67 protein-coding genes and 1 pseudogene (2 of these 68 cut by a window edge) are annotated in these 56,455 nt (G+C 35.5%); 57 read left to right on the forward strand and 11 right to left on the reverse strand.

Translation table 11 applies throughout. The features are described from left to right. From HFD15_RS00655 to yjeM, 7 genes are all read left to right on the forward strand, one after another. Window positions 1-19, forward strand: the 3' portion of a protein-coding gene (locus HFD15_RS00655; protein WP_023189057.1) for an AI-2E family transporter. 1,097 nt of this gene lie to the left of the window's left edge; only the last 19 of its 1,116 coding nucleotides appear in the window; its start codon lies beyond the left edge, outside the window; it ends in the stop codon at window positions 17-19. A 121-nt stretch (window positions 20-140) separates the two neighbouring features. Then, the gene (locus HFD15_RS00660) at window positions 141-1,478 is read left to right on the forward strand and encodes a hemolysin family protein (RefSeq protein ID WP_021722264.1); all 1,338 of its coding nucleotides are present in this window, start codon (window positions 141-143) and stop codon (window positions 1,476-1,478) included. A gap of 217 nt (window positions 1,479-1,695) precedes the next feature. Then, window positions 1,696-2,490, forward strand: a complete 795-nt coding sequence (gene pflA / locus HFD15_RS00665) for a pyruvate formate-lyase-activating protein (RefSeq protein WP_003130318.1) — start codon at window positions 1,696-1,698, stop codon at window positions 2,488-2,490. Window positions 2,491-2,693: 203 nt separating this feature from the next. Next, window positions 2,694-3,638, forward strand: coding sequence for a manganese-dependent inorganic pyrophosphatase (locus HFD15_RS00670; RefSeq protein ID WP_003130319.1), 945 nt, complete (start codon window positions 2,694-2,696; stop codon window positions 3,636-3,638). Next, on the forward strand, window positions 3,638-4,435 hold the full coding sequence (locus HFD15_RS00675) for a DUF1803 domain-containing protein (protein ID WP_023189056.1): 798 nt from the start codon (window positions 3,638-3,640) through the stop codon (window positions 4,433-4,435). The genes HFD15_RS00670 and HFD15_RS00675 overlap by 1 nt, the downstream gene beginning before the upstream one ends. Window positions 4,436-4,463: 28 nt before the next feature. After that, window positions 4,464-5,705 carry a peptidase T gene (pepT, locus tag HFD15_RS00680; protein ID WP_003130321.1) on the forward strand — a complete coding sequence of 414 codons (1,242 nt, stop codon included), beginning with the start codon at window positions 4,464-4,466 and terminating at the stop codon, window positions 5,703-5,705. A 279-nt stretch (window positions 5,706-5,984) separates the two neighbouring features. Continuing rightward, a complete protein-coding gene (gene yjeM, locus HFD15_RS00685) occupies window positions 5,985-7,511 on the forward strand; it encodes a glutamate/gamma-aminobutyrate family transporter YjeM (RefSeq protein WP_058208857.1) in 1,527 nt (508 codons plus the stop codon). Between the two features lie 35 nt (window positions 7,512-7,546). Here yjeM and recQ read toward each other — a convergent pair whose 3' ends face one another. Next, entirely contained in the window at window positions 7,547-9,325 is a 1,779-nt protein-coding gene (gene recQ, locus HFD15_RS00690; protein ID WP_012898369.1) for a DNA helicase RecQ, read from the reverse strand. 195 nt (window positions 9,326-9,520) lie between these two features. On the opposite strand from recQ, the gene adhP reads away from it, so the two are divergent. Together adhP and HFD15_RS00700 are read left to right on the forward strand one after the other, a co-directional pair. Further along, window positions 9,521-10,543, forward strand: a complete 1,023-nt coding sequence (adhP, locus tag HFD15_RS00695) for an alcohol dehydrogenase AdhP (protein WP_012898368.1) — start codon at window positions 9,521-9,523, stop codon at window positions 10,541-10,543. Between the two features lie 20 nt (window positions 10,544-10,563). Continuing rightward, window positions 10,564-10,824, forward strand: coding sequence for a hypothetical protein (locus HFD15_RS00700; RefSeq protein ID WP_012898367.1), 261 nt, complete (start codon window positions 10,564-10,566; stop codon window positions 10,822-10,824). Window positions 10,825-10,902: 78 nt separating this feature from the next. Here the strand turns inward: HFD15_RS00700 and HFD15_RS00705 are convergent, their stop codons facing one another. Next, window positions 10,903-12,354 (reverse strand): UDP-N-acetylmuramoyl-L-alanyl-D-glutamate--2,6-diaminopimelate ligase, encoded by a 1,452-nt coding sequence (locus HFD15_RS00705; RefSeq protein ID WP_003130330.1) that lies wholly within the window; start codon window positions 12,352-12,354, stop codon window positions 10,903-10,905. Window positions 12,355-12,563: 209 nt separating this feature from the next. Between HFD15_RS00705 and HFD15_RS00710 the strand changes: the two genes are divergently transcribed. Together HFD15_RS00710 and HFD15_RS00715 are read left to right on the forward strand one after the other, a co-directional pair. Continuing rightward, complete coding sequence (locus tag HFD15_RS00710) at window positions 12,564-14,237, forward strand: polysaccharide biosynthesis protein (protein WP_010906146.1); 1,674 nt, start codon at window positions 12,564-12,566, stop codon at window positions 14,235-14,237. Between the two features lie 68 nt (window positions 14,238-14,305). Beyond that, the gene (locus tag HFD15_RS00715; protein WP_003130332.1) at window positions 14,306-14,611 is read left to right on the forward strand and encodes an MGMT family protein; all 306 of its coding nucleotides are present in this window, start codon (window positions 14,306-14,308) and stop codon (window positions 14,609-14,611) included. 53 nt (window positions 14,612-14,664) lie between these two features. On the opposite strand, the gene pepO is transcribed toward HFD15_RS00715, so the two are convergent. Then, window positions 14,665-16,548 (reverse strand): endopeptidase PepO, encoded by a 1,884-nt coding sequence (pepO, locus tag HFD15_RS00720; RefSeq protein ID WP_026138938.1) that lies wholly within the window; start codon window positions 16,546-16,548, stop codon window positions 14,665-14,667. Window positions 16,549-16,660: 112 nt separating this feature from the next. After that, on the reverse strand, window positions 16,661-17,335 hold the full coding sequence (locus HFD15_RS00725) for a helix-turn-helix transcriptional regulator (RefSeq protein ID WP_017864929.1): 675 nt from the start codon (window positions 17,333-17,335) through the stop codon (window positions 16,661-16,663). Between the two features lie 233 nt (window positions 17,336-17,568). Here HFD15_RS00725 and HFD15_RS00730 point away from each other — a divergent pair, with 233 nt between their 5' ends. From HFD15_RS00730 to sufB, 14 genes are all read left to right on the forward strand, one after another. Further along, on the forward strand, window positions 17,569-18,177 hold the full coding sequence (locus tag HFD15_RS00730) for a transcriptional regulator (protein WP_010906143.1): 609 nt from the start codon (window positions 17,569-17,571) through the stop codon (window positions 18,175-18,177). A gap of 265 nt (window positions 18,178-18,442) precedes the next feature. Beyond that, window positions 18,443-22,033 (forward strand): DNA-directed RNA polymerase subunit beta, encoded by a 3,591-nt coding sequence (rpoB, locus tag HFD15_RS00735; protein WP_017864927.1) that lies wholly within the window; start codon window positions 18,443-18,445, stop codon window positions 22,031-22,033. 108 nt (window positions 22,034-22,141) lie between these two features. Further along, entirely contained in the window at window positions 22,142-25,765 is a 3,624-nt protein-coding gene (gene rpoC, locus HFD15_RS00740) for a DNA-directed RNA polymerase subunit beta' (protein ID WP_017864926.1), read from the forward strand. A gap of 122 nt (window positions 25,766-25,887) precedes the next feature. Further along, the gene (locus HFD15_RS00745; protein WP_058208331.1) at window positions 25,888-26,796 is read left to right on the forward strand and encodes a diacylglycerol kinase family protein; all 909 of its coding nucleotides are present in this window, start codon (window positions 25,888-25,890) and stop codon (window positions 26,794-26,796) included. Between the two features lie 146 nt (window positions 26,797-26,942). Next, a complete protein-coding gene (locus HFD15_RS00750) occupies window positions 26,943-27,629 on the forward strand; it encodes an amino acid ABC transporter permease (protein ID WP_004255158.1) in 687 nt (228 codons plus the stop codon). Then, window positions 27,629-28,363: an amino acid ABC transporter ATP-binding protein gene (locus tag HFD15_RS00755; RefSeq protein WP_004255171.1), complete on the forward strand. Its 735-nt coding sequence runs from the start codon at window positions 27,629-27,631 to the stop codon at window positions 28,361-28,363. Before HFD15_RS00750 ends, HFD15_RS00755 begins: the two co-directional genes overlap by 1 nt. A 129-nt stretch (window positions 28,364-28,492) precedes the next feature. Beyond that, entirely contained in the window at window positions 28,493-29,194 is a 702-nt protein-coding gene (locus HFD15_RS00760; protein WP_004255173.1) for an adaptor protein MecA, read from the forward strand. A gap of 2 nt (window positions 29,195-29,196) precedes the next feature. Continuing rightward, window positions 29,197-30,528 carry a glycosyltransferase family 4 protein gene (locus HFD15_RS00765; RefSeq protein ID WP_167593517.1) on the forward strand — a complete coding sequence of 444 codons (1,332 nt, stop codon included), beginning with the start codon at window positions 29,197-29,199 and terminating at the stop codon, window positions 30,526-30,528. 174 nt (window positions 30,529-30,702) lie between these two features. Beyond that, window positions 30,703-31,473 (forward strand): Fe-S cluster assembly ATPase SufC, encoded by a 771-nt coding sequence (gene sufC / locus HFD15_RS00770; RefSeq protein WP_004255181.1) that lies wholly within the window; start codon window positions 30,703-30,705, stop codon window positions 31,471-31,473. A gap of 137 nt (window positions 31,474-31,610) precedes the next feature. Beyond that, a complete protein-coding gene (sufD, locus tag HFD15_RS00775) occupies window positions 31,611-32,867 on the forward strand; it encodes a Fe-S cluster assembly protein SufD (protein WP_021722250.1) in 1,257 nt (418 codons plus the stop codon). Continuing rightward, window positions 32,867-34,084 carry a cysteine desulfurase gene (locus tag HFD15_RS00780; RefSeq protein WP_058208332.1) on the forward strand — a complete coding sequence of 406 codons (1,218 nt, stop codon included), beginning with the start codon at window positions 32,867-32,869 and terminating at the stop codon, window positions 34,082-34,084. Before sufD ends, HFD15_RS00780 begins: the two co-directional genes overlap by 1 nt. A gap of 1 nt (window position 34,085) precedes the next feature. After that, on the forward strand, window positions 34,086-34,568 hold the full coding sequence (locus tag HFD15_RS00785; protein ID WP_058208335.1) for a DedA family protein: 483 nt from the start codon (window positions 34,086-34,088) through the stop codon (window positions 34,566-34,568). Window positions 34,569-34,683: 115 nt separating this feature from the next. Beyond that, entirely contained in the window at window positions 34,684-35,142 is a 459-nt protein-coding gene (sufU, locus tag HFD15_RS00790; RefSeq protein ID WP_023188517.1) for a Fe-S cluster assembly sulfur transfer protein SufU, read from the forward strand. A 166-nt stretch (window positions 35,143-35,308) separates the two neighbouring features. Then, window positions 35,309-36,721 carry a Fe-S cluster assembly protein SufB gene (gene sufB, locus HFD15_RS00795; protein ID WP_004255207.1) on the forward strand — a complete coding sequence of 471 codons (1,413 nt, stop codon included), beginning with the start codon at window positions 35,309-35,311 and terminating at the stop codon, window positions 36,719-36,721. Between the two features lie 204 nt (window positions 36,722-36,925). Here the strand turns inward: sufB and HFD15_RS00800 are convergent, their stop codons facing one another. The 5 genes from HFD15_RS00800 to HFD15_RS00820 form a co-directional block, all read right to left on the reverse strand. After that, complete coding sequence (locus HFD15_RS00800; protein WP_238785256.1) at window positions 36,926-38,080, reverse strand: site-specific integrase; 1,155 nt, start codon at window positions 38,078-38,080, stop codon at window positions 36,926-36,928. Between the two features lie 105 nt (window positions 38,081-38,185). Further along, window positions 38,186-38,719, reverse strand: coding sequence for a hypothetical protein (locus HFD15_RS00805; protein ID WP_167593521.1), 534 nt, complete (start codon window positions 38,717-38,719; stop codon window positions 38,186-38,188). A gap of 154 nt (window positions 38,720-38,873) precedes the next feature. Continuing rightward, window positions 38,874-39,077, reverse strand: coding sequence for a hypothetical protein (locus tag HFD15_RS00810; protein WP_167593523.1), 204 nt, complete (start codon window positions 39,075-39,077; stop codon window positions 38,874-38,876). A gap of 14 nt (window positions 39,078-39,091) precedes the next feature. After that, window positions 39,092-39,679, reverse strand: coding sequence for a hypothetical protein (locus HFD15_RS00815; RefSeq protein ID WP_167593525.1), 588 nt, complete (start codon window positions 39,677-39,679; stop codon window positions 39,092-39,094). A 12-nt stretch (window positions 39,680-39,691) separates the two neighbouring features. Further along, window positions 39,692-40,060 carry an XRE family transcriptional regulator gene (locus HFD15_RS00820; protein WP_129300328.1) on the reverse strand — a complete coding sequence of 123 codons (369 nt, stop codon included), beginning with the start codon at window positions 40,058-40,060 and terminating at the stop codon, window positions 39,692-39,694. 300 nt (window positions 40,061-40,360) lie between these two features. On the opposite strand from HFD15_RS00820, the gene HFD15_RS00825 reads away from it, so the two are divergent. The 9 genes from HFD15_RS00825 to HFD15_RS14500 all read left to right on the forward strand — a co-directional run bounded on the left by HFD15_RS00825 (window position 40,361) and on the right by HFD15_RS14500 (window position 44,176). Continuing rightward, the gene (locus tag HFD15_RS00825) at window positions 40,361-40,567 is read left to right on the forward strand and encodes a hypothetical protein (protein WP_129300327.1); all 207 of its coding nucleotides are present in this window, start codon (window positions 40,361-40,363) and stop codon (window positions 40,565-40,567) included. 13 nt (window positions 40,568-40,580) lie between these two features. Continuing rightward, window positions 40,581-40,841 (forward strand): excisionase, encoded by a 261-nt coding sequence (locus tag HFD15_RS00830; RefSeq protein ID WP_167593527.1) that lies wholly within the window; start codon window positions 40,581-40,583, stop codon window positions 40,839-40,841. Between the two features lie 8 nt (window positions 40,842-40,849). Beyond that, window positions 40,850-41,104: a hypothetical protein gene (locus HFD15_RS00835; RefSeq protein ID WP_058223786.1), complete on the forward strand. Its 255-nt coding sequence runs from the start codon at window positions 40,850-40,852 to the stop codon at window positions 41,102-41,104. A 47-nt stretch (window positions 41,105-41,151) separates the two neighbouring features. Further along, window positions 41,152-41,391 (forward strand): helix-turn-helix domain-containing protein, encoded by a 240-nt coding sequence (locus tag HFD15_RS00840; protein ID WP_167593529.1) that lies wholly within the window; start codon window positions 41,152-41,154, stop codon window positions 41,389-41,391. A gap of 11 nt (window positions 41,392-41,402) precedes the next feature. Beyond that, window positions 41,403-42,224, forward strand: a complete 822-nt coding sequence (locus HFD15_RS00845) for a tyrosine-type recombinase/integrase (RefSeq protein WP_167593531.1) — start codon at window positions 41,403-41,405, stop codon at window positions 42,222-42,224. A 12-nt stretch (window positions 42,225-42,236) separates the two neighbouring features. Then, window positions 42,237-42,995 (forward strand): phage replisome organiser protein, encoded by a 759-nt coding sequence (locus HFD15_RS00850; RefSeq protein WP_167593532.1) that lies wholly within the window; start codon window positions 42,237-42,239, stop codon window positions 42,993-42,995. Next, window positions 42,992-43,735 carry a hypothetical protein gene (locus HFD15_RS00855; protein WP_167593534.1) on the forward strand — a complete coding sequence of 248 codons (744 nt, stop codon included), beginning with the start codon at window positions 42,992-42,994 and terminating at the stop codon, window positions 43,733-43,735. Before HFD15_RS00850 ends, HFD15_RS00855 begins: the two co-directional genes overlap by 4 nt. Beyond that, the gene (locus tag HFD15_RS00860) at window positions 43,732-43,902 is read left to right on the forward strand and encodes a hypothetical protein (RefSeq protein WP_075070376.1); all 171 of its coding nucleotides are present in this window, start codon (window positions 43,732-43,734) and stop codon (window positions 43,900-43,902) included. Before HFD15_RS00855 ends, HFD15_RS00860 begins: the two co-directional genes overlap by 4 nt. A gap of 139 nt (window positions 43,903-44,041) precedes the next feature. Continuing rightward, window positions 44,042-44,176 carry a hypothetical protein gene (locus tag HFD15_RS14500; protein WP_255457134.1) on the forward strand — a complete coding sequence of 45 codons (135 nt, stop codon included), beginning with the start codon at window positions 44,042-44,044 and terminating at the stop codon, window positions 44,174-44,176. Here HFD15_RS14500 and HFD15_RS00865 read toward each other — a convergent pair. After that, entirely contained in the window at window positions 44,153-44,401 is a 249-nt protein-coding gene (locus tag HFD15_RS00865) for a hypothetical protein (protein ID WP_167593536.1), read from the reverse strand. The two genes, HFD15_RS14500 and HFD15_RS00865, sit on opposite strands and share 24 nt — an antisense overlap. 350 nt (window positions 44,402-44,751) lie before the next feature. On the opposite strand from HFD15_RS00865, the gene HFD15_RS00870 reads away from it, so the two are divergent. The 14 genes and pseudogenes from HFD15_RS00870 to HFD15_RS00935 all read left to right on the forward strand — a co-directional run bounded on the left by HFD15_RS00870 (window position 44,752) and on the right by HFD15_RS00935 (window position 49,500). Further along, entirely contained in the window at window positions 44,752-44,940 is a 189-nt protein-coding gene (locus HFD15_RS00870) for a DUF1497 domain-containing protein (protein WP_167593538.1), read from the forward strand. Next, window positions 44,921-45,490, forward strand: a pseudogene (locus HFD15_RS00875) (DUF658 family protein). Before HFD15_RS00870 ends, HFD15_RS00875 begins: the two are co-directional and overlap by 20 nt. A gap of 10 nt (window positions 45,491-45,500) precedes the next feature. Then, window positions 45,501-45,761, forward strand: a complete 261-nt coding sequence (locus tag HFD15_RS00880; RefSeq protein WP_063280201.1) for a hypothetical protein — start codon at window positions 45,501-45,503, stop codon at window positions 45,759-45,761. Then, on the forward strand, window positions 45,758-46,321 hold the full coding sequence (locus HFD15_RS00885) for a DUF1642 domain-containing protein (protein WP_167593540.1): 564 nt from the start codon (window positions 45,758-45,760) through the stop codon (window positions 46,319-46,321). The genes HFD15_RS00880 and HFD15_RS00885 overlap by 4 nt, the downstream gene beginning before the upstream one ends. Continuing rightward, a complete protein-coding gene (locus tag HFD15_RS00890; protein ID WP_167593542.1) occupies window positions 46,318-46,527 on the forward strand; it encodes a DUF1642 domain-containing protein in 210 nt (69 codons plus the stop codon). The genes HFD15_RS00885 and HFD15_RS00890 overlap by 4 nt, the downstream gene beginning before the upstream one ends. After that, a complete protein-coding gene (locus HFD15_RS00895) occupies window positions 46,524-46,967 on the forward strand; it encodes a dUTP diphosphatase (RefSeq protein WP_167593544.1) in 444 nt (147 codons plus the stop codon). The genes HFD15_RS00890 and HFD15_RS00895 overlap by 4 nt, the downstream gene beginning before the upstream one ends. Further along, window positions 46,960-47,331 (forward strand): hypothetical protein, encoded by a 372-nt coding sequence (locus HFD15_RS00900; RefSeq protein WP_167593546.1) that lies wholly within the window; start codon window positions 46,960-46,962, stop codon window positions 47,329-47,331. Before HFD15_RS00895 ends, HFD15_RS00900 begins: the two co-directional genes overlap by 8 nt. Then, window positions 47,328-47,663 (forward strand): DUF1140 family protein, encoded by a 336-nt coding sequence (locus HFD15_RS00905; protein WP_167593548.1) that lies wholly within the window; start codon window positions 47,328-47,330, stop codon window positions 47,661-47,663. Before HFD15_RS00900 ends, HFD15_RS00905 begins: the two co-directional genes overlap by 4 nt. 18 nt (window positions 47,664-47,681) lie before the next feature. Continuing rightward, complete coding sequence (locus HFD15_RS00910) at window positions 47,682-47,897, forward strand: hypothetical protein (protein WP_167593550.1); 216 nt, start codon at window positions 47,682-47,684, stop codon at window positions 47,895-47,897. Next, window positions 47,881-48,084 carry a DUF1660 domain-containing protein gene (locus HFD15_RS00915; RefSeq protein WP_167593552.1) on the forward strand — a complete coding sequence of 68 codons (204 nt, stop codon included), beginning with the start codon at window positions 47,881-47,883 and terminating at the stop codon, window positions 48,082-48,084. The genes HFD15_RS00910 and HFD15_RS00915 overlap by 17 nt, the downstream gene beginning before the upstream one ends. Beyond that, complete coding sequence (locus tag HFD15_RS00920) at window positions 48,084-48,245, forward strand: hypothetical protein (protein WP_167593554.1); 162 nt, start codon at window positions 48,084-48,086, stop codon at window positions 48,243-48,245. The genes HFD15_RS00915 and HFD15_RS00920 overlap by 1 nt, the downstream gene beginning before the upstream one ends. A gap of 36 nt (window positions 48,246-48,281) precedes the next feature. Further along, entirely contained in the window at window positions 48,282-48,446 is a 165-nt protein-coding gene (locus HFD15_RS00925; RefSeq protein ID WP_167593467.1) for a hypothetical protein, read from the forward strand. Window positions 48,447-48,454: 8 nt separating this feature from the next. Then, on the forward strand, window positions 48,455-48,946 hold the full coding sequence (locus HFD15_RS00930) for a phage antirepressor KilAC domain-containing protein (protein ID WP_167593556.1): 492 nt from the start codon (window positions 48,455-48,457) through the stop codon (window positions 48,944-48,946). Between the two features lie 260 nt (window positions 48,947-49,206). Further along, window positions 49,207-49,500 carry a DUF1359 domain-containing protein gene (locus HFD15_RS00935; protein WP_167593558.1) on the forward strand — a complete coding sequence of 98 codons (294 nt, stop codon included), beginning with the start codon at window positions 49,207-49,209 and terminating at the stop codon, window positions 49,498-49,500. Window positions 49,501-49,532: 32 nt separating this feature from the next. Here HFD15_RS00935 and HFD15_RS00940 read toward each other — a convergent pair whose 3' ends face one another. After that, a complete protein-coding gene (locus HFD15_RS00940; protein ID WP_167593560.1) occupies window positions 49,533-49,778 on the reverse strand; it encodes a hypothetical protein in 246 nt (81 codons plus the stop codon). 119 nt (window positions 49,779-49,897) lie between these two features. Between HFD15_RS00940 and HFD15_RS14505 the strand changes: the two genes are divergently transcribed. From HFD15_RS14505 to HFD15_RS00980, 9 genes are all read left to right on the forward strand, one after another. Beyond that, window positions 49,898-50,026, forward strand: coding sequence for a hypothetical protein (locus HFD15_RS14505; RefSeq protein WP_255303390.1), 129 nt, complete (start codon window positions 49,898-49,900; stop codon window positions 50,024-50,026). Between the two features lie 156 nt (window positions 50,027-50,182). After that, complete coding sequence (locus tag HFD15_RS00945) at window positions 50,183-50,593, forward strand: DUF722 domain-containing protein (RefSeq protein WP_167593562.1); 411 nt, start codon at window positions 50,183-50,185, stop codon at window positions 50,591-50,593. Between the two features lie 135 nt (window positions 50,594-50,728). Beyond that, window positions 50,729-50,992: a hypothetical protein gene (locus HFD15_RS00950; RefSeq protein WP_167593564.1), complete on the forward strand. Its 264-nt coding sequence runs from the start codon at window positions 50,729-50,731 to the stop codon at window positions 50,990-50,992. After that, window positions 50,989-51,357 carry an HNH endonuclease gene (locus HFD15_RS00955; RefSeq protein WP_167593565.1) on the forward strand — a complete coding sequence of 123 codons (369 nt, stop codon included), beginning with the start codon at window positions 50,989-50,991 and terminating at the stop codon, window positions 51,355-51,357. The genes HFD15_RS00950 and HFD15_RS00955 overlap by 4 nt, the downstream gene beginning before the upstream one ends. Window positions 51,358-51,461: 104 nt before the next feature. After that, window positions 51,462-51,887: a P27 family phage terminase small subunit gene (locus HFD15_RS00960; protein WP_046782071.1), complete on the forward strand. Its 426-nt coding sequence runs from the start codon at window positions 51,462-51,464 to the stop codon at window positions 51,885-51,887. After that, window positions 51,887-53,608 (forward strand): terminase TerL endonuclease subunit, encoded by a 1,722-nt coding sequence (locus HFD15_RS00965; protein WP_202982901.1) that lies wholly within the window; start codon window positions 51,887-51,889, stop codon window positions 53,606-53,608. Before HFD15_RS00960 ends, HFD15_RS00965 begins: the two co-directional genes overlap by 1 nt. A gap of 13 nt (window positions 53,609-53,621) precedes the next feature. Further along, on the forward strand, window positions 53,622-54,827 hold the full coding sequence (locus tag HFD15_RS00970; RefSeq protein ID WP_167593566.1) for a phage portal protein: 1,206 nt from the start codon (window positions 53,622-53,624) through the stop codon (window positions 54,825-54,827). Continuing rightward, window positions 54,790-55,374 carry an HK97 family phage prohead protease gene (locus tag HFD15_RS00975; RefSeq protein ID WP_167593567.1) on the forward strand — a complete coding sequence of 195 codons (585 nt, stop codon included), beginning with the start codon at window positions 54,790-54,792 and terminating at the stop codon, window positions 55,372-55,374. The genes HFD15_RS00970 and HFD15_RS00975 overlap by 38 nt, the downstream gene beginning before the upstream one ends. Continuing rightward, window positions 55,375-56,455, forward strand: partial view of a phage major capsid protein gene (locus tag HFD15_RS00980; RefSeq protein ID WP_167593568.1) — the 5' portion only. Its footprint extends 278 nt past the window's final position; 1,081 of the gene's 1,359 nt are visible here — the first part of the coding sequence; it begins with the start codon at window positions 55,375-55,377; its stop codon lies off the right edge, out of view. It begins immediately after the preceding gene.

Genomic DNA, 56,455 nt, shown 5'->3' on the forward strand with positions numbered 1-56,455 from the left:
AAAAATTATTTCAAGATGAGAACAAAAATATGATATAATGATTCTATCTAAATTGTTAACTCTCATTTTCATTAAATTTGAGTTGGCAAAGTTTTGAGTGTTAAAAATAAACACTATAATATTTTTCTCAAGGAGCACTAATGTCAAACCCTGATCCCGAGAGTGTATCGATACTCTTGCAGATTCTTTTACTTATTTTTTTAACAGCTTTAAATGCCTTCTTTTCAGCCAGTGAGATGGCCATGGTCAGTCTCAGCCGGACGAAAGTAGAACAAAAGGCTAGCGAAGGTGATAAGAAATATATTAACCTTGTTAATATCCTTAATCAACCAAGTAATTTCCTCTCAACGATTCAAATTGGGATTACTTTGATTAATATTTTAGCGGGGGCTAGTTTGGCCGAAGCCTTATCTTCACGTTTAGCTCCACTGTTAGGTGGAACAGCTCTAGCTAAAACTTTGGCTCAAATTATTGTTTTAGCTGTCTTAACCTATGTCTCTCTCGTATTTGGTGAACTTTATCCGAAGCGAATTGCCCAAAACCTTAAAGAAAAACTGGCCCTAAGAGTCGCACCACCTATCCAATTTTTGGGAAAAGTGATGAAACCTTTCGTTTGGTTCTTGGCAAGTTCAACAAATTTCTTAAGCCGATTGACTCCAATGAAATTTGATGATTTGGATGAAGGGATGACTCGAGATGAAATTGAGTATTTGCTTAATACAAATGATGAAGCACTTGACGCTAATGAGCGTGAAATGATTACTGGGGTGTTCAGCTTAGACGAGTTGGTTGCGCGTGAAATCATGGTTCCAAGAACGGATGCTTTCATGATTGATATTAATGATGATTCACGTGAAAATATTACCGCTATTCTAAGTGAAACTTATTCACGGGTACCAGTTTATGATGATGATAAAGATAATATTCTGGGAATTTTACATGTGAAAAAACTTTTAAGATATTCTTTTGACCATGGTTTTGATGATATTGACTTACGAGAAATTCTTCAAGAACCTTTGTTTGTTCCTGAAACAATCTTTGTTGATGACTTAATGCGTCAAATGCGTAAAACTCAGAATCAAATGGCTGTATTATTAAACGAATATGGTGGTGTTGAAGGCGTAGTTACCTTAGAAGATTTACTAGAAGAAATCGTTGGTGAAATTGATGACGAAACCGATATTGCTGAAGAAGAAGTCTTCAAAATCGGTGAAAATCTCTATGTTGTCCAAGGGAAAATGACTTTGAATGACTTCAATGAAGAATTTGATACACATCTTGAAAGCAATGACGTTGATACAATTGCAGGTTATTTCTTAGCGACAACTGGTAAAATTCCAGCCAAAGGACAACAAATTGTCTGCAAAGTAGATAATGATGAAGATCATTTTTCACTGACAAGTTTAGAAGTCTCTGGAAAACGTGTGGTTAAACTTCGTGTTGAATTTGATGTCGAACCAGAAGAAACAGAAATTTAAAAAAATTACTGACAGAAATTCTGTCAGTTTTTTTATAGAATAAAACTGATAATTATTTAGATAAGCCCTTACATCTAGGTGCTGACAAGAAATAATTTACTAAAATTTTTTACTGACAGAGCCCTTATCTGTAACTTTTACTGACAGAATTTGATTTGATAAAATCAATGAATTGCGGTATGATAGGGGTGTGAAATAGTGTTTTGAATTGGAGAAGATGATGTCAGAGAATATAGATGAACTTAAAAAAGTTACTGGCCTGATTCATTCAACTGAATCTTTTGGTTCTGTTGATGGCCCTGGGGTCCGTTTTATTATTTTCATGCAAGGCTGTCGGATGCGTTGCAAATATTGTCACAACCCTGATACTTGGGCATTAAAGTCAGATAAAGCGACAGAGCGTACCGTAGAAGATGTCATGGATGAGGCACTTCGTTTTAGAGGTTTTTGGGGAGAGAAAGGTGGAATTACCGTTTCTGGTGGTGAGGCGCTCCTTCAAATTGACTTTGTATTAGCTCTTTTCAAATATGCAAAATCTCTCGGTATTCATACAACACTTGATACAGCGGCTCAACCATATTTGACTGATAAATATGTAACCGAAAAAATTGATGAGTTACTAGATTATACCGACTTAGTATTATTAGACATTAAAGAAATAAATCCAGAACGACACAAAGAATTGACAGCTAATAAAAACGATAATATTTTAGCTTTTGCACAGTATTTATCAGACCGTGGTAATGCAATGTGGGTTCGTCACGTTCTTGTTCCTGGTGAAAGTGATTTTGATGAAGATTTAGTTCAATTAGGTGAATTTGTAAAAACTTTAAAAAATGTCTTGAAATTTGAAATTTTACCCTACCATACAATGGGTGAATTTAAATGGCGTGAATTAGGTTGGAAATATCCGCTTGAAGGTGTGAAACCTCCAACAAAAGATCGTGTTCATAATGCTAAAGAAATCATGAATACAGAATCTTATCAAGATTACTTAGAACGTATAAGATAAAAAATAAAAATGAATTTGAAGTTATTCAGATTCATTTTTTTGTTACAAAACGAACAATCAAATAAAATCAGTCCTAAATGAAAATGAAAATGTGCTTAATCAGCCATTTTTTGGTATAATTTAAGGGATGATAGCCCAAATAATTTTTAGTTAAAACTAGAAGTTTAAGTGGGAAATTAAAATTTTTAAAATGAGGTAAAAAAATGTCTGATAAAATACTTGTTTTTGGTCATCAAAAACCTGATACTGACGCTATCGGCTCATCATATGGATTTTCATATTTGAGCAACCACCGTCCAAATGGTGCCCTTAACACTGAAGTAGTTGCCCTTGGAACTCCAAATGAAGAAACACAATTCGTATTGGACTACTTTGGCGTGAAAGCTCCACGTGTAGTAAAATCAGCAAAAGAAGAGGGTGTGGATACAGTAATTTTGACTGACCACAATGAGTTCCAACAATCAATCTCTGATATTGAAGACTTAACAATTTATGGTGTAGTTGACCATCACCGTGTGGCTAACTTTAATACAGCAGCTCCTTTGTTTATGACTGTTGAACCTGTTGGTTCTGCGTCATCAATTGTTTACCGTAAATTCCTTGAAGCAAATGTTGAAATCCCTAAAGAAGTTGCTGGACTTTTACTTTCAGGTTTGATTTCAGATACTTTGCTTTTGAAATCTCCAACGACTCATGTAACAGACCATAAAGTTGCTAAAGAACTTGCTGAAATTGCTGGTGTTAACCTTGAAGAATATGGACTTGCAATGCTCAAAGCTGGAACAAATTTATCTACTAAAACAGCAGAAGAATTGATTGATATTGATGCAAAAACTTTTGAATTGAATGGTTCAAATGTTCGTATTGCACAAGTTAATACAGTTGATATTCCAGAAGTTTTAGAACGTCTTTCAGATATTAAAGCAGCTATTAATGCTTCAATGACAGCAAATGGATACGATGACTTTGTCTTTATGATTACTGACATTGTTAACTCAAACTCTGAAATCATTGCTTTGGGTGCACATCCAGAAAAATCAGAAGCAGCTTTCAACTTTACACTTGCAGATGACCACGCCTTCCTTGCTGGTGCTGTTTCACGTAAAAAACAAGTTGTTCCACAATTGACTGAAAGCTTCAATAAATAATGACTATTAAAATCTATAATGAAAATCGGCTGACAAGTCAGCCCTTTTTTAAAGATTTGATAGAATATTTAGCACAACATGATGAAGTCATGCTCAGACAGATTCATAAAGATTTTGCTGACGTAAAAAATATTGACCGGCAAATTGACTCATTTATTGCTGCTGGGTTAATCTTACGTTCTGATAAACGTTATTCGCTGGGCTTTCATGTTTTTAATGACAGTGAGTTTGATTGGGAAACTTTAAAAGACAAAATTGCTGAACCACAGAAAAACATCTACGAAGCTCCAATCTTTATTGAAAAGGAGTCACGGATTGAAAAGTTATTATCCCAAAGTATGCTTTATCAATCTTTGACTAATCAAACGAATCAAGTTATCTTGAATTTCATGACATCTTTTTCTTACAAAGAATATCCACAGAATACTGAAATTCCACAATCACTTGCCAATTATTTTGATAAAGTGGCCAAAAATTTACCTTTAACTCCGCTTGAAACAGAGGTTTATCAAATGATTGGCGATGTTGACCCAGAATATGCACTTAAGTATATGACTACTTTTCTTTTGAAATTTATGCGTAAAGAAGTTGTCAAATCTAAGTCGGATATTTTTGTCAATGTGCTGGAGAAATATAAGTATATTGAAAAAATTTCGGAAAAAGAATACAAATGTCTTTTGAAATTTTCAGAACAAGTGATTCCAGAGCAGAAATATGCTGATGCTAAATCTTTCATTATTGCTCAAATTCAACAAACCACAGCTATTGAGCCGTTCATCTCACTTGGAGACAAATAGGCTATTAGAATAAATTTAAGGAGAACAAATGAAGTACGAAAAACTGTTACCACGTTTTCTTGAATATGTTAAAGTAAATACACGTTCAGATGAAAACAGCACAACAACACCTTCAACTCAAGCGCTCGTAGAATTTGCCCACAAAATGGGTGAAGATATGAAAGCCCTTGGTCTCAAAGATGTTCATTATCTTGAATCAAATGGTTATGTTATCGGTACAATTCCTGCAAATACAGATAAAAAAGTGCGCAAAATTGGACTTTTAGCTCACTTGGATACTGCTGATTTCAACGCAGAGGGTGTTAACCCACAAATTTTGGAAAATTATGATGGTGAATCTGTGATTAAACTTGGTGATACTGAGTTTACACTTGATCCAAAAGATTTCCCAAATCTTAAAAACTACAAAGGGCAAACTTTAGTTCATACTGACGGAACAACTTTGCTTGGTTCAGATGATAAATCTGGTGTAGCTGAAATCATGACTTTAGCTGACTATCTTTTGAATATTAATCCTGATTTTGAACATGGTGAAATTCGTGTTGGATTTGGTCCTGATGAAGAAATTGGTGTAGGTGCTGATAAATTTGACGTAGCTGACTTTGATGTTGACTTTGCTTACACTGTAGATGGTGGACCACTTGGAGAACTTCAATATGAAACTTTCTCAGCAGCTGGTGCAGTGATTGAGTTCCAAGGTAAAAATGTTCACCCAGGGACAGCAAAAAATACAATGGTTAATGCATTGCAATTAGCAATTGACTACCACAATGCACTTCCAGAATTTGATCGTCCTGAAAAAACCGAAGGCCGTGAAGGTTTCTTCCATCTTTTAAAACTTGATGGTACACCAGAAGAAGCAAGAGCTCAATATATCATTCGTGACCATGAAGAAGGTAAATTCAACGAACGTAAAGCTTTGATGCAAGAGATTGCAGATAAAATGAATGCTGAACTTGGTCAAAACCGTGTGAAACCAGTTATTAAAGACCAATACTACAACATGGCTCAAATCATTGAAAAAGATATGTCAATTATTGATATTGCTAAAAAAGCAATGGAAAATCTTGATATTGTCCCAATTATTGAACCAATTCGTGGTGGAACTGATGGGTCTAAAATTTCATTTATGGGACTTCCAACACCAAACCTTTTTGCAGGTGGTGAAAACATGCACGGACGTTTTGAATTTGTTTCTGTACAAACAATGGAAAAAGCTGTAGATACTTTGCTTGAAATCATTCGTTTGAACAATGAAGTAGTAAAATAAAAGAAAAAGAGAGAGTAATTAGTTTTTAAGCTCGATAATAAAAGAACAAGTCGCCCAAGAAGGTTTTTGATTAAAAATCTTCATGAGCGGCTTGCTTTGCGCTTATCTTATAATTTTCAGACTAATTGCTACTTTTCGATAACTTTCTGCTACTGTATAAAATATTATTCTGTTTCTAAATATTTTACTGACAACTTTGTTAGTAAAATTGAGCTATTATTCAAGACTTTAAAAATAAAATTGACTGATTATAAGTCAATTAATGTAAAAGGAAAGATTATGTCACAAAACACAAAAGGTAAACTCTCACTCGTAGGACTCTCGTTGATGATATTTACGACAGTCTTCGGTTTTGGGAATATCCCTGTCGCTTTCTACCAAATGGGTTACGGCGCCATTCCTTGGTATATTATTGGAGCCCTGCTCTTTTTCCTCCCTTTTGCCTTTATGGTAACGGAAATGGGTTCAGCATTTAAAGATGAAAAAGGAGGAATTTATTCATGGATGAGTGAGGCAGTTAACCCTACCTTCGCCTTCGTTGGAACATTCATGTGGTATGCTTCTTATGTTATCTGGATGGTAAGTGTTGCCAATAAAATTTTGATTCCAATGGTCAATTTGATTTTTGGTAACTCAACACACACCCCTTCATTACTTTGGATTTCAATTGCAGCTGTATTTTGGATGGCATTGATTACCTTTATGGTCTCAAAAGGTGTGGAAACCATTAAAAAATTCACCTCTATTGCGGGGGTTGCCGTTCTTTCACTCAATGTTATATTAATTCTTGGTGCTGTTCTTGTACTTGTTGTTAATGGTCATCCAGCAACACCAATTAACCTTGCTGCTTTTACTTCATCTCCTAATCCAACTTTTGATGGTAGTATTGTTGCCTTTATTGCCTTTCTTGTTTTTGCCATTTTTGCTTATGGTGGGGTTGAATCAATTGCTGGTTTAGTTGACCAAACTCATGAGCCTGAGAAAAACTTCCCACGAGGAATCATCACGTCAGCACTTATTATTGCTGTTGGTTATGCTGTTGCTATTCTTAGTGTTGGTTTCTTTGTTGATTATTCACAATGGATTCCAGCCATTAAAGATGGATCAATGAACCTTGGGACTGTTCCTTACATGCTTTTGCAAAACCTTGGTGAAGCGGTTGGTCATGCACTTGGACTTTCTACTTCCGGAGCAGATATGCTTGGTGGTATTTTCGCCCGCTATATTGGTCTTTCTATGCTTCTTGCTTACATGGGTGCCTTCTTTACCTTGACTTATAGTCCAATCAAACAGTTGATTACTGGTACACCAGAAAAACTTTGGCCCGGTAAATTAGGAAAACTTGATGAAGAAGGAATGCCAAAATTTGCAATGTGGATTCAATTTGCAATTGTTACCTTAATTATTGTTTTGAATTTCTTGACTTCACAAGGTGGAGCAAGTCAATTCTTCCTCATTTTGACTTATATGGCTAATGTTTCTATGACTTTGCCTTATCTCTTCATCGTTATTGCTTTCTGGTACTTCAAGAAGAATAAAAATATTGTTAAACCAATTGAATTCTTTAAATCAAATTTTGTTGTGAACTTCTTGACAATTTTGGTCTTGGTTGTTGTTGGTGGGGCTAACTTCTTCACAATTATTCAACCAATTGTGAATTATGTTCAATTACCAGCTGTTGACCAAACTGGTAAAGCATTATCTGAAATGTTGACATCATTTATTTCAATGATTGGTGGGCCACTTATCTTTGGTGTAATTGCCTACTTCATGATGCGCAACTATAGAAAGAAAAATAACTTGTAATAAAATTATTTTAAAAAAATAAAAGCTGAGTTTGCTCAGCTTTTTTTATATTCAGATATTTTGTCGATAAAAAGCCTTCCATATTTTTCGAGTTTAACAGGTCCGACACCAGAAATTTGTAAAAATTGACTTGGACTATCCGGCAGAACTTGAGCCATTTCTTTAAGGGCACTATCAGAAAAAATCATGAAAGGAGGGACGCCTTCTTCCTTGGCTAGTTCAAGTCGAAGTGCACGAATACTTGCAAAACATTCTTCATCAAAATGATGAGAGATTTTTGTTTTCGATTCAATAATTAAGCTAGCTTTGCGATAAACTTTGATTTGTCCTTTGAGGACTTTTAATCCTTGGGCTGAAATAAGGAGAAGTGGGAATTTACCTGATGTAATGTTTAAATAACTTTCAGCAGATAGAAAATCGATTAATTCACCCACGGTTTTTTGGGAATGGTTTTTCATAATTCCAAAAGTCGATAGAGATTCAAAATTCCATTTTGCAATATTTTTATTTTTAGAACCAATCAAAACTTGTGCTACGGCCGTCTTACCAAAACGTTCACCCATTCGGACGACACAAGATAGGACTTTTTGAGCATCAATTGTAATATCGAGAAGTTCTCTTTCATCAAGACAATTACTACACTTTTTACAATCTTCACCTTCATCACCAAAATATTGCAAGATATAGCGTTGCAAACAGGTTTCGGCACTTGTGTATGCTTGCATTTGTCGAAGCTTTTCGTATTCATGTTCCTTGTGCGCTTCATCACCTTCACCTTGCTCAATCAAGAAATTACGAATTCGTAAATCATTTGGTGAAAAAAGGAGGATAGCATCAGATTCAAGCCCGTCCCGTCCTGCTCGCCCAGCTTCTTGATAATAACTTTCAATTGTTGCGGGAAGGGCATAATGAATCACAAATCGAACATTTGGTTTATTGATTCCCATGCCAAAAGCATTAGTGGCAACCATTATCGGTACTTCGTCAAAGAGAAAAAGTTCTTGATTTATTTGACGTTCCTGTTCGCTCAGTCCAGCATGGTAACGAACGGCTTTGAAATGATTATGGTTGAGCCATTCACAAATTTCTTCAACTTCTTTACGAGTGCTGGCATAGATAATTCCAGCAGCCTCACTTTCTTGATTTTTAAGATAATTTTTAAGAAAAGTTCTCTTATCCATCCCTTTGACTACTTCAAAACGTAAGTTTTCTCTAAGAAAACCGGTTTTAATAGTATGACTGGGGGAAATTGAAAGAAGTTTTTGAATATCATCTGCAACTTTTGGTGTCGCAGTAGCCGTAAGGGCTAAGACGGTAGGATTTGTTGGTAAATATTGGAGATGAGAGGCAAAATCGACATAACTGGGTCTGAAATCGTGCCCCCATTGTGAAATGCAGTGTGCTTCGTCTATGGCAACTAAATCAATTGGAAGTTTTTGTAAAAAGGCATTGAAATAGTCTAATGAAAAACGCTCTGGTGCTACAAAAAGAAGCTTGATTTCGCCATTTTCAACCTGTCGCATTCTTTGATAAGATTCGGAATCCTCTAAGGTAGAGTTAATAAATGTTGCTGGAATTCCGGCAATATTCAGCTGGTCGACTTGATCTTTCATCAAGCTAATAAGTGGGGAGATTACGAGAGTAAGCCCTGGTTGAATAAGAGCTGGTAACTGATAGCAGATTGATTTTCCAGCTCCTGTGGGTAAAATACCAAGAGTGGCTTGTCCATCTAGGACTTGTTCAATAATTTGTTTCTGACCATTTCGGAAATTGTCATAACCAAAAATTTCTTTTAATTTAGCTTCTAAATTCATTCTTACTATATTATACGTAAAAGAAGAAAAAAAATCACAAATGACTCATAAAAATTGATAACGAATGGTTCAAAGATTACATTAAAAGAACCAAGATGTTTTTGTTACTTTAAATGATACAAAATGAAGTGAAAAGTGATATAATAAAACAAAAGAATGCGTTTACAAAATTTTATATATAGAGGAGACTTTCTTATGAAAGCAGCAGTAGTAAGACACAATCCAGATGGTTATGCGGACCTTGTTGAAAAGGAACTTCGAGCAATCAAACCTAATGAAGCTTTGCTTGACATGGAGTATTGTGGAGTCTGTCATACCGATTTGCACGTTGCAGCAGGTGATTATGGCAACAAAGCAGGGACTGTTCTTGGTCATGAAGGAATTGGAATTGTCAAAGAAATTGGAGCTGATGTAAGCTCGCTTCAAGTTGGTGATCGGGTTTCAGTGGCTTGGTTCTTTGAAGGATGTGGTCACTGTGAATACTGTGTATCTGGTAATGAAACTTTTTGTCGAGAAGTTAAAAATGCAGGATATTCAGTTGATGGCGGAATGGCTGAAGAAGCAATTGTTGTTGCCGATTATGCTGTCAAAGTTCCTGACGGACTTGACCCAATTGAAGCTAGCTCAATTACTTGTGCTGGAGTAACAACTTACAAAGCAATCAAAGTATCAGGAGTAAAACCTGGTGATTGGCAAGTAATTTTTGGTGCTGGAGGACTTGGAAATTTAGCAATTCAATATGCTAAAAATGTTTTTGGAGCAAAAGTAATTGCTGTTGATATTAATCAAGATAAATTAAATTTAGCTAAAAAAATTGGAGCTGATGTGATTATCAATTCTGGTGATGTAAATCCAGTTGATGAAATTAAAAAAATAACTGGCGGCTTAGGGGTGCAAAGTGCAATAGTTTGTGCTGTTGCAAGGATTGCTTTTGAACAAGCGGTTGCTTCTTTGAAACCTATGGGCAAAATGGTTGCTGTGGCACTTCCCAATACTGAGATGACTTTATCAGTTCCAACAGTTGTTTTTGACGGAGTGGAGGTTGCAGGTTCACTTGTCGGAACAAGACTTGACTTGGCAGAAGCTTTTCAATTTGGAGCAGAAGGTAAGGTAAAACCAATTGTTGCGACACGCAAACTGGAAGAAATCAATGATATTATTGATGAAATGAAGGCAGGAAAAATTGAAGGCCGAATGGTCATTGATTTTACTAAATAAATATAAAAGAGGCGATGCAGATGAATTCGAAAAATTTGGTCAATTATTCAAGTGATGAATTTAACAATCTTTCGCAATTTCAACAAGAAGAAATTACAAACAATTTTAAAGAAGCTATTTTGTACAAAATGAAAGAAAAAAATTTGCATATTGATGAGGTAAGTGAAAAAGCTGGCTATTCTTCACGGGATCTTTCAGCATTACTTTATTCGGATACTGTAAGTTATGAAACTCATGCGGAATTACAAAGAATTCTTGCTGTTGTTAATTCTTTTGCCTAGTCAGAAGAAAAAGAAAAAACGACTCCTATTGAGTCGTTTTTTTATGATTAATTTACTGACAGAACTTTTGTCAGTAAATTAGAGATATTTTTGAGCAGCAGCTGTATCTCCAATATAAGGTTGACGTTTTCCGTCTTTTAATTGGAACATATCAGTCCCTTTTCCAGCGATAATCACAGCATCGTCAGTACTTTTAGTTTTACTGACAGCTTTTTTTATTGCCAATTCACGGTCAAGTTCAAAATCAAGTGTGCGACTGACAAAAGAAGCAATCTCGTCAGCAATTATTTTAGGGTCTTCTCGATTTGAATCATCAGTAGTTAAAATGACATCAAGTCGCGGATGTTTTTCAATCACTTGTCCGAAATCTTTCCGGCGACTTTCGCCTTTATTTCCGGTTGAACCAAGGACTAGAACAAGCTGACCAGCATGGTGTTCTTCAACAACTTCAACAAGATTTTCTAATGACAGGCCGTTGTGAGCATAATCAATATAGATGTGGGCACCATTTTTGGCAGTAAGAAGTTCCATGCGTCCTGGAACAACAGCAAGAGCTAAACCGTCATGGATATTTTCTAATGAAGCGCCTAAAGCTTTAGTTGCTAATGCTGTAGCTAAGGCATTTTCTTGGTTGAAGCGTCCTAATAAGCGAATGTCAAATGCTCCGCTGACAGAACCGTCAGTAACAAAATGAAGTCCTTTTGATTCAATAATTTTATTTTCAGAATCAGCACCATAGAAAGCATGTGGAATTTTACGTTCCTTAAGTTCCTCTTTAATGATAGCAAAGTGATTCATTTCGGAATTAGCAACAAAATAACGTGAATTTTTGAGAAGTTGACGTTTGCAGTAAAAATAATCTTCAAGCGTTGGATGTTCAACTGGGCCAATGTGGTCAGGAGAAATGTTTAAGAAAACTCCAACATCAAATGTTAAACCGTAAACCCGTTCTGTTTTGTAAGCTTGGCTTGAAACTTCCATGACCAAATGTGTCATTCCATTTGTCAGAGCTTTTGCCATCATTTCTAGTAAATCAAGACTTTCAGGAGTTGTCAATTCTGATTTAAAATAATTTTTTCCATCCAAAGTTGTTTGGGCAGTAGATAAAAGTGCAGTTTTGCCACCATTCATTTTGTCAAGTATTGCTTTAGCAAAATAAGCAGAAGTGGTTTTTCCTTTTGTACCAGTCAAAGCTAAGGTTTTGAGTTTATTTTGTGGAAAATCATAAAAGCTTGCAGCGATTAAAGCCATTGCTCGTTTAACATCAGTGACAATAATTGCTGGGAGAGCTACTTCATAATCAAATTCTGAAACATAAAAAGCAGCTTCTAAGTCTGTTAAATATTCTTTTTTAAAATTCAAACCCTTGGCAAAGAAAAGGGTATTTTCTGTTGATTTTCGTGAATCATAAGAGAGTTGGTCAAAGTTTACTTCCTTTGGCCAGTTGAAATAATATTCTCCAGCAGAAGAAATCTCACGGAAATTATTATCTTTTTTTAGTATTTCTATAACTTGTTCAAGCCTAATCATGTGAGGAATGCCTATTTATCGCTAAATTCGCGATACCTTTCTAAAACAAGGAAACTAAGGGAAAAATCCCATTACCCTATATTATAGCACAAGCCAAGAGCTGGTGCATGTCCCATTTGTTTATAGATGGTAATAGATGACATCGTGAATTAATGATCTAAAACCATTCTTTTATTGTCAAAATACAGAACTTAGGGTAAAATGGAACAATGGAAGATTCAGAAAAAATAATGAATACAGGTCAGCAGTCACCAAAAACGGCTGCAAAATCAAAAGATCAGATGCTCTCTGGTGCTGCTTGGCGGACTGGTGCGGACATGATTGGGAAAATACTAGGGGTAATTTATATTATTCCTTGGTATGCTTGGATGGGGCGTTTTGGTAATGAGGCCAACTCCCTCTTTAGTATGGGTTATAATATCTATGCTCTTTTCCTATTGATTTCAACAGTGGGGATTCCGGCGGCAATTGCGCGTGAAGTGGCTCGCTATAATACATTAGATGACCCTAACATGGCTTACCGGCTCGTTCGGCAAATGCTCGGAGTGATGCTGGTTCTTGGAATTGTTGCGTCAGGGCTCATGTTCTTTCTTGCAGGTCCACTCTCAGCCCTTGTTGGCGGTAAGGATAGCGCAGATTTAATTCCAGTCATGAAAAGTTTAGCATTGGCTGTTTTGATTTTCCCATCGATGTCAGTTATTCGAGGATATTTCCAAGGTCTGAATCAGGTTAAAGCTTATGCTATGAGTCAGCTTTTGGAACAAATTGTTCGGGTCATTTGGATGCTAGCAGCAACTTTTGCTATCATGAAGTTAGGTTCGCATAATTGGCAAAATGCCGTGACACAATCTACCTTGGCTGCTTTTATTGGGATGTTAGGTTCCTACGCTGTATTATTCTATTACTTACAGAAATCAGGAAATCTTAATAAATTAATTAATCCTGGTCCTGTAAAATCTAAAATTAATGCTTTAGAAATTTTTAGATCAACATTACACACAGCCATTCCATTTATTGTCATTGGTTCAGCTATTCAAATTTTTAAAATTATTGATAACTCAACCTTTATGAATATGATGCCTTGGGTAACAAACTATAGTCATAATGAATTGCTTGTTCTGATGAGTTATTTCTCAGCAAATACTGATAAATTAACGATGGTCTTGTTGGGTGTCGCATTGACGCTTGGTTCTGTTTCAGACCCTCTGATTACAGAGCATTATGTTCAAGGGAATCGGCGTGAACTTGCAACGTTAGTAGGTTATAATTTCCAATTATACGTTGGTTTTATGCTTCCGGCCGTGATTGGAATGTCACTATTGACTAAACCGATTTATACAATTTTCTACCAAATTCCTTCTGGATTACAAAGTAGTTTGTTTGTCTTTGCTATTTTACAAACCTTCTTGTTGGGACTTTATATGATTGTCTATCCTCCACTGACAGTAATGGACCATAAACGTTTGGCAATGCGAATCTTTACCTTGACTCTTGTCATTAAATTAGTTTTGCAAGTTCCAATGATTCTTATTTTCCATACTTATGGACCTTTACTTGCGACCACTGTTTCATTCTTAGTTGGTGTTTTCTTATTCATTAGAAAACTACATGAGTTAACTCATTTTTCAATTAAGAATACAGTTCGCGGAATTCAAGGGGCAACTTTACTGACAGGATTTATGGCTATTGTGGTTATTATTGTTGAAATCATTTTAGGTTTTATTTTCGGTAAGAGCCCAGGTCGAATTGCCTCAGTATTTATTGCTGCCATTGCCGGTGGTGCAGGATTTTATACTTATCTCTGGTTTGCTGCTAAACTTGGACTTCTAGAAAAATGGTTTGGTCCAAGAGGTTTGTCACTTCGTCGAAAATTACATATCTAATAAAAAATAAGTCTGTCAGTAAAAAAGTTACTGACAGACTTATTAATAAGAGTTAAAAAGGATAATAAATGGCAGAAATTACCGAAAATACAAAAAAGATTTTAGAAGTTATTCTAAATTTAAAAGAGGGGCAGGTCATGAGTTATCGAGATGTGGGAGCTTTAGCTGGATTGCCAAATGGTGCAAGGCAGGTTTCCAGAATTTTGCATTCGATGTCTAAAAAATATGAACTGCCATGGTGGCGTGTAGTGCGTTCTGACAGAACAATTGGATTGCCAGAGCCTGCTAAAAGTGAGCAAATGGAACTTCTAAAAAAAGAGGGAATTTCTTTTACAGCTCAAGGGAAAATAATTATTGAAGATGAACTGCTCTAATAAATAAAAAGTACTTCTATATTTTAGAAGTACTTTTTGTATTCAATTAACTATTACCAAATTTTAAGACGATTTTCTGGTGCACGATACATCTTATCAGTTTCTTTAACATCAAAAGTTTCGTAAAACTCTTCGAGATTTGTTGGAGGAATATTGGCACGAAGTTTAGCGGGTGCATGAACATCCATTGACAAAAGCATTTGTTGGAATTCTTTACTTGCTTTCATGCGCCAAATCTTAGCCCACTGACTAAAGAAAGCCTTCAAATCAACGTCTTTCTCATCTTTAGCTGCTGTCAGTGCCGCTGTAATTCCTCCTTGGTCAGCAATATTTTCTGACACAATGAGTTTTCCGTTTGCTGGACCAGCTTCGGTTTCTACGCCGTCAAAGAGTGCAATCATTTCTTTTTGCTTTTCTTCAAAAGCTTCATAATCTTCATCTAACCACCATTTGTTCAAATTTCCTTCTTTATCAAATTGGGCACCGTTGTTATCAAAAGCATGAGAAATTTCATGAGCAATGACAGCGCCAATTCCACCGTAATTTTGTGATGAAGATTGTTCAAGAGAGTAAAAAGGAGCTTGCAAAATTGCTGCTGGAAAAACAATTGTATTACTATCAGGACTATAATAAGCATTGACCATATGAGCAGGCATATGCCAGCTTGTTTTATCAACATCTTCTGAGAATTTTTCAAAAGTTCGAGCAGTCAAAATTTCATCGAATTTAAGGGCATCTTCATAGAGAGAGCCAGAAGTTGTTTTTAAACGACTATAAATTTCAGGCAATTTATCTGGGAAACCAATGAAAGGAGTAATAGCATCCAATTTTTCAATGGCTTTTTCAGCTGTTTCTTGACTGAGCCACTCATTTTTAGACAAACGCGCTTGGTAAACTTTAATCATCGCAGTGACCATCCGTTTGACATCGGCCTTAGCAGCTTCACCAAAATATTTTTTACCATAGAATAAACCAATCACTTGGCTAAAATAAGACTCAGTCAAATCAAGTTGATGTTTTTCTTGACTTCTTGCTTCTTGAACATTTGAAAGGAAACGTCCGTAAGCTCCACCAAGAATTCTAAGGTCTTCATTGAAGAAAGAAGTAGCGCCACGTGCAATTTTTGTCAGCATCCAAGCTTTAATGAGCGACCAATTTTCTTCATTGACAAGTGAATCAAATGATTCGTAAAAACGGTCTTCATAAACAATGACTTTATCAGGTTCAGTTTTTACTAAATCTTTAATTAAAGATTTTAAATCCAGGTTTTTAACTTTACTGCCAAAGTTGTCAGTAGAAATTGGATGATAAAGTTCAGCATATTTTGCCCACTCTTCAGAAGTATTTGCTGATGGAACTAAAAGAGCATCGAATTTAAGGGCAGACTTTGCAATCTCTTCTGCATTTTCAACATCAAATGTCTTTAAAATTTCGCTTGTATTTTTAGCCCAAAAATCAAGTAATTCTTTTTTTCTAGGGTGTTCATCATTATAATAAGTGGTATCAGGTAAAATCAAGCCCGGACCAGAGAATCCAAGAGAATAGTGAATAGCATCTTTCATATCAGGTTCAACACTAAAAGAAAATGGAAGAGGAGCCTGTGAATGGAAAACGAGTTGAGTCAAATTATTTTTAAAATCTTCAAAAGTATTTAAAGTTTCAACTTTAGCAAGTTCATTTTTTACGGCAGAAAAATCCGCTTTTTCTCTTGCTTGCCAATCTCCTGCTTTATTATAAAATTTGATTGCTTCAAGCAATTCTGGATTATCAGTAGGTAGGTTTTGTGATAACTCAGCTAAATCTTTAGCCAAATTTTTCTCATTTTTTAGTACTAATTCATCAAAAGCTGAAATTCTTGGTTTGTCAGCAGGAATTTCTGCATTTTCTAACCATTCAGCATTAACAGTAGCGAATAAATCATCTTGAATCCTTGTCATATCGACCTCCTATTATGGATATTTTTTATATTATATCACACTTACAAAAAAGCGCTGACGAATTCCATCAGCACTTTTTAACAGCAATTTGAAAATTAATGTAAACTCGTAATTAAATAGTTCTGAAACGATAAATTTTAGCAATTTTGCCAAAAAGTTCAGGGACTTCGGCAAGGCTTCCAGCATCACGGCTTAGACAAGTAAGCTTTTCATCTTTTACTGAAAGCTTGGCAAAATGGTCATGTTGCAACAAGAAATTATGGATCAGCTCTGCAAAATTTGCGTCAGTAAATTTTACAAAAAGTAAATCTCCATTACCAGGAGCTTCCGCATCTAAAGGACCCCCAACGAGTTCAAAAACTGCATCGTAATCATCAGGAAGTTGCTTTGTGAGCAGTTTGATTGTTTTGCGGCTTTCTTGTAGCGCCCAAGTATTATCACCACAAAATACAAATTGTTCAGTACTCAAAGAAATGGGCTCTCTTTCAAGAAGTTCAAGCTCATCAATTCGATTTTGAATATAATTTAACAAGTTTTGTTTATTATCTAATGTAAGATATTCAAACAAAAGCTTTGCCTTATTATAACTGTACTTGTCATCTTTACCAAGAAGGTATTCAGTTGTGACATTAAAATAATCAGCAATTTCTGTCAATCTTTTGGCAGAAGGTTCTTTTCCCAAGCGATAATTAGCAAGGGCGTTTCTGGGATATCTCAACTCTCTTTCGACCTGGTTGAAAGATTTCTGAGAATCAATAACTAAAGTTTTTAGACGGTCATAGAACATTAAAATCACCTCAACATGTATTGAATAAATATTTTTAATATTTGTAACAAATACATTATATCATATAGTTATTAGATATAAAATACCTAAAGCTTAAAAAAATAGCAATATTTAAGTTAAAAAATTATTTGTTGCAAATTCTTTAACAAAATTGACATCTATAGCGTTATATGGTATTATAAAAGTAATCATAGGAATACTCAAAATGCTTTTTGAGAAGAGAAAGGGAAAAATTGAAAGAAATTTATGACAAAATCCAAGACATAAATATTATTTTGAAAAGATCATTTATTGACCTTGGAAAACCATTAGCTTATCAAGAGGTGGTAGAGAAAAGTGCCAAAGTTTTAGAGTCTAGCCTTTTTATCATAGATACCAAACGAAATTGTTTAGGTTATGGTTTTACTGATTCTGATAATTCTTATCAGGATGATATAAACCTCCAAAATTTTTTTATCTATCAAAAAATATCAAAAGATATCTCTAGTCAACTATTAAATCACTACGAAATGAGCGCAAGCCTACCAATGGCCCAATCAATTTTAGAACCAGTGAAAGAAATTTCGAGCAAATTTCCAAATAAATTTCTCAGCTTTCTACCTATAGAAGGAAATCATTTGAGATTGGGAACCCTTTTTCTACTGACAGATTCTCCTCTGGAAGAAGAAAAGAGAATATTGGTAGATTTTTTATCAACATTCATAGGGAATCAAATGTCTTATATCATGCTGGCAGAACTGGAAGGGCAAAGACGAAATGAAACCTTTGTTTCTTTAGTTCAATCATTATCTCGTTCAGAATTAGAAGCATTTAAAAGCATCATTGAAAAAATAGACCGTTAAACTAGAAAAAGCTTGAAAATTTTCATATAAAATAGTATAATAGAAATAATGGTTTGTCAGCAAAATCTGTGGGATATATTGTCCCCATAGGCTTTGTAAGCAACGAAACACTACTGTTTTCGTTGCTTTTTTGGCGTCTTTTATATTGAATAAACCAGAAAAGTTATAAAAAAGACAAACTACAGACTTTTCGGTTTTTTTAATTAAAAATTCATCAAAAACACAGACTTTTTTAATCAAATCTAAAAAATAGAGGAGAAAACACTTGGCAGGACATGACGTAAAATACGGTAAACACCGTACAAGACGCAGTTTTTCACGTATTAAAGAAGTAATCGGTTTGCCAAACCTCATCGAAGTTCAAACATTAAGTTATAAAAACTTCCTCGATGAAGGTCTTGCAAATGTCTTCAAAGAAATGTTTCCAATCGACAACTTTGCGGGTACAATGGAACTCGAATTTGTTGGTTATGAAATGAAAACCCCAAAATACACTGTTGAAGAAGCTCGCGCACATGACGCAAACTATTCAGCACCTATCTATGTAACCTTCCGTCTTGTAAATAAAGAAACTGGTGAATTAAAAACACAAGAAGTCTTCTTTGGTGACTTCCCACTCATGACTGAAATGGGGACATTTATCAATAACGGTTCAGAACGTTTGATCGTTAGCCAATTGGTACGTAGTCCTGGTTCATACTTCCATCTTAAAGCTGATAAAAACGGTCTTGAAAGTTTTGGACATACAACCATTCCTAACCGTGGAGCTTGGTTTGAGTTAGATACAGATGCTAAAGGCATTGGTTATGTTCGTATTGACCGTACACGTAAATTAACTTTTACAACTATGCTTCGTGCGCTTGGTTTTGGTTCAGATGAAGAAATCCTTGAATTGTTGGGAGAAACTCAACTTTTAACAGACACTATTGCAAAAGATGTTCATAAAAACCCAGCTGACACGCGTGTAGAAGAAGCGCTCAAAGACATCTATGACCGCTTGCGTCCAGGAGAACCTAAAACAGCAGATAGCTCACGTGGCTTGCTTGTTGCTCGTTTCTTCGATCCAAAACGTTATGACTTCGCACCTGTTGGACGTTATAAATTTAACAAGAAATTAGCGCTTAAAAATCGTTTGCTTGGTTTGACTTTGGCTGAACCAATTGTTGACCCAGAAACTGGTGAAATTCTTGTTAATACAGATACTCTTGTTACTCGTGATGTGCTTGATTTAATCGAACCATTGCTTGATAACGGTCTTGGAAACTTTGTTGTTGAACCATCTGACGACGCTGTAATTCCAGAACCAATTACTTTGCAAAGTATCAAAGTTTATTCACCTAAAGATCCAGAACGTGTTGTTACATTGCTCTCAAATGGTAATCCTGATGCAGAATGCCGTGTCTTGACACCAGCCGATGTGATTTCAAATATCAGCTACTGGCTTGGTCTTGCTGAAGGAATTGGTAAAGTGGACGATATTGACCACTTAGGTAACCGTCGTATCCGTTCAGTAGGTGAATTGCTTCAAAACCAAGTACGTATCGGACTTTCACGTATGGAACGTGTGATTCGCGAACGTATGTCATCTTCAGAAAATGAAAACATCACACCACAAGGTTTGATTAACATTCGTCCTGTAACAGCTTCAATTAAAGAATTCTTTGGTTCATCACAATTGTCACAATTTATGGACCAACACAATCCTTTATCTGAGCTTTCACACAAACGTCGTTTTTCTGCCTTAGGACCTGGTGGTATCTCACGTGACCGTGCTTCATATGAAGTACGTGACGTTCACTATACTCACTATGGCCGTATGTGTCCTATTGAAACACCTGAAGGACCAAACATCGGTTTGATTAACAACTTGTCATCATATGCCAAAGTAAACGAATATGGTTTCATCATGTCACCATACCGTCGTGTTGACCGTGTGAACGGTGTGGTTACTGACGAAGTTGAATATTTAACTGCCGATGAAGAAGACAACTATACTGTTGCCCAAGCAAACTCACCATTGACTGAAGATAGCCGCTTTGCTAACGAAACAGTTATGGCTCGTCATACTGGTAACAATATTGAAGTTGAAGCTTCAACAGCAGACTATATGGACGTTTCACCTAAACAGGTTATCGCCGTTGCTGCTGCATGTATTCCATTCTTGGAAAACGATGACTCCAACCGTGCCCTCATGGGTGCCAACATGCAACGTCAAGCAGTTCCATTGATTGACCCACATGCACCTTGGATTGGTACTGGTATGGAACATCAAACTGCTCGTGACTCAGGTGCTGCGCTTATTGCAAAACATGCTGGTGTTGTTGAGTATGTTGATGGTAATGAAATTCGTGTTCGTCGTACTTCTGGTGAACTTGATATTTACAATATTACAAAATATCGTCGTTCAAACTCAGGGACTTCGTATAACCAACGTCCATTGGCTCGACTTGGAGAAAAAGTTGAGAAAGGGGACATCATTGCTGATGGACCTTCTATGGAAAATGGAGAAATGGCCCTTGGTCAAAATCCACTTGTTGCTTATATGACTTGGGAAGGTTATAACTTCGAGGATGCGGTAATCATGTCAGAACGTTTGATTAAAGACGACGTTTATACATCAATTGCCATCGAAGAATATGAATCAGAAACACGCGATACAAAACTTGGCCCTGAAGAAATTACTCGTGAAATTCCAAACGTTGGGGATGAAGCACTCAAAAACCTTGATGAATCAGGAATTATCCGTATTGGTGCTGAAGTTAAAGATGGCGACTTGCTTGTTGGTAAAGTAACTCCTAAAGGTGAAACTGATCCAACACCAGAAGAACGTTTGCTTCGTGCAATCTTTGGTGAAAAAGCTCGTGAAGTTCGTGATACATCACTTCGTGTTCCTCACGGAGGTGGCGGTATTGTTCATGACGTTCGTGTATTTACACGCGAAAATGGTGATGAATTGCCATCAGGTGTGAATAAACTTGTTCGTGTCTTCATTGCTCAAAAACGTAAGATTCACGTTGGGGATAAAATGGCCGGACGTCATGGTAATAAAGGGGTTGTTTCAAATATCGTTCCAATGGAAGATATGCCTTACTTACCAGATGGTACACCTATTGATATCATGTTGAACCCACTTGGGGTACCATCACGTATGAATATCGGACAAGTTATGGAGCTCCATTTAGGTATGGCTGCTCGTACACTTGGAATTCACATTGCAACTCCAGTGTTTGATGGAGCATCTGATGAAGATATCTGGGATACTGTTAAAGAAGCTGGAATGGCTGATGATGCGAAAACAGTCCTTTATGACGGACGTACTGGTGAACCATTTGATAACCGAATTTCAGTCGGTGTCATGTACATGATTAAACTTCACCACATGGTTGATGATAAACTCCATGCTCGTTCAGTTGGTCCTTACTCACTCGTTACACAACAACCGCTCGGTGGTAAAGCGCAGTTCGGTGGACAACGTTTTGGGGAAATGGAAGTTTGGGCACTTGAAGCCTATGGTGCTGCCAATGTTCTTCAAGAAATCTTGACTTACAAATCAGATGACGTGATTGGACGTACGCGCGCTTATGAAGCTATTGTTAAAGGTGAACGTATTCCTAAACCAGGTCTTCCTGAATCATTCCGCGTATTGGTTAAAGAGTTACAATCACTTGGTCTTGATATGAAAGTCCTTGATGCTGACCGTAATGTTCTTGACTTACGTGAATTGGATGAAGATGAAGTAATGACTCGTCCAGATAATACAGAAATTACTCCTGAAATGCTTGAAGCACAGGAAGCTATTGTTGCACAAGCAGAAGCTGAAGAAGAAGCTTTGATTAACGCTAATACTGAAAAATAAGATTTTGTAATTAATATTTTGAGATAGATTTACTGACAAAAATTTCTGTCAGTAAATCTCTAATCTCATAATCGTCTAGCGTTAAATTTATTAGAAGTGGAGAAAGAATTGGTTGATGTAAATAAATTTGAGAGTATGCGTATTGGTATCGCATCTCCACAAAAAATTCGTTACTGGTCATTCGGTGAAGTTAAAAAACCAGAAACAATTAACTATCGTACACAAAAACCTGAACGTGAAGGACTCTTTGATGAACGTATTTTCGGTCCTCAAAAAGACTGGGAATGTGCTTGTGGAAAACTTAAAGGTGTTTTCTACAAAAATCAAGTCTGTGAACTTTGTGGTGTTCAAGTAACAACTGCAAAATCACGTCGTGAACGTATGGGACATATTGAGCTTGCTGCTCCAATTTCACACATTTGGTACTTCAAAGGAATTCCATCACGTATGGGACTTGCTCTTGATATGAGTCCACGTGCACTTGAAGAAGTGATTTACTTTGCAAGTTATGTTGTGATTGATCCTAAAGAAACTGATCTTGAGAAGAAACAACTCTTGACTGAACGTGAATATCGTGAACAACTTTTGAAAAATGGTTTTGGTTCATTCGTTGCAAAAATGGGTGCTGAAGCGATTCAAGATTTGTTGAACGATGTTGATATTGATAAAGAAGTTTCTGAACTCAAAGAAGAGCTCAAAACAGTTACTGGACAACGTCGTGTAAAAATTATTCGTCGTTTGGACGTTTTGTCAGCTTTCAGAAAATCAGGAAATGCATTATCTTGGATGGTCTTAAATGTATTACCAGTTATTCCACCAGATTTGCGTCCAATGGTTCAATTAGATGGTGGACGTTTTGCCACATCTGACTTGAATGACTTATACCGTCGTGTTATTAACCGTAATAACCGTTTGAAACGTTTGATGGAACTTAATGCTCCAAATATTATCGTTCAAAATGAAAAACGGATGCTTCAAGAAGCTGTTGATACTTTGATTGACAATGGTCGTCGTGGTCGTCCAATCACTGGTGCTGGTAACCGCCCATTGAAATCTCTTTCACACATGTTGAAAGGGAAACAAGGACGTTTCCGTCAAAACTTGCTTGGTAAACGTGTTGACTATTCTGGACGTTCAGTTATCGCTGTAGGTCCAACACTCAAAATGTACCAATGTGGTGTTCCGCGTGAAATGGCGATTGAGTTGTTCAAACCATTCGTAATGGCTCAACTTGTTAAGAAAGAATTGGCTGCTAATATTCGTGCGGCTAAACGTAAAGTTGAACGTCAAGATTCTGATGTTTGGGACGTACTTGAAACAGTTGTTAAAGAACACCCTGTTCTTCTTAACCGCGCACCTACGCTTCACCGTTTAGGGATTCAAGCTTTTGAACCAGTCTTAATTGATGGTAAAGCCATCCGTCTTCACCCACTTGCTTGTGAAGCCTACAACGCCGACTTTGACGGTGACCAAATGGCCATTCACTTGCCATTGTCTGAAGAAGCACAAGCTGAAGCACGTCTTTTGATGCTTGCTGCTGAACATATCTTGAACCCTAAAGATGGTAAACCAGTTGTTACACCATCTCAAGATATGGTCCTTGGTAACTACTACCTTACGATGGAAGAAAAAGGTCGTGAAGGCGAAGGAATGATTTTTGCAACTCCTGAAGAAGTTGAAATTGCAATGCGTAATGGTTATGTACATTTACATACTCGTATCGGTATCGCAACAAAATCACTCAACAAACCTTGGACTGAAAACCAAAAAGATAAAATCTTGGTAACCACTGTTGGTAAAGTTATTTTCAACTCAATCATTCCTGAAGGAATGCCTTACTTGAACGAACCAACTGATGTTAACTTGACAACTTCAACTGATGACCGTTTCTTTATGGATGCTGGTCAAGATATCAAAGAAGTTTTGGCTGGAATTGATACTGTTCGTCCATTCAAAAAAGGATATCTTGGAAATATCATCGCTGAAGTCTTCAAACGTTACCGTACAACAGCTACATCTGAGTACCTTGACCGCTTGAAAGACCTTGGTTACCACCAATCTACTTTGGCTGGTTTGACTGTGGGTATCGCTGATATCCCTGTTGTTGAAGATAAACATAAAATCATCGATGCTGCACACAAACGTGTGGAACAAATCACTAAACAATTCCGTCGTGGTTTGATTACTGATGATGAACGTTATAACGCTGTTACAGGTGTTTGGCGTGATGCAAAAGAAGCCCTTGAAAAACGATTGATTGATGAACAAGATTTGACAAACCCAATCGTTATGATGATGGACTCTGGAGCCCGTGGTAATATCTCTAACTTCTCTCAACTTGCTGGTATGCGTGGTTTGATGGCCGCTCCTAATGGTAAAATCATGGAATTGCCTATCATCTCAAACTTCCGTGAGGGTCTTTCTGTCTTGGAAATGTTCTTCTCAACTCACGGTGCCCGTAAAGGGATGACCGATACGGCCCTTAAGACAGCCGACTCTGGTTATCTTACTCGTCGTTTGGTTGACGTTGCCCAAGATGTTATCATTCGTGAAGACGATTGTGGAACTGACCGTGGACTTGTAATTTCTGATATTGCTACTGGTAAAGAAATGGTTGAACCACTCTTTGAACGTTTGGTAGGTCGTTATACTCGTAAATCAGTGCTTCATCCAGAAACTGGTGAAATGATTATTGCTGACGACACTTTGATTTCTGAAGATGTTGCCCGTAAAATTATTGATGCTGGTGTTAAAGAAGTAACTATCCGTTCAGTATTTACATGTAAAACTCCACATGGTGTATGTAAACATTGTTATGGTATCAACTTGGCAACAGGTGATGCTGTTGAAGTTGGTGAAGCTGTTGGTACAATCGCCGCTCAATCAATCGGTGAACCTGGTACTCAGTTGACAATGCGTACATTCCACACGGGTGGTGTTGCGTCAAGTTCAGATATCACTCAAGGTTTGCCTCGTGTTCAAGAAATCTTTGAAGCACGTAACCCTAAAGGGGAAGCAATCATCACTGAAGTAACTGGTACAGTTGAATCAATCGTTGAAGATCCTGCTACACGTACTCGTGAAATTACTGTTAAAGGTAAAACAGACACTCGTAGCTACACTGTAGGTATGGCTGATGTCTTGATGGTTGAAGAAGGTGAATTTATTCACCGTGGTGCACCTTTGATTCAAGGTTCTATCGAACCTAAACACTTGCTTCAAGTTCGTGATGCCTTGTCAGTTGAAACTTACTTGCTCGGTGAAGTACAAAAAACTTACCGTTCACAAGGGGTTGAAATTGGTGACAAACACATCGAGGTAATGGTTCGCCAAATGCTTCGTAAAGTTCGTGTCATGGATAATGGTTCAACTGATATCCTTCCAGGTACTTTGATGGATATTTCTGACTTTGAAGCTTTGAATGAAACTGCACTCTTGAATGGTGAAATGCCTGCAACTGGTCGTCCAGTCTTGATGGGTATTACTAAAGCCTCTCTTGAAACAAATTCATTCTTGTCAGCTGCATCATTCCAAGAAACAACTCGTGTCCTTACTGATGCCGCAATTCGTGGTAAAGAAGATCACTTGCTTGGTTTGAAAGAAAATGTTATTATCGGTAAGATTATTCCTGCTGGTACAGGTATGTTCCGTTACCGTAACATTGAACCTTTAGCTGATTTAACAAATGCTCCAGAAGTAGAAGAAGTTGAAACAGAAACTGTGGAAAACTAATTTTAAATCTAGAAAATAAATAAAAATTACTGACAGAATTTCTGTCAGTAATTTTTTTATTAAATTTACTGACAAAATCATTAAAAACATAAAATCTCTGTCATTTTTGGTAAAATAATTCTATGACTTATTATCTCCTTGCAAATCCCAATTCTGGTGCAGGTAAAGGTGCGCGGACTTTGGAGACTTTGATTCCATATTTGGAAAAAAATAATTATGAATATCGACTTTTTAAAACTAAAGCTGCTGGAGAAGAAGGCGCTTTGGTCAGACAAATATTAGACCTTAAAAATCCGGATGACCACTTAGTTATTATTGGTGGGGATGGTACCATTTCACTTGTCATTAATGAACTTCCAGAAGAAGAGGCCTTTTCTTATATTCCTTCAGGTTCTGGCAATGATTTCGCCAGAAGCTTAAAGTTGAAGCTTGACCCAATTGAATCTTTTGAAGCTGCTCGTAGAGGAATTAATCATGAGATTTTTATCATGAATTATCAATCTAAAGGATTGAGTGGCTATGCTCTAAATAATATTGGAATTGGTTTAGATGCAACTATCGTGAAATCTGCCAATGAAGGAAAGCTTAAACAAGTGCTTAACAAATTGAAATTGGGAAGTTTTTCATATATTTTGACTGCCTTGCACGTTTTGATAACTAAAAAACCATTTCCAGCTTTAATTGAAGTAGAAAATCAAGAAATTTCACTAGAAAATGCCTTTCTGATGACTTTTACCAAACATCCATACTTTGGAGGTGGAGTAAAAATTTCTCCTGAGGCCACCAATGAAAATGCAGATATTCACCTTGTTGAATATAATAAACATCATTTATTACGGACTTTTTCATTAATTCCAAGTGTTCTTTGTGGAGTGCATTTAAAACATCCCTTATTTTTACACCGAGTGAGTTCTCAGTTTTCTGTAGAATTAGCAGAAAGTCAACCAGTCCAAATTGATGGAGAAATTCATGAGTTAGTAGCTGCTGACAGACTTTCAATCAGTACTGAAAGAAGAATGATTATTTACTGACAGAATAAAAAAACTCCAATTATGGAGTTTTTATTTATTTTCAATTAATTATTATACATTAATTGTTGTATTTTTATACTTTTTATATTATAATTATGCTATTGTTTTTTATAAAAATAGAAATTATAAAACAGAAAAGAGAAAATATGAACTTTGATTTTTTACCGAAATATCTGCCCTATTTTAATGACGGGATGATTGTCACAATTTTGATTTCAGCTTTCGTGGTTTTGATTGGAACACTCTTAGGGATTGTCACAGCCCTTGCCAAGATTTCTAAAATTGCTCCATTGCGCTGGTTGGCAAATATCTATATTGAAATTTTCCGTGGAACACCAATGCTCGTTCAAATCATGCTTGGTTTTGGCTTAATGGGAAGTCTATCTTTACCAACCTTTCAAGTTGGGATTTTACAACAAGATTTGGGGCGCTTGATTCCAGGGATAATTGTAATCTCACTGAATTCGGGGGCTTATATGGCGGAAATTGTTCGGGCTGGAATTGAAGCTGTTCCTCTTGGTCAAAAAGAAGCCGCCTATTCATTAGGAATTCGGCCAAGACAAGCGATGGCAACCGTTATTTTACCTCAGGCTTTGAGAAACATTCTACCAGCCGTCGGCAATGAATTTGTAACAATTATCAAGGATAGCTCGCTTCTTTATACAATTGGGGTAATGGAAGTTTTCAATGGTGCACAAACAGTAGCAAATTTGACTTATCAAACCATTAGCCCGATGTTATTTGTAGCTCTCTACTATTTTGTAGTCACTTTTGTTGTCAGTCGCTTACTTGTTTTATTTGAAAAGAAACTCGGGAAAGGATATGCAAAATAATGAATGAATATTTAATCGAAATAAAAAATCTGCATAAATATTTTGGAAAAAATGAAGTCTTAAAAGGACTTGATATCCAAATAAAAAAAGGTGAAGTTGTTGTGATGATTGGCCCCTCTGGTTCTGGGAAATCAACTTTTTTAAGAACGATGAACTTATTAGAAAAGCCAACAGATGGTCAAGTCTATTTTGAAGGAGTTAATATTGCTGATAAATCAGTGGATGTCTTCAAACACCGAGAAAAAATGGGGATGGTTTTTCAACAATTTAATCTATTTCCTAATATGACAGTCCTTGAAAATCTATGTTTGGCTCCAGTTAAAACGGGTAAAATGACCAAAGAAGAAGCTAAAAAAACGGCGGAAGATTTACTTCAAAGAGTTGGACTCTCAGATAAAGCAGAGGCTTATCCACAAGCATTATCAGGTGGGCAGCAACAAAGGGTAGCTATTGCTCGTGCTTTAGCCATGAACCCAGATGTGATGCTTTTTGATGAACCAACATCAGCACTTGACCCTGAAATGGTTGGTGAAGTTTTAGCCGTGATGCAAGAACTTGCAAAAGAAGGCATGACAATGGTTGTTGTAACCCATGAAATGGGATTTGCTAAAACAGTTGCTGACAGAGTTTTGTTCATGGCTGATGGGACAATTGTTGAGCAAGGAAAACCGGCTCAAGTTTTTGATTCACCAAAAGAAAAAAGAACACAAGACTTTTTAGCAAAAGTCCTATAATTTAAAAGCTTATAGTTAAAGAGAATATCAAAAAAACGGCATGTCTGCTGTTTTTTTTCTGGTCTGTGGTATAATACTAATAAGACTGGTAAAGTGATAGAAGACAAATTATAGAAAAGAGAAAACAAAATGAAATATGAGGATATAAACGAAAATACTATAAAAATCACCTTGTCTTTTGATGATTTGACAGATTATGATATCAAATTATCAGACTTTTTCGGAAATCAAGAAGTCATTGAACAATTTTTCTATGAATTGGTTGATGAGCTTGGTTTAGAAAATCGCTTTGGAAATGTGGGAATGTTAACTTTCCAAATCCAACCTTTTCCTCAAGGTGTTCATATGATTGTTCATGAAGAAGCGATGCTAGGTGAAGGTGGAGAAATTCCAGATGACCCAGAAGAGTTTGAAGAATTGATGACTGGTTTTTATAATAAATTAAATGAAATAGGGGCAGATATGGCGCGCGAGCGAGGAATTACTGATTTTAAACCTGGGCTTGGTTTACCAGGAACAAAAAAAGACGAAGCTGAACAAGAGCCAGATTTTATTTATTACTCTATTCGTTATGAAGATATTATGTCTGTCTTAACAGGAATAAAAAATGTGAAGTTTGCTGATGAAGAATCAGAGTTTTATCGTTATGATGGCAATTTTTATCTTGTTGTTTTGGATAATCAAAAAGAAAAAGGCAAGATGCATGTTGAAAGTACCCGTTCACGAATGATGGAATATGGGGAAGCAACAAAAATGAGTCGAGAATTTTTGCAGGAGTATGGTGAATGTCTTATCGCGACACGTGCTTTAGATGTTCTTAGAAAAATCTAAATATGGTTGATACATTAAAAGAAATCCCCTTTGCACTTAAGTTTCTAATTGTTATTATTATCACTTTTGGTATCTCTGTGATTTTAACGCCAATTATGACTTTTGTGTCCAAAGCAATTGGTGCGGTGGACAAGCCAAACGAGCGTCGTGTGAATAAAAAACCAATGCCCTCTGCTGGAGGTTTGGTCATTTTCATTGCTTTTGCGATTGCGACCTTGTTTATTCTGCCACATATTGTTCATAACCAGCCTCCCATTCATTCGCAACCTCCAGTACATGGCGCAAGTCATCAGCCAATTCAGCTAGTCAGCTATTTTAGCTACATTTGGCCCTTTATTGTTGGTGCTGGAATTGTTGTTTTGACTGGTTTGATTGATGATATAAAAGAAATTTCACCTAAAATGAAACTTTTAGGATTGACAGTTGCGGCGAGTTTTATCTGGTTCTTTACCAACGCCCGCTTTGATAATTTAAAAATTCCTTTCGGGGGGCCTTTACTAATCTTTCCTGCTTGGTTATCCTTTATTTTTACCGTTTTTTGGATACTTGCGATTACTAATGCAATAAATTTAATTGACGGATTGGACGGACTAGCAAGTGGAGTATCAATTATTTCACTGACAACAATGGGAATTGTTTCTTACTTTTTCTTACCAAGTCCAAATGTATTTTTACCGATTACTATTTTTATAATGGTGGCTGCAATTATGGGATTCTTTCCTTATAATTATCATCCAGCGATTATTTATCTGGGAGATACGGGAGCACTGTTCCTTGGTTTTATCATCTCGGTTGCTTCTTTGCAAGGATTAAAGAATGCAACGGCTGTAGCCGTTTTGACTCCTTTACTAATTTTAGGAGTACCAATTACGGATACAATTATGGCAATGGTTCGTCGGAAACTTAATCGTCAATCGATTGCAACGGCTGATAAACGACATCTTCACCATCGCCTAATGGCACTTGGTTTTACTCATCGTGGAGCTGTTCTAGTCATTTATGGAATTGCATCAATATTTGCATTTATCTCCATTCTTTTGCAATTTTCAAGTCGTATCGGTGGGATTCTCTTAGTGATTGCTTGTCTCTTTGGATTGGAAATATTTATTGAACTTGTTGGAATTCTAGGCGAAAATCGGCAGCCAGTCTTAAAAGCACTGAAATTTGTTGGAAATTCTAGTTATCGTGATAAAGTTCTCCATTCTGATAAAGATGCAGATATAGATGAAAATGAAGAAGATATTGAAAATCATTCAATGATAGATGAGGAAATTGATGAACCAACACAAGAATTCCCAATTCAAAATTATCGTAGAAGTCGAAATAAAAAATAAGAAAAACCTCTAATTTTAGAGGTTTTTTGATATCTAAAAATGCCTGTTGTCATTTATTATTTATATTGCGATTAATAAAAATAATGTATGCGAAAATAACAAATTTTGTCAATTTTTTGTTAGAATAGAGACTATAAATGTCAAATACAATTGACAATTCAAAGGAGCGAAAAAATGGCTACACTTGAAATTAAAAATCTTCATGTGGCGATTGAAGATAAAGAGATTCTCAAAGGGGTCAATCTAGTCATCAACACCAATGAAATCCATGCGATTATGGGACCTAATGGGACTGGTAAATCAACATTATCTGCTGCAATTATGGGAAATCCTAATTATAGCGTGACACAAGGAGAAGTTCTTTTTGACGGTCAAAACGTTTTAGAAATGAGCGTTGATGAAAGAGCTCGTCTTGGACTTTTCCTTGCCATGCAATATCCATCTGAAATTCCAGGAATTACGAATGCAGAATTTTTGCGAGCAGCAATGAATGCTAAACGTGCTGAGGATGACAAAGTTTCTGTTATGGAATTTATCAAAAAATTGGATAAAAATATGGAAGTTTTGAGCATGAAAGAAGAAATGGCTGAGCGCTATCTCAATGAAGGCTTTTCTGGTGGTGAAAAGAAACGTAATGAAATCCTTCAACTTTTGATGTTAGAACCAACTTTTGCTATTCTTGATGAAATTGACTCAGGACTTGATATTGATGCTTTAAAAGTTGTTGCTAAAGGTGTTAATTCAATGCGTGGTGAGAAATTTGGGGCATTGATTATTACCCACTATCAACGTTTGCTTGATTATATTACACCAGATGTTGTCCACATTATGATGGATGGTCGTGTGGTGAAAACAGGTGGCGCAGAACTAGCTAAACGTCTAGAAACTGAAGGATATGTCAATATCGCTGAGGAACTTGGATTAGAATATAAAGAAGAAGTTTAAGGAAAGGAGATAGTAAGTTATTTTTGCTTACTGACAGAGCTGTCAGTAAGTCTAAAGTTCATTAATTTACTGACAGAATGTTTTGTCTGCAAATTAGTGAACTCAGTTAAGAAAATGCAAACTTGCTAATATTAATTATGAATCAAGAAATCTTAAACTTTTCACAAATGCATGCTGAACCAGCTTGGTTATCAGATTTACGTCAAAAAGCTGCACTTGAATTTGAAAATCTAGAATTACCTAATATTGAACGAGTAAAAATTAATCGTTGGGGCTTAGACCATTTAACAATTTCTGAAAACGAAGAAATTGGATCTGTTCCTACTTTTACGGAAATTCCAAATCATCCTTTGCTTGTTCAAGTCGGAAGTCAAACAGTTATGGAACAAATGACACCAAATTTGGCTGAACAAGGCGTAATTTTCACAGATTTCAATTCAGCTTTAACCGAAATTCCAGAACTGATTGAGGAAAATTTTGGTTCTGTGGTTCCATTTAATGAAAGTCGTTTAACAGCAGCAAATACTGCGACATTTAATTCTGGATTAGTTCTTTATGTTCCAGATGGTGTGGAAGTTCTTGAACCCATTGAATCAATTTTGATGCAAGAGGGTTCATCAGAAGTTCCTTTTAATAAACGAATTTTAATTATCGTTGGAAAAAATGCCAAAGTTGACTACCTTGAACGTTTGGAAACAAGTGGCGAGCAAAGCTCAAAGGTAAAAGCAAATATTGTCGTTGAAGTAATTGCAAAAGCAGGGGCTCAAGTCAAATTTGCAGCCATTGACCGTTTAGGAGAAAATGTTACAGCTTCAGTTGTTCGTCGCGGATTGATTGGTGATAATGCAACAGTTGACTGGTCTGTTGGTGTCATGAATGACGGAAATGTTGTTGCTGACTTTGATAGTGACCTCAAAGGGAATGGTTCTCATTCACAAATTAAAGTGGTTGGGATTTCAACAGGTCATCAAACGCAAGGAATTGATACAAGAGTGACTAATTTTGGTCTAAATTCGGTTGGTCATATCTTGCAAAATGGTGTAATTCTTGATAAAGGAACTTTGACATTTAATGCCATTGGTCATATTATCAAAGGGGCGAAAAATGCGGATGCCCAACAATCTTCTCATGTTTTAATGCTTTCTGATAAAGGACGAGGAGATGCAAATCCAATTCTCTTGATTGATGAAAATGAAGTAACTGCGGGTCACGCAGCTTCTGTTGGTCAGGTAGATGAGGAAGATTTATTCTATCTTCAATCTCGTGGACTTGATGAAGAAACTGCTAAACGACTTGTTATTCGAGGATTTCTTGGTTCAGTTGTCAGTGAAATTCCTGTCAAATCAGTCCAAGCAGAATTTATTGAAACTATTGAAAGAAAGCTGGGCATGTAATGCTTGAAGGCATCAAAAAAGATTTTCCAGTATTGAATCAAATTGTTAATGATGAACCTTTGGTCTATTTGGACAATGCGGCAACGACTCAAAAACCTTTGAAGGTTTTGGCTGCAATAAAAGATTATTATGAAAATGATAATGCTAATGTCCACCGTGGTGTTCATACTTTGGCAGAACGAGCAACTGAAAAATACGAAGCGGCGCGTGAAAAAGTCCGTCAGTTCATCAATGCTAAATCAACAAAAGAAGTTTTGTTTACTAGAGGAACAACAACTTCAATCAACTGGGTTGCTCAGTTTGCCGGGCAAATCTTAAAAGCAGGGGATGAAATTGTCATTTCGATTATGGAACACCATTCTAATATTGTTCCTTGGCAAGAAGTTGCTAAGAAAACCGGAGCAATCTTAAAGTTTGTCTATCTTAAAGATGGTCAGCTAGATATGGATGATTTACGTAAAAAAATCACTAATCAAACTAAATTTGTATCGATTGCTCATGTTTCTAATGTATTAGGGACAATTAATCCAGTAGAAGAAATTACCAAAATTGCTCATGAACACGGTGCTTACATGGTGGTTGATGGTGCACAATCTACACCACATATGGCGATTGACCTTCAAAAAATGGATGTCGATTTCTTTGCTTTCTCAGGTCACAAAATGATGGGACCAACCGGAATTGGTGTACTTTATGGCAAGGAAGAACTTCTAAATCAATTTGAACCTGTCGAATTTGGGGGAGAAATGATTGATTTTGTTTATGAAAGTCATTCAACATGGACAGAACTTCCTTGGAAATTTGAAGCTGGCACACCTAATATTGCGGGTGCTATTGCTTTAGGAGCTGCGATTGATTATATTCAAGAGCTTGGGATTGACCAAATTCATCAGCACGAAATTGAATTGATTGATTACCTAATGCCAAAACTTCAAGAAATTGAAGGCTTAAAGATTTATGGACCGAAAGATAATGTAAAAAGAGGCGGTCTAATTGCTTTTAATATTGAAGGACTTCATCCACATGATGTCGCAACTGCCCTTGATATGGAGGGGGTAGCTGTAAGAGCTGGTCACCATTGTGCTCAACCTTTATTGAATTATCTCGAAACTCCGGCAACTGCTAGAGCAAGCTTTTATCTTTATAATACAAAAGCAGATTGTGATAAATTAGTTGAAGCACTTAAAAAAACAAAGGAGTTTTTCAACCTTGATTAATATGCTTAATTGGGTCGCCTCCCTCCCACTTTGGTTGGCAACCACATTTTTATTTGTTGTTGTTTTCTTTAGAGCTCAATGTACTTTTTGGTTAGGAAAATTGAGTTATCATGGAATTTTGAAAACGAAGTGGGGCAAAAAACTTGAGAAAAATTCAGAGACTTCCGCTGGAATTTTAGCCATTCAAAAAATGGGTTGGCCAATTATTCCTCTGTCTTTTTTAACAGTCGGTTTTCAAACTGCTGTTCAATTTGGCGCTGGCCTAACAAATTGGTCTTGGTATAAATACACATTGGCTGCGATTCCAGGTTACTTAGCTTGGGGATTTATCTATGCCTCAGGAGGACTAAGCCTATTTCGTTCACTCGTTCAGGGTTCGATTGGCTTACTCATTCTATTTATCATCATCATTTTAGCTGTGGTAATTGCAGCAAACCTCGTCCTTCGTTATATGCGTAAAAATGGAATAAAAACGGATGATTAGAGAAAAAGAATAATCAAAAAGTTACTGACAGAAATTTTATAAGTCATTAAAGAAGGCTGTCAGTAACTTTTAGAATTTATTTTTATCAATATTAAAATAAAGAAAGTGTGAAAATGTGGCTTTATCTAAATTAGATAATCTATATCGTGCAGTAATTCTTGACCACTCATCAAATCCACGTCATGCTGGAGAATTACAGACAGGATGTATGGTTGACCTCAACAATCCAACCTGTGGTGATGTGATTCGCCTGACTGTTGAATTTGAAAATGATGCCATTTCAAACATTGCTTTTAGCGGTCATGGCTGCACAATCTCAACAGCTTCAGCTTCAATGATGACCGTTGCTGTTCTTGGAAAAACAAAAGAAGAAGCAAAAGAGCTGGCAACTATTTTTTCAGCAATGGTGACCGGTGAAACTGACGAACGACAAGAAAAACTTGGAGATGCTCAGTTTCTTGCAGGGGTTAGTAAATTTCCAGCTCGAGTAAAATGCTCCACTCTGGCTTGGAATGCCCTAAAAAAAGCCATTGATGTTGGTGAAGCACAAGAAACAGTAATTCATGGCGAATAGCTAAAAGTTACTGACAGATTTTTTATCAGTAAATAAAAACTCGTCAGTAAAACTGAGGAGTCTGTCAGTAAAAAGCGATTGAATTGAGCTTTTTATCAATGGATGAAGGATTTGTCAGCAAAGCTGACAAGTCTGTCAGTAATAAATATGCCAAAGAGGAAGAAAAATGACAGAAAATAGTACACAAGAAGTCGTCAAAGACCTCGAAGAATATAAATTTGGATTTCACGATAATGCAGAACTTGAATTCACAACAGGTTTAGGTTTGACCGAAGAAGTTATTCGCGAAATTTCTGAAACAAAAAATGAACCTGAGTGGATGTTAGAGTTTCGTCTGAAATCTTTTGAAGCTTTTAAAAAATTGGACATGCCAAAATGGGGCCCAGATCTTTCTGGTATTGATTTTAATGATATTGTTTATTATCAAAAACCATCAGCAAAAGCTGCGCGTTCTTGGGAAGACGTTCCTCAAGAAATCAAAGACACGTTTGAAAAAATTGGTATTCCAGAAGCTGAACGTTCATATTTGGCAGGAGCTTCTGCTCAATATGAATCAGAAGTTGTTTATCATAATATGAAAGATGAATTTGAAAAATTAGGAATTATTTTCACTGACACTGATTCAGGATTACGTGACTATCCAGAAATTTTCAAAAAATATTTCAGCAAACTCGTTCCACCAACGGATAACAAATTGGCAGCCTTAAATTCTGCCGTTTGGTCTGGTGGGTCATTTGTCTATGTTCCTAAAGGAGTCAAATGTGAGATTCCGATTCAAGCCTATTTCCGTATTAACAACGAAAAATCAGGACAGTTTGAGCGGACATTGATTATTGTTGAAGAAGGGGCGTCTATTCAGTACGTTGAAGGATGTACTGCACCAACTTACTCTGCAAGTTCACTTCATGCAGCAGTGGTTGAAATCTTTGTTGAAGAGGGTGGTTATATGCGCTACTCTACTATTCAAAACTGGTCAGATAACGTCTATAATCTGGTTACCAAACGTGCTGCTGCAGAAAAAAATGCGACGGTTGAATGGATTGACGGAAACTTAGGGTCAAAAGTATCCATGAAATACCCAGCCGTTCATTTGAATGGACCAGGAGCGCGTGGAACAATGCTTTCAATCGCTTTTGCTGGAGCAAACCAAAATCAAGACACAGGTGCTAAAATGATTCATAACGCACCAAATACTTCAAGTTCAATCATTTCTAAGTCTATTGCCAAAAATGGTGGAGCAGTCAATTACCGTGGACAAGTTACTTTTGGAAAAAATTCTAAAAAATCTGCTTCTCATATTGAATGTGACACAATTTTAATGGATGATTTATCAAAATCAGATACCGTACCATTCAATGAAATTCATAATTCACAAGTCGCCTTGGAACACGAGGCGAAAGTGTCAAAAATTTCAGAAGAACAACTCTATTATTTGATGAGTCGTGGACTTACAGAAAAAGAAGCAACTGACATGATTGTCATGGGCTTCATTGAACCCTTTACCAAAGAATTGCCAATGGAATACGCTGTTGAATTAAATCGCTTGATTTCTTATTCAATGGAGGGTTCTATCGGGTAAAATGATAAAGTATTGTTATGTCAACATTTTATGATTGTTTTTTTGTGAAAAACAATTCCAAAGGGGCACTAAAGGGGCAGATATTAATAAGTTAATTAATTAGTGATATATACTGATTAATTGACCACTGTGTTTGTGCCCCCCTAAAAGTTAATTATGCCCCTTGCAAATAAAAAGTGCCCCTTGTAATTGAGAGGCATTTTTTTATTTAATCTCATTTAGTTTTTTAACAATATCAATCTTAACATATTTTGTGACGTGTGAGTAAATGCTAAGAGTTGTCTTATAGTCGGTGTGCCCCACTCGATCCATTGCAGCGCTTAGAGGTATTCCAAGTTCTGCCAATAAAGCAATGTGAGAATGCCTAAAAATATGGGATGTAATATGCTTTGTTATTCCAACTTTTTCTGCAGCTCTCCTCACAACTACATTGAGAGTATCTAAGTCAACCGCAGCACCATTAACAGTAAAGAAAATATAGTTATCTTTATTAAAATCATTACCTTTCAAAGAACGATGAAGTTCTAATAACTCAAGTTGTTCTTGGATTATATTTTTAATGTTTTCTGAGATTGTTATTGTTCTGTAAGAGAACTCAGTCTTCGGAGTGGTTTTTATTTTCAACGCCCTGTCATAAGTGCCGTTAATTGTTACTGTCCCATTTTCCAAATCTATTTCATGAATTGTAAGAGCAGCTGTTTCACCATAACGAGCCCCAGTATATGCCATAAATTCTACAAAATTGGCAATATGCTCAACTCTTGAAGTTATTCTCAGAACAGAAAGAATTTTTTTAATATCACTTAATTCAAGATAACTATCTCGTTTTTCCTGAACTTCATTAAAAGTTTTTGTTTTTTTGGGAGCTTTTACAAAACTGGCTTCATTTACTTCAAGATAACCCATCCTAACTCCGAAATCTAGAATGGAGTGGAATCTTTTCTTGAAACCATTGTAGTAGCTATAGGCATAACCCTCGTCCATCATCTCGTTTACTAAATCTTGAATTAACCGGCGATTCACATTTCTAGCTTTTGCATTTTTACCGATTTTCTCTAATATACGATTATCATTTGCTGTTGTTCCACGAAGTGATGAGGCTTTGACCGTTGGAGACCAGTTCTTATAATATTCATCATATAAATCAACAAAAGTGATATCACTTCCTTCATTATGAGAAAGTATTTTATTTATTTTTTCAGTTAATTCTTTAAGTGCAATTTTTTGTGCTCGTGGTGTTTTTTTATCCAGGGTTACAGAAACCTTTTTTAATTTTTCCGTTAATGGGTCTCTATATCTTTCAAAATATTTGTATTTTCCATTTGGTAAATCTTCTATCCACATTTGATTTTTACTCACTTTCTTGCTAAAATTGAGTACAGTAAAAGACCTTCATTTGAAGTGTTTATACTGTACTAGATATTTAATCCACCCTCGTCCGACCAAAGATAGGGTGGATTTTTTTTATTGTACACTAGATGAAGATTGGGATGTACGTTCTTCATAAGTAGGAGCTTCACTCAATTCCGGTATATAGATTTCATAATCTGTATTAACACTTGCTTTGTGGTATCCCTTTGAATCCGCTTCTTTTTTCGTCATGTAGATATAAATGCTAGGGAGTTCTAAACCAGCTTTAATTTCAGAATAATACCGTCCATTAGTAGAGTTCACTAAAACATACCCTTCTGAAACCATGTGTTGAACAGCATGACTTGAATTTTCGTCATCATTTGTTTGATTTGACGACGATGAACTTGACGATGAACTTGACGATGAACTTATTGAAGAATGAGTTGTTGGTTTTTCAGGAACATAGTCTATTGCAGAATTTGAACTAATTGATGCTGGTGTTGCTGACGAAGATTCTGAAGTGGAAATAGGGTTATCGGCACTGCTTTTTGAAGCTACTATTTCATTTTTTTGCGTTGTAGACTGTTTTGCTTTTGAAGTAGATGATGAAGAAGTAGATTTTTTGATTTTTTTAGAACTAGACATAATTTTATTATTATTAAAATTATTTGTAGCTGTAGAATGACTACTATTGCTTAAATAAATGCCAGTTGATATTAAAAGCACTACTCCGATAATGATACCCCAAAACCAAATTTTTTTAAATATCGGTAATACCTTTTTCATATATTTTCTCCTATTATTTCTTAAACAAATCCCAAATTGAAAAAGTTGTTTTCTTATAAACTTTGTTGTAAACTGCTTTTTTCGGATTTTTAATCATCCCCACGCCCTTTTTTCCATAACCAGGAAGAAGGGCTTTTTTTACTTTACGTTTGTATTTGGCAGTTGTTCTCGCTTTAAAACTTTTTGTAAGGCTAGGTTTTCTCATTCCAAATTTCATAATATCTCCTTAATTTAAACAGTTCCGAATAACTGATGAAATTCTATTTCTGCCATATTATAGAAATTATGGCTTAGATGATAACGATCCAGAAATTGATAAATATTAACAGATTCAATCACATCAAAATAGCTAATATAATCTACAATGTATTCATGCATTTCTTGCTTATTAATACTGACTTTTAATTCATCTTCAAATATTTCAGTGATAGCTTCATGCATCTCTAAATATTCTTTTTTGATGATTGATTCAGCTAGTTCAAATGGTGATTCTGTTATATCTACAAACACATTAAAATATTCGTAGCTTCCCCCGTTAGCCTCAAATATTTCCCAAAGAAGAAGAACAGCTTCACGATTTGCTCTAACTTCTTGAGGATTTGTTGTATCATTCTCAGAACCTCTGCAGATATCTTTATTGATAACGTGGGAAAGCTCATGCGCAATTTTAAAAGCAGATATTTTGGTTGGATTATAAATCATCAACTTTCTTTTGATATTAACCATAGCATTTTTAGGAAAGCAATCATCACAAGTAATATGAATATTGTATTTTTCCATTTCTAAAAGAAGGTACTCTATCAATTCCTGTTTATTCATAGAGACCTCCGATTAGTCTGTTAGCTTATCGCCATATATTGCAAATAGCATTTTCTTCACATCATCACTGATAGGTTCACCATCAAAAGAAACCCACTCATTCCAGTCTATTCTGGGGTCATCCCAAGAGGTAGGCTTTTTCTCGCTGATCAATTTTTTCAAGTCAACTGGTTCATTAGTTGTTTTTGATTCTTCACGTCCAAGAAGATAATCAACAGAGACATTAAAATAATCAGCAACTTTTGTTAGTTTATCGGCACCAGGATTAGAAGTTTTCCAGCGTTTTAGCGAAGCATTAGCGAAGCCGAGTTCTTCTTCAAGCCTACTAATTGAAACTTTTCTTTGAGCTGCAAGCTCTTTTATTTTTTCATATAAATCCACTTGTATCAACCTTTCAGAGGGTACAAGAAAAATAAATTAGATTAAAAGACCGAAAATAGTTGACAAACACGGTATAATAATCTATAATGATTCTTGTAAAGGAAATTTGTTATTTTTTCAAACCAAACCTAAACTAATACTAAAGCAAACAGCTCCCCAGCAAGTTTCAAAAGTATTTTTTAGGCTCTTTAAACATGCCTTAATTATAGATTATTTAACCGTACATGTCAAGAGGAAATAGATTAAAAAACAAAAAATCCTTTGTGTTTTGTTTGAAATTAGTTTGAGAAAGGAGATAATATGACCGAAATTGCATTACAAAAGTATCGTGCAGCTATCGAAAAGTATAGAAAAAAAACAGGAATTTCAATTAAAACTATGGCTTTTGCGCTTGATGGAGTAAGTGAACAACAACTCCGGAATGCTTTGAATAAGAACGATGGTGGCCCAAAATCTGTTGAAATTTTAGCTAAACTTACAGATGCTTTCCCAATGGATTTAGTATAGAGAGGAATTTAATATGCCATACGCAAAAATAACCTATCTACCTGTAGAAAATGCAGAAGATGCAGAATGGTGTGACAAAAAACACCTTATGGAAGTCTGGCAAGGCTTATCAAAAGGCACATTAACAGCCTGGCTTACTGAAATGAGAGATCGACCTGAATTTAAAAAAGGTGTACTCAATCCAACTCACGGACTTGTATTTATCAATAAAGAAGTATTTAAAGAGTTTGTAGAGTGGAAAGAAGCAACTCGTTATAAGAGTTACAAAAAATAGGAGAAAACATGCTCAAAATTAAACTTTTAAATAAATCTGACCAACAGTGGTTAGAGGGTCGCAAAGATGTTGAAGCACAATTGGAGATTTATAGTTCAATCCTCAACGCAAATGACCGTGTTCGAGCTATGAAACAACCACGAGCACAGCCCAGTGAATCACTTGTTCATTATGCAAAAGAACAATCGCTTGGAATGTGGTTAGAAGAATCACCATTCTTTGCAGAAATGAAAAAAGCCCGCACTGGTAATGCGAGCTGGTAGAAAATTTTCCCAAAATTCTACCTCAATTGTAACAGATTGGAGGAAATATGGCTAATAATATTGTACCAAATCAAAAGCTAACACAACATGAGAGAATACTTCGCTGGTTTGATACTCATGCTTCATTGACAAGATGGGAAGCATTAACCTTTCTTGGAATTTGGGAAGCTCCAGCAAGAATTAGTGAGCTGAAAAAACAAGGGTATGATTTCCAAACGAAATTAGAGGGTGGAATCAGTGAGTCTGGCTATTCATTCCTGAGTGCTGTTTGGACATTAGAGAGATAGGTGGTTTATGGATGCTACAACTCAAGGAATATAAGTATTTTCTTAAAGATAATGAGTTAGGAAAAAATACTATAAAAAACTACCTAACCACACTTAGGCAGCTAGATGATTATATTGTTTCAAATGATTTTTCATTAGATAAAGAAACTTTGATTGAATTTAAGCAATACTTGAAAGATTTTCAATATAAATCTGGGAAAAATTATAAATTGAAAACAATCAATCAGAAACTTATTATTGTCAATGTTTATCTAAAGTGGTTAGAAACAGAAGGATATATTTCTGACAGATTATCAGTTAAGCTGTTGAAGAGCCAAACTAAGGAACATAGGGAATCAATAACTGAAGCTGATTATAAAAGATTGCTAAAAAATAGTACCACTGAAGAAATGCGACTTTTTATCTTAGTAATAGGTAATACAGGAATGCGAATTTCTGAGGTTTGTTCTTTTAAAGTGGAAGACCTCAATAAAAAAATAACAATAATAGAAAACAAAGGAAAGCAAAGAATTATCACAATTCCTCAATTTCTAAAAAAACAATTGAAAGCTTATGTTAAAAAAGCAAGTATTGAAGGAACAATTTTTTATAAGAATCAACGAACTTATCGAGTAAATTTGAAAAAAATTGCTGGTATTGCAAAAGTGAATAAAGAAAAAGTATATCCTCACTCAATCAGACATTACTTTGCTAAGTCGTTCTTGATGAACGGTGGAGATGCTACTGTTTTGCAGCAGTTACTTGGTCACGAGCAAATAGCAACTACCACAATTTATACGAAATTAAGTTCAAATGAACTGAGTGACCAGTTCAGCAAAATAAAAAATATTTAGTAAGGAACAAAAGTGGCTAAAAAAAGAATGTTTAATCAAGAAGTGGTTAGAAGTGATGAATTTTTAGATTTACCACAGTCAAGCCAGCTACTATATTTTCACTTTGGAATGATTGCAGATGATGATGGAATTGTCGCAAGTGTTGAACGTGAATTAAGATATCTTGGATTTGGGACTAGAGATGATTTAAAAATTCTGTTAGATAAGAGCTTTATAGATTTTACTACCGATGGAAAACTTGTCTTTATTATTCATTGGTTAAAAAATAATAATCTCAGAGTAGATCGTTATAGTCAAACAACTTTTAAAGAAGCTAGAAAAGAATTAGAAGCGAAAGGTTATCAATTCAAGAACAAAACTTTTGGTACGACAAGCGGTATACCAAAAGACACACAAGGCGCAGCCACAGATAAAGAGAAAGAAGAAGGTATAGATAAAGGTAAAGGTATAGAAGAAGATGTAGAAAGTGACACTGATTCTCTACTTTCTGATTATTTTAATACTTTTACTAACTTAGCTATTAAAAATAACAAGTTGCGTGAAGCTGTGAAAATTGAATTTATTAAACTACCAACATTCCAGAAGGAACAGGCGGTAACCGGGGCTAAAAACTATTCTGTGTGGTACAAACGAGAAAAAATTGATGATCCAACGGGTAAATTCTCTGTTAATGCTGTTAAGTTCATCAGTGGAGATAAAGAGACTTTTGATGATTTTCAAACATTACCAACCTCTGAACCACAAAATAGAAAAGCAGGTGGATATATTTGATTGATGAAGAAAAAGAAGCGATAGACCATTTTGCTAATTATGAAGTTGAAATCATAAAAGAAGGTGTTGGTGTATGTGGGGTTCATCATTGTAATTTATGGCAAGTTCAAAAAGAAGTTTTATCAATTGAGGGGAATTTTAAAGGTGGAGAAAAAAGAAATTATCAACCTCACTTTTGCCCTCAATGTCAAAATGAACACAAAGATAGAAGGCTTGTTGAGTATGGAGCATCACCAGAATATGGAACGGATGTGACTAAACCACAGGAAGTTGATTATTTTGAAAAGTTAAGATTACAAAAAGGGGTGGACCTTAGAAAAGATGTCATCGTTAAATATAATTACAGCGATGAACTAAGTGTGATTAACACAGATAATTTTGTCAAATGGATCATTGATAATTTAGGCCAAACTGTAAAAGTAAAAACAATACGGCCTGATAAATACACAGAGCAACGTAGAAATAGATTCATGAGCGATGAAGAAAAGCAAAAATTCTTAAAGCTAAAATTTGATATTGAAACTGCTGATATTCTTATTCTCAACTCACTTGCTGATTATGCGGAAAAAGATATTGATGATGTGAATGCTCTTCTATTGAGTACAAAAGATACATGTAGTCTTGTAATACTTTCAATCCCTGAAAGTGATTCTCGACTAGACCGGCTACCAATTCGTTTGAGAAACAGAATGAAAAAAGCCCAAATCATGAATATATCTAGTAAAGGAATTCAAAGATGACTATCTCAGAAATAATTAAAGATTGGGAATTGGCCCATTATCCACTTGGAAGAATTAAAAAGGAAAAACTAATGCTGAAAACAAATGATGAAATTATTTCTATTCTTGGTTCAATGGCAAGTTGGAAAAGCTTGAAAGGAATTGCTTATGTCAGTCCAATTGATTGAAAATGAATTCTGTGTTTCATGTTATCTATGTGGAAAGTATATCAAGGAATCTGAAATAATTCCTGATGAAACTTATCCAGCTTGTGATGAATGCGAAGCTAAATTAGAGTTTAAATAATTAATGAAAAGGAAAATATAAATGATTAAAGAATTAAAAAAAACAAGCGATATTGATGAAGCAAATCGCTTGTTGGAACAAGGTTGGGTGTTATTGGCAGAGAATATAAATGAATTTTTACTGGGTAAAAAATCAGAAACCAAACTCAGCAACTGATTCTTTATGGAGAATATCCTGCCATGTTTCAAGGTTAAATTTTTCATAAACAGATTTTTCAGCACCAACAGCAATCTGAACTTCACCAGTGATTCTAAGATTATGAAGATCCTCATAAGCTTTAGTATTTCCTGTTTGGATGATTGACCAACCATTTTTTAGTAGAGCATTAATTGCTTTTGTGTCAGTTAGTATTTCTACCTGATAAACATCTTCTAATTTCATGTTAAATCCTTTCATAAGTACGTTGCTAAATTTTAAACTATTAAAATTATAGCATAAAAAATGGGCTGATTTAATGAAAATAAAAGATAGCCTACAAAGGCTTTGAAATCAATGGTCTATAGGTAACATTTGAAGTTCCGAGTATACTATATATTTACCAATAGGAGCAATTCCGCAGTTCTCATTAATCCTAAGCGGATAGATTGAACTAAAGCAAATAGTTCAACTTTAAGTAAGACCATCTTGGGCGATGGTTCGTATTTAGTCAGCCTGAGCATGCTTTTAACTGCTCACCGCATTGCGGTTTAGTTTGAAATATATATCAAAAATATAAATTACGAGGTTCAAATATGGGGTACTACGATAAACGAAACGAAGCAAGAAGAATCAGTAAACTTGCAAGCGAGACAGTATCATCTGAACAAGAACGAAAAGAATTTGAAATGAATGCTAAGAGCAAATTTAACCAAGAAATGCAGGCCGAGTTTCACGAAAGAATTAAAAAATTAGGAGGAAAAAATGGTAGTAAAAGTCTTTGATGCTTATATTGAAGGCGAAAAAAAAGCAACTGGAACAATTGACGAGATAGCCGATTACTTTGATGTTTCCCGCAACTCCATATCCTTATGGATAAAGAATGGGAAAGACCCTAAAAAAGCTAACCCTAAATATAAGCACGCTATTTTGAATAAAGGAAAAACTAAAGAGCTTATGGAATAAAAGAAAAAAGAAGGACGTAAACTTCCCGCTTCTGTTTATGATTATTATGACAAAGGGGAATTCATAATGACAGGAACTGCTCGAGAAATTTCCCGATTTTTAAATATTAGCACAAATAACGTATATTCATATATCCAAGTTGGTAAGCACGCTTTTGATTACAGAAAAACAAGAAAACATGCGGTTTTAAATGAAGCAGAAACTAGAAAAAGATTCCCATTGCTTTCAATCTCATCAGAAGAAGAACTTATTGAAACAAAAGAAAAAGAACGTAGAAAACACGAAACAAAAGAAGAACGTAGATTGCGAAGAAATATCAGAGCGCAAATGGCAATCGAAAACTCAAGAAAAGAAGAATTAGGATTATAGGAGCAGGTAGATGAAACTAAGCGAATTTGAATCAGTCGGAGAAGTTGTTTTGGTTAAAGAACCAGCTTGGAGCACAGTACAGGCAAACCTCAACCAGTTTTGTGACTTAAAAGACGGAGATTTATTATACACAAAGAAAGTTGCTCAAGAGTACGCAAAAGCAAATTGTTGGGAGTTGATTAACTGGTATGTTGAAACTACTGGTGACGTTAACCACGCAGCAGAAATGAAAATATGGATGGATGATGAATTTGGAGGACACGAAAAATGACTAAAAATGATTATATTGAGAAAATCACTCAAAATTTAGAACATTTAACAAAAGACGAACTTAAAGATGTAAGTATTTTGACTACTGCTCAACTTGTAGTTCGTTCAAAATTTGCTGAAAGACAACAACTTGAACACGAAATAACAAATCTTACTCCCAAACTCCAACAGCAAGCCCTGCCAGTCGTGCCTGATTTCATCGGTAAGTTAATCAATACCTTTGGCGCCCCTGAAGATGGCAAGTATATTAACTATTCAGCAAGCTATCTTGAAAATCAAAAGGAATTAGATTGGATTGATAATCATCAAAAAACGTGGTTAACTGCTCTGCTCATTGGTTTCACGGTCGAAAAACCGCAGCTGTTCTATTTGAGAGATGAGTTAACCGGACAATTCCTTGCAAAGGATAATCAGTTTAAAAATGAGGATAGATACTTCTTTTGGACTGGAGCAGACCCACTTACGCATTCTATTGGCACTGCATGGAAGTTAACCTTCACCCAGCAAGAAATCGACAGCATGGAAACTGGGAGCTATGAACAGATTGAGGTGGCGGAATGAACGAGAAAAAATATGAAGTTGAATTTTTAAATAATGATGATGGAAGATTTTTACTTTTTGGAGGATTAGCCAATTATCATGAATGTTTTATAGAACAGGAAGAAAACAACGAAGGATATTGGCAACAATATTTCACTGAACAAGAAATTAAGTCAATTGATGAGCGTTACTGGCAGTTTGCTGTGCCTGTGGAGGACGGAGAATGAAAAGACAATTTGTAAAACTAAATAAAAATGCGACTATTCCAGAAAGAGCGACAGAACACAGCGCAGGTTATGATATTTCAGCAAGCGAAACCATTACGATTCAACCTGATGAAATTAAAATGGTAAGCACTGGGCTAGCTGTTCAACTTGGAGATGATGAAGTGTTGAAATTATACGACCGCTCAAGCAATCCAGTTAAGCGTGGCATTCAACTGATTAATTCAGTCGGAATTATTGATTCGGACTACTATCCTAACGAATTTAAAGGCTTATTTATGAATATCTCAAAAGAGCCTGTAACCATTTCTAAAGGTCAAAGAATAATGCAAGGGGTATTTGTTAAGTACCTTACAACTGACGATGACAACGCAAATGGAAAGCGTACAGGCGGTTTTGGCTCAACTGGGGATGGAAAAAATGAAGGGAGCGGCGATGAGTGATAAAAAATGTCCGAATTGTGATTATGAACTTGATTCATGGAATGACTGCGTTTCAGTTAATAATATTTTAGAATGTCCAGAATGTGAAGAACATTTTGAATTAAAGGCAGTTAGATTAAATAAACCCCAGCTCACGATTCCTAAAAGCATTGCGGATGAGTTGGAAAAATATGATTTTGAACTTACTAGTAAGGGTCTTATGTACAAAAATATGGGTGGTACGTTGGTAGAGTTTTCCAGAGTAACATATGATGAAATACCACAGTTAATTGTTCAAACTATTGCTGGTAATTATCGAATAGTATTCGCCTACCTAGCCGGCGAAGCCCTCGGAGTTGATTTAGTGAAAGTGGGGGAGGGATGACAGCGGAGGAAATCGTGCAGAACTACCAAATTAAGTTGATGAAAATTATATTCAAAGAAATTGATAGCCTGATGACAAAAAAAGAAAATGCAGATATTAACGCACATAAACTTGCTGAAAATGGGAACTCTGTCAGAACATCGGCGTATTGGAAATCAGTAGGGAATGCAGAATTTTATATTAAAGAGATTTACCAAAAATTGAGTGCTTTAGCAGAAATGGATAGGCTTTTCCATTGGTCTGATCGTTTACATCAAGAACAATTAAAATTTGTTAGTAAATATCCCAAAGTTATGGAAAAATACAGACAAACTAATATCGCTGGTCAATGAATGGTGGGGAGGGATTGAATGAAATCAAGCTGGAAGAAGCAAAGACAAGCAACTAAAAAACGGCAAATTAAGCTTCTAAGATGGCGAAATAATTTTGTCAGAAAATATGGATTTAAGAACGTTGCTGAATTAGGAATTAGAGTTAGTGAAGCTGTTAGAAAAATAGTTGAATCTTGCTACAACGCTCTAAAACAATTAACGAAAATGAGGACAACCAATGAAACTTTTGTGTAAGCTGTTCGGGCATAAGCCTGATTTTAATCCAGCGTATGATACTAGACCACATTGCATTAGATGTGATTGGCAAGATTTTGAGTTTGATAAATGGCTTCATAGACATAGCGCAAGATTAGAAGAAGAGTTAAATAAAATCAACCGCTCATACCTTGACGAGTCAGAGAACGTGTTCGGGGAGGAATGATGGCGGAATCAAAAAAACTTAATCAGATTTGTGATAATTGCAAAGGTAGATTTGACTTTTTGATGAGTAAGGATTATACGCAAAACCCACCTTATCCTCTTGGTCGTGAACTTTGTACTGCTTGTCTTATTAAAGAAAGAGAAAACAATGACAGAAGCTGAAAAATGGCTTGATAAACATATGGATTGAGGTGGGAAGTGGATAAAAAAATAAGAGATTACTTGACAAAATTTGTTATATTCTTAGCTGTTTTCATGACTGCTTCTAATATGATTAGTATGTTTTTTAAAAATGCAACAACTAGCGAATGGATTTTAACTATTGTTATTTCTTTAATCGCAGCATATCAAAATATGGATTGAGGTGGGAAGTGGATAGAATCGAAAGTATAACCTATGTTCCTATTGAAAAGAAAAATATAATTTTATCTAATCAAGAGATTTCTTACTCAGAATTTATAGAATTATTGAAACTTAATAATATAAATATGAGCAAAATAATGTTTTTGAAATTCATGAGAGATCGAAGGATAACTATAGATGAAAAAGGTAAATTTTATAACTTTCCTACAGCATTCTCAATTGAAATGGGAATAATGTTATTATCTTCGACAACAAAAGAGGATGTACAAAAATATATTCCTAAGATAACCATTGAAGGGCAAAAATATTTTATAGAGAAATTCCATTACATGATTGAGGATAAAATTCCGAATGATTTTAGTTGGTATATGAATAATGATATTCGAGGTAATCCAACTTTTGATTATTTTGGTAATCAAGGAACATCTAAAAGTAAAATATATGCGTTCAGAACTGGAAGTAGTAGTCGGATTAAATATATTGAAGACAATATGGATTGAACGCAAAAAAAGCCCAAGCTGACCAAGCTTGAGCTTCGCATGTAAAAAATAACACTTTTTCATTTTATTTTTGGTCATCAACATTATAGCACATATAACTATAATTCATACCAAAATAAAAATACCCGAACTGACCAGGTTCGAGCGCAAGAGTTAGTAAACAACTTAGTTCTATTATTATATTATGTTTATTATTTTGGTCAGCTATATTATATCACATACTGAGCTAGGAACTCGCTAAACTCAACTGGAGGAGAAATATGCCACAAGAAATTACTGTTGATTTTTCAGAACAAATTGTCGAAACCAAAATTAAAATTGAAAGACTTGAAAGCTTAATCCATTATGTTAAAAATCAGAAAAATGCTTTAGAACATTATAAAAAGAGTGATGTTCTTTTGACTGATAAAGTCGGATTAAATTTAAGTGGATTTACACAATGTTCTTTTAACGCTAGAGTTGGAACGCTCATCCCTTTGTTGGAGCAAAATATCGAAGATAATACGACTCTTATCCATGAGTTGGCTAAAGAACTTGGAATTGATATTAAGTAAACAAAAAAAGCCCAGTTTAGGGCATTCTTATATTATTCTGCAATTAAATCAGATATTTCAATTTGTCCTTCAGGATACTCAAATATATTTCCGTTCAGTACAAAGTTATTTTTACACTTAGGACAAGTAGCAGGATAGTCTGTGACGGTATATTGATATTCTGTTCCCATTGGTCTTTTATTATCATAATCTGATAAAAAATCATTGGTTGATAAGGGAATCGAAATGATATTTTTACAGCTTGGGCAAGAAGTAGAATGTTTGAAATTTACAGGCATATGTTTTCTCCGAATTCTTTTATAGGTAATAATATATTATTACAAAAAATAACAATTGTCAATTTGTTCTTATATCACATTTAGCAATATTCAAAGGATATAGCGTTAAATTCGTTGTAATGGAAAATAATTTAGATGATGTTATAAGTTTTGGGGAAAAATGCTTTCACATCAAAGATACTGGAACGGGCGAAGTAATATCTTTAAACGTGATGATTACCTTGTATTTTAGAAGAATAGATGAGTAAAAAAACAGTGTTTTAATAAAAATAAAAAAATACCTGTCAAACCTTTAGTGATAGAGGTTAACAGATATAAAGAGACTTTCCGATTATATTATATATTTACTAATAATAAGGGAGGTTAAAAAAACAAAATAAATAATAATTTTGAAAGGAGTAGAAATGCCAAAGATTGATAGACTGGATAGATTAATTCGTGATTATGTCAATGGAAATATTGATAAAAGAATTGAAGCTCGAATTGAACAATTAACTTATAAATCAAAGATTGATAATTTAGGAATCAGAACATCTTATAATGGAGATTCTGAACAATTACGTGCAGTATTATTAAAAGAACAAATCCAAGATGATGCATTAATAATACAACTCAAACATCAAAAATATCAAATCGAAGCATGGATTAATAGTAGCCAGTTTAATAACGCTCGTTCAATCTGTGAGGCTCGATGGTGTGATAATCTCTTTCAATGGGAGATAGAGCAAAAATATAATATGAGCAGAAGTAAAATTTATAAAGATTATCGAGAACTAAAAAATACAATAATGATGTGGTCAGGATTTGCTCCTTAAAAGTGCAAACATAAAGAACACAAAAAAAGAACATCACCTTATGTTTTTGATGATATACTTGTATTATATTATTTTGAAGAGAAAAAAAGACTGCCCTATCTGGTGGTCTTTTTTGTGTAAAGAAAGGAAATGCTTATGATTTCAAAAGTAAGAAAAACAATTACAGGAACAGAGTACTGGGATTCTGAAAATAAGAAAACTTTATTCGTTCCTGACGGTGAAGAGCTTAAGTTTGAAGTGGGCGAAGTAAAAGCTCAAGAGGTAGGACAAGGAGAGGTAGAAGGCGTTGAACTAGATAGCTTGACTATTCCTCAACTTAAAGAATATGCTGCTTCTATAGAAGTAGAGATTCCAAAAGAACTTACAAAGAAAAAAGAAATCCTTGAATTCTTGCAATGAAATATTGTGATTTCAACGGATGTGACAATAAGATAAACCAAGGTAAGTACTGTGAGGAGCATGTCAGATCTAAACGGCAACGCAAGAAGAAAGACATCTATCACCATGAGAACAAACCATTCTATCGAACGAAAGAATGGAAAGCAATGCGACAATTTATTTATGAAAAAAATAAAGGTTGTTGTCAACGTTGTGGTAGGTTCGTACATGGTAGACAGGCACATGTCCATCACATCATACCTATCAAGCAAGACAAGCTTCTTAAGCTTGAACCAAATAACTTAATGCTTTTATGTCCTAAATGCCATGTTATTGAAGAAAATGAAGATAAAGATAAAAAAGTCTTTCCGAATTATTTTTCTTGATAGCCCCCCTATCCAAAATAAAAAAATTTTTTTCGTTGGAGGATAGGGTAGATGGAGTCACAAATAAAGTTGCACAACTTTTAAAAAAAGAAAGGGGGTGTGAAATGGCAAAATTGTCGAAAAAGAAAAAGCTTGAAATCCTAGATATTGCAAGGGAAGAAGAGCGAGAAAGAATCATCAATATCTTAAAAGATGATGAGCTTTTTACACCTTCAATTTGTCCATTAATTGACAACTATTTGGATGCTTTTGTGATATATAAATCCATGTTTGATGAATGGAAAGCAAAAGGTTTTCCTGCTACAAAACAGCATAAGAACAAGGCTGGAGCAATTAATGAGATGAAGCATCCTCTTGCTCAATATGTCGAAACTTGGAACGACAAAAAAAACAAAATGCTTGATGCACTTGGATTGACTAATAAACGAAAAATTGCTCAAAAAGTGGAAGAAAACGATGGTAAAACGTCAAAAATTCAATCCATAAATGAATTACAGGCGCATCGTGATAAATGGAGGAATTCTGGGTGATCATTGAACCTGGGATAAATTATGCTGATCTATATGCCACAATGGTAATGCGTAATAAGTCCAAGTATCCCAAGTCAATTATTAAAGCAGTGAAGCGATATCGCAAGTGGAAAAAGCGTAAAGATATTTGGTTTGAAGTTGACCGAGCAAATGAAATGCTCGATTTTGTTCAATCATTCGTTAGGCACGTCAAAGGACCGCTTGCAGGTCAATTGATGGAACTCGAACTATGGGAAATGTTTGTTTTTTCAAATATGTATGGCTGGTATCATACCAATGAAAAAGGAAAAGATGTTCGTTTAGTTCGAGAATCTTACACACAAGTCCCTAAGAAAAATGGTAAAACAGCTATTGCAGCTGGTGCATTACTGTATGCCATGTATGGTGAGGGAGAACTTGGTGCAGACTGCTATACTGCTGCAACCGATTATGAACAAGCACAAAATGCTGCAGAACCCATTGCTCAAACTATCGAAAATGCTCCTGAGTTATCAAAAGATACTCAAATTTATAAAGGAGTGAATGGAACAATTAGCGGAGCATTATATCGCTATTCTATCAATGGCATTGTTTACCAAAATAAATTTAAAGTTTTAAGTAAAAATACTAAAGGACTTGAAGGAAAAAATCCATACTTTGTATTGAATGATGAGTTACATGCCCAAGAAAATATGGACATGTACGATAACTTGAAATCAGCTCAGATTTCTCGCGAACAACCAATGATGCTTAATGTTTCAACAGCAGGAAAAGGTTCATCATCAGTGGGAATGCGGGTCTATAAGTATGCAAAACAGGTATTAGACAATGATAATGATGATTCATTATTTGTTGCTATCTGGGAACCTAACAAAAATTTTGATTGGGAAGACCGGAAAGTTTGGGAGATGGTTAATCCCAATATCGGAGTCTCGGTTACACTTGAACAATTAGAAACAGAATTTAAAAAAGCCAAACAGTCAGCCCATTCTAAGGCTGAATTTTTATCTAAACATCTTAATTTATTTGTCAATAGTGCCGATAATTTCTTTGAACAAGAACAAGTAGAACATATTTTAGTTGACGATCTCGGAGATTTAACTGGTGAGACATGTTATCTTGGACTAGATTTATCAAGGACTACTGACTTAACTTGCGTTAGCATTAACTTTCCGACATTTAATGACGAAGGAAAAGCAATATTAAAAGTCAAACAAATGTATTTCATACCTATTGATAACATCGAGTTTAGAGAAAAAGAGGATAATGTTCCTTATCAGGATTTGGCTGAGAAAGGATTCGTTACTTTTTGTGATGGGAAGATGATTAATCAAGATCAGGTTCTTGATTATATTGTTGAATGTATGGATTTATATGATGTTCAACAATTGAATTATGACCCTGCTATGTCACAAAAATTGATTGAAAAGTGTGAGAATCTTGGAATAGAGTGTATCGCAGTTAATCAATATCCTACAGTAATGAACGCTCCTCTTGATGATGCTGAACGTATTATTTATGAAAAACGTTTATTTACTGATAATCCTCTTCTTGTTTATTGCGCTCTTAACGTAGTAGTTGTAACCAACATCAATGGGATGAAAGCTCCGTCGAAACGTCAGTCTAAAAAGAAGATTGATGGATTTGTGGCATTTTTAGTAGCCCATAAAGAAACAATGATGTTGCTTGATGATATTGATGAGGATGGAATTGATGATTTAATCAGCGATATTTATCGCTAAAGGAGGTGATGCTATGGGAGTTAGAGACATGTTTTCTAATTACCTTTACAAAAGAGCAGAAAAACGAGGCTGGGTACAAGATGCCTATAATCAATCGATTCGATACGGTGGTGTCTTTTCGAACGATGAGAACATTTTATCTTCAAGTGATGTTTACGAGTTACTTCAAGACATCAGCAATCAGATTGCCCTTGCAGATATTATTGTAGAAGATAGCAAAGGGAATGAAATTAAAAATCATCAGGCCCTTACAACTTTGAGGAACCCTAACAATTACCTGACAGGCTTTGAATTTATCAAATTGATGGCTAATAGCTATCTTTTAAATGGAGAAGTTTATCCTGTGCTGGATGGAGATCAGATTCATTTAGCTTCTAATGTTTATACAGAATTAGATGAAAGACTTGTTGAACATTTTAAAATTGGAGGTACGGAGATTCCACCATACATGATTAGGCACATTAAAAATATTGGTTCTAATCACTTGAAGGGTGTCGGGATTTTAGATATTGGGAAAGACACTTTAAATGGTGTTATGAGTGCTGAAAAGGTTCTGACGGACAAATACTCTAAAGGAGGATTACTTGCGTTCATGCTGAAACTGGATGCGCATATCAACCCTCAAAATGCTGCTCAGTCAAAATTTATTAAGGCTATTCTAGATCAATTAGAAGGAATTGATGATTCAAGGACAATAAAAATGATTCCTTTAGGGAAAGGGTATTCCATTGAGACATTGAAAAGTCCAATTGAAGATGAAAAAATCCTTGCCTATCTTAACGTTTATAAAAAGGATTTAGGAAAATTCCTAGGTGTAAACGTTGAGACTTACACTGCTTTATTGAAAAGTGACCTTGAAAAAGGAATGATGTATTTACACAATAAGGCGGTCAAGCATGTTATGAAAAACTTTGGAGAGCATTTGACTCTTCTTTTTTTGGGAAAAAATTCGGATAAAAAAATTAAGTTCAAAATTAATATTCTTGACTTTGTGCCTTATAGTACTAAAACAAATATTGGATATAACATCGTCCGCACAGGAATCACTTCTCCGGATAATGTGGCTGATATGCTTGGATTTCCTAAACAAAATACACCAGAGACTCAAGCCATTTATATTTCAAATGACTTGTCTAAAATTGGAGAGAAACAAGCTACAGATGATTCCTTGAAAGGGGGTGATGAAAATAGCAAAGAAAAAGGAAACGAGGGTCTTTAATATCTCTCAACTCAGTACACGAGCTGAGGGAGAAGAAAAAGCAGTTGCAATTGAAGGTTATGCGGCTGTTTTTAATTCTAAAACTAGTATTGGTGGTTGGTTTGATGAAGTCATTGAACCTGGCGCATTCTCAAGGTCACTATCTGATAATGGAGACATTAGGGCTTTATTCAATCACAATTGGGACAACGTACTAGGGCGTACAAAGAGCCAAACATTGGAGCTTAGAGAGGATGAAAAGGGTTTAAACTTCAAAGTCGAGTTGCCCGACACTTCTGTTGCTCGCGATTTAACAATAAGCATGGAACGTGGAGACATCAATCAATGTTCTTTTGGATTCTTTATTACAGACGAAGAATGGAACTATAATGTGGAACCAGCGCTTCGAACAATTAAAGAAGTTGAACTATTTGAAATTTCGATTGTGTCTATCCCAGCTTATGATGATACTGAGGCTTCGCTTGTTCGAAGCAAAGAAATTGGAAAGAGCATTGAAGCTCGTACAAAATTAATCAAACAAATTGATTCTATCTTGGAGGAAAAATAAATGAACAAAAAATTACTACTCGCATTACAAAACCGCAATAAATCACGACTTACAGAACTTCGAGGACTTGTTGAAAATCCTGAGACTCGTGCAGAAGATTTGACTGCTATTCAAGATGAAATTGCAACAATCACAGAGGAACTTCAAAATGTTGCGGATGAACTTGCTGCTTTGGAAGATGATACCACAGATGCTGGGGATAACTCAGATTCTAGTGATACTGCAAATGATGATACTGCTCGAGACGGTGAACCAGACGAAGGAGAACCTACTGACGAAAATCGTTCGGCTACTCCAGAAGAACGTGTAGCAGTTTTAGAAGCAATCGGGAGTGCCTTGTCTACTCGTAATGCAAAATCAACTAAAACACGGGAAAAAGAAATTCGTTCAGCATTTGCAAATTTCGTTGTTGGAAATATTTCTGAATCAGAAGCACGTTCATTGGGTATTGAAACTGGAAATGGTTCAGTAACCGTTCCCGAAGTTATTGCTAGTGAAGTAATCGCTTATGCTCAAGAAGAAAATCTTCTTCGTAAATACGGAACAGTGGTTCGTACTAAAGGTGATGTAAAATATCCAGTACTTGTTAAAAAAGCAACTGCCAACGTTTCTAAAAAAGAGCGTGGAAAAACTGATGAGATTCCAGAGACTGAAATTGAATTTGATGAAATCTTACTTGATCCAGCAGAATTTGACGCACTTGCAACAGTTACTAAGAAACTTCTTGCAATGTCAGGCGCACCAATTGAGAACATTGTTATTGACGAACTAAAGAAAGCCTATGTTCGCAAAGAAACAAATTATATGTTTAATGGTAATGATTCTGGAAATGAAAACCCTGGGGCTTTGGCGAAAAAAGCTGTTGCTTTTTCACCAAGTGTTGCGGTTGACTTGAAAGCTGCAGATGCTGGTCAAAAAATGTATGATGCATTAATTGAAATGAAAAATACTCCAGTTACTGAAGTGATGAAAAAAGGGCGTTGGATCATCAACCGTGCAGCGTTGACTCTTGTTGAGAAAATGAAAACTACTGACGGGTTCCCGCTCCTTCGTCCAATGACACAAGCAGAAGGTGGAATTG

Source organism: Lactococcus sp. EKM203L (assembly GCF_011800585.1).
Taxonomy (GTDB): Bacteria; Bacillota; Bacilli; order Lactobacillales; family Streptococcaceae; genus Lactococcus; species Lactococcus lactis.

Coding starts and splice junctions, on each gene's coding strand:
- HFD15_RS00880 (WP_063280201.1), top strand. CDS start 45,501: ATGAAACTAAGCGAATTTGAATCAGTCGGAGAAGTTGTTTTGGTTAAA.
- HFD15_RS00910 (WP_167593550.1), top strand. CDS start 47,682: ATGAAATCAAGCTGGAAGAAGCAAAGACAAGCAACTAAAAAACGGCAA.
- HFD15_RS00660 (WP_021722264.1), top strand. CDS start 141: ATGTCAAACCCTGATCCCGAGAGTGTATCGATACTCTTGCAGATTCTT.
- yjeM (WP_058208857.1), top strand. CDS start 5,985: ATGTCACAAAACACAAAAGGTAAACTCTCACTCGTAGGACTCTCGTTG.
- HFD15_RS00860 (WP_075070376.1), top strand. CDS start 43,732: ATGACTATCTCAGAAATAATTAAAGATTGGGAATTGGCCCATTATCCA.
- sufC (WP_004255181.1), top strand. CDS start 30,703: ATGGCTACACTTGAAATTAAAAATCTTCATGTGGCGATTGAAGATAAA.
- HFD15_RS00755 (WP_004255171.1), top strand. CDS start 27,629: ATGAATGAATATTTAATCGAAATAAAAAATCTGCATAAATATTTTGGA.
- HFD15_RS00810 (WP_167593523.1), bottom strand. CDS start 39,077: ATGAAATTTGGAATGAGAAAACCTAGCCTTACAAAAAGTTTTAAAGCG.
- HFD15_RS00760 (WP_004255173.1), top strand. CDS start 28,493: ATGAAATATGAGGATATAAACGAAAATACTATAAAAATCACCTTGTCT.
- HFD15_RS14500 (WP_255457134.1), top strand. CDS start 44,042: ATGATTAAAGAATTAAAAAAAACAAGCGATATTGATGAAGCAAATCGC.
- HFD15_RS00815 (WP_167593525.1), bottom strand. CDS start 39,679: ATGAATAAACAGGAATTGATAGAGTACCTTCTTTTAGAAATGGAAAAA.
- pepT (WP_003130321.1), top strand. CDS start 4,464: ATGAAGTACGAAAAACTGTTACCACGTTTTCTTGAATATGTTAAAGTA.
- HFD15_RS00670 (WP_003130319.1), top strand. CDS start 2,694: ATGTCTGATAAAATACTTGTTTTTGGTCATCAAAAACCTGATACTGAC.
- HFD15_RS00865 (WP_167593536.1), bottom strand. CDS start 44,401: ATGAAATTAGAAGATGTTTATCAGGTAGAAATACTAACTGACACAAAA.
- HFD15_RS00780 (WP_058208332.1), top strand. CDS start 32,867: ATGCTTGAAGGCATCAAAAAAGATTTTCCAGTATTGAATCAAATTGTT.
- HFD15_RS00905 (WP_167593548.1), top strand. CDS start 47,328: ATGACAGCGGAGGAAATCGTGCAGAACTACCAAATTAAGTTGATGAAA.
- sufB (WP_004255207.1), top strand. CDS start 35,309: ATGACAGAAAATAGTACACAAGAAGTCGTCAAAGACCTCGAAGAATAT.
- HFD15_RS00955 (WP_167593565.1), top strand. CDS start 50,989: ATGAAATATTGTGATTTCAACGGATGTGACAATAAGATAAACCAAGGT.
- HFD15_RS00845 (WP_167593531.1), top strand. CDS start 41,403: ATGCTACAACTCAAGGAATATAAGTATTTTCTTAAAGATAATGAGTTA.
- HFD15_RS00765 (WP_167593517.1), top strand. CDS start 29,197: ATGGTTGATACATTAAAAGAAATCCCCTTTGCACTTAAGTTTCTAATT.
- recQ (WP_012898369.1), bottom strand. CDS start 9,325: ATGAATTTAGAAGCTAAATTAAAAGAAATTTTTGGTTATGACAATTTC.
- HFD15_RS00915 (WP_167593552.1), top strand. CDS start 47,881: ATGAAACTTTTGTGTAAGCTGTTCGGGCATAAGCCTGATTTTAATCCA.
- HFD15_RS00920 (WP_167593554.1), top strand. CDS start 48,084: ATGGCGGAATCAAAAAAACTTAATCAGATTTGTGATAATTGCAAAGGT.
- pepO (WP_026138938.1), bottom strand. CDS start 16,548: ATGACAAGGATTCAAGATGATTTATTCGCTACTGTTAATGCTGAATGG.
- HFD15_RS00785 (WP_058208335.1), top strand. CDS start 34,086: ATGCTTAATTGGGTCGCCTCCCTCCCACTTTGGTTGGCAACCACATTT.
- HFD15_RS00890 (WP_167593542.1), top strand. CDS start 46,318: ATGAACGAGAAAAAATATGAAGTTGAATTTTTAAATAATGATGATGGA.
- HFD15_RS00745 (WP_058208331.1), top strand. CDS start 25,888: ATGACTTATTATCTCCTTGCAAATCCCAATTCTGGTGCAGGTAAAGGT.
- HFD15_RS00950 (WP_167593564.1), top strand. CDS start 50,729: ATGATTTCAAAAGTAAGAAAAACAATTACAGGAACAGAGTACTGGGAT.
- HFD15_RS00705 (WP_003130330.1), bottom strand. CDS start 12,354: ATGATTAGGCTTGAACAAGTTATAGAAATACTAAAAAAAGATAATAAT.
- HFD15_RS00975 (WP_167593567.1), top strand. CDS start 54,790: ATGAAAATAGCAAAGAAAAAGGAAACGAGGGTCTTTAATATCTCTCAA.
- HFD15_RS00715 (WP_003130332.1), top strand. CDS start 14,306: ATGGCAGAAATTACCGAAAATACAAAAAAGATTTTAGAAGTTATTCTA.
- HFD15_RS00750 (WP_004255158.1), top strand. CDS start 26,943: ATGAACTTTGATTTTTTACCGAAATATCTGCCCTATTTTAATGACGGG.
- HFD15_RS00725 (WP_017864929.1), bottom strand. CDS start 17,335: ATGTTCTATGACCGTCTAAAAACTTTAGTTATTGATTCTCAGAAATCT.
- HFD15_RS00830 (WP_167593527.1), top strand. CDS start 40,581: ATGCCATACGCAAAAATAACCTATCTACCTGTAGAAAATGCAGAAGAT.
- pflA (WP_003130318.1), top strand. CDS start 1,696: ATGATGTCAGAGAATATAGATGAACTTAAAAAAGTTACTGGCCTGATT.
- HFD15_RS00710 (WP_010906146.1), top strand. CDS start 12,564: ATGGAAGATTCAGAAAAAATAATGAATACAGGTCAGCAGTCACCAAAA.
- HFD15_RS00960 (WP_046782071.1), top strand. CDS start 51,462: ATGGCAAAATTGTCGAAAAAGAAAAAGCTTGAAATCCTAGATATTGCA.
- HFD15_RS00885 (WP_167593540.1), top strand. CDS start 45,758: ATGACTAAAAATGATTATATTGAGAAAATCACTCAAAATTTAGAACAT.
- HFD15_RS00825 (WP_129300327.1), top strand. CDS start 40,361: ATGACCGAAATTGCATTACAAAAGTATCGTGCAGCTATCGAAAAGTAT.
- HFD15_RS00900 (WP_167593546.1), top strand. CDS start 46,960: ATGAGTGATAAAAAATGTCCGAATTGTGATTATGAACTTGATTCATGG.
- HFD15_RS00700 (WP_012898367.1), top strand. CDS start 10,564: ATGAATTCGAAAAATTTGGTCAATTATTCAAGTGATGAATTTAACAAT.
- HFD15_RS00935 (WP_167593558.1), top strand. CDS start 49,207: ATGCCACAAGAAATTACTGTTGATTTTTCAGAACAAATTGTCGAAACC.
- HFD15_RS00870 (WP_167593538.1), top strand. CDS start 44,752: ATGGGGTACTACGATAAACGAAACGAAGCAAGAAGAATCAGTAAACTT.
- HFD15_RS00675 (WP_023189056.1), top strand. CDS start 3,638: ATGACTATTAAAATCTATAATGAAAATCGGCTGACAAGTCAGCCCTTT.
- adhP (WP_012898368.1), top strand. CDS start 9,521: ATGAAAGCAGCAGTAGTAAGACACAATCCAGATGGTTATGCGGACCTT.
- HFD15_RS00895 (WP_167593544.1), top strand. CDS start 46,524: ATGAAAAGACAATTTGTAAAACTAAATAAAAATGCGACTATTCCAGAA.
- HFD15_RS14505 (WP_255303390.1), top strand. CDS start 49,898: ATGGAAAATAATTTAGATGATGTTATAAGTTTTGGGGAAAAATGCTTT.
- HFD15_RS00940 (WP_167593560.1), bottom strand. CDS start 49,778: ATGCCTGTAAATTTCAAACATTCTACTTCTTGCCCAAGCTGTAAAAAT.
- HFD15_RS00970 (WP_167593566.1), top strand. CDS start 53,622: ATGGGAGTTAGAGACATGTTTTCTAATTACCTTTACAAAAGAGCAGAA.
- HFD15_RS00805 (WP_167593521.1), bottom strand. CDS start 38,719: ATGTCTAGTTCTAAAAAAATCAAAAAATCTACTTCTTCATCATCTACT.
- HFD15_RS00945 (WP_167593562.1), top strand. CDS start 50,183: ATGCCAAAGATTGATAGACTGGATAGATTAATTCGTGATTATGTCAAT.
- HFD15_RS00835 (WP_058223786.1), top strand. CDS start 40,850: ATGCTCAAAATTAAACTTTTAAATAAATCTGACCAACAGTGGTTAGAG.
- HFD15_RS00840 (WP_167593529.1), top strand. CDS start 41,152: ATGGCTAATAATATTGTACCAAATCAAAAGCTAACACAACATGAGAGA.
- sufD (WP_021722250.1), top strand. CDS start 31,611: ATGAATCAAGAAATCTTAAACTTTTCACAAATGCATGCTGAACCAGCT.